Source organism: Pseudomonas syringae group sp. J254-4 (assembly GCF_032586855.1).
Taxonomy (GTDB): Bacteria; Pseudomonadota; Gammaproteobacteria; order Pseudomonadales; family Pseudomonadaceae; genus Aquipseudomonas; species Aquipseudomonas amygdali.
On record NZ_JAWHOO010000011.1, the window covers coordinates 115,344 to 171,566 of the forward strand.

A 56,223-nucleotide genomic window follows, 5' to 3' on the forward strand; every position below is an offset into this window, starting at 1 on the left:
GATTGGCCGCACCGGCCAGATGCCGATGAGTGAGGGCCAGCGAGAATGTGTCGTTACCCAGCAGACGACGGTACTCGCTGACCACTTCGCCACGAATTTCCTGACTCAGCGTTGCCGCGTGCCAGACCGCACCACACAGGCGTGGCAAATGCGAAAAATCGCCTTCGCTCAGCAGCAGTACAGCCAGATCCTGTTCCGCAGGCAGGTCCAGCTGCGCCAGGGGCTGTAGCTTGAAATGTCCGGTCAGCAATTGTTCAAGGCGTGCGGTGAAACGCGGTGAATCGCGTAACGCTGCAAGTCGGGCCGCATCAACGTCACGTTCAAGGCATTCGGCCAGACAGCGCTCGCGGACAAAGGCCAAGGGACGTTCGACCAGTACGTGCCACTGGCTGGTCAGCGCCGTATTCATGACGCTTCACTCAACACGTATGAGCCCTCGCCCCGGCGTCGCTGCCAGAACTGTCGGCCCAGCAGTCCGGCAAGCACCAGCGCAACCAGCAGCAGAGTGCCAAACAGCCAGCGTGCCGCTGGCAGGTCATCTTCAAGCATCCAAAGACCCAGGAAACTGCCCAACTGCGGCTGGGCACTGGCCTTGTCGGGGATGACCGCCTTGATCGCCGTGACTGAAACACCGTCGTAGCCCAGACCGGAGATACCGTTGGCAACCAGCGTCTTGATCTGCGGGATCAGCACATTGATGTCGGTTCGCGGGTCAAAACGGACCAGCACCGATGCCGAGGACGGCGAAATCACCCGTTTGAGTAAATCATTGTCAGGCAGCACGACATGCACCCGCGCGGACAGAATGCCATCGATCTGCGAAACGGTATGGGACAGCTCCTCGCTCAGCGCATACACCATCTGCGCGCGCTCCTGCACCGGCGAGGACACCAGGCCATTGCCTTTGAAAATCTCTCCCATATTGGAAAAGCTCTGCCCTGGCAGGCCTGCGTCGTCCAACGCCGCCATCGCCTGGGCAAAGCGCTTTTCGTCGACCATCACCTTGAGCTGACCGTTGTCCTGAACCTTGCGTGACGCCGGGATGCCATCACGCAACAGCACCGCCAGCATGGCGTTGGCCTCACGCTCGCCGAGGTTGGTGTAAAGATCGATATCGCAGGCCTGCAACAGGCTGGCAAGCGTTGCCACTATCAACAGGCGCAAAACACGGCGGCGTTTGGACATGGTTCATTGACCTTTTAGAAGGGTGTTGGCAGAACCGGATATCTGGGTTGCCCCGCGTACCACCATCTGGGTTTCGATGGAGTAATCGAACATCCGTCCAAGCGACTGGACGATGCGATCGACCTGCGGCTCACCTACCTTGCCCGGCGCCTGAGCAGCGCTGCTGGCTGGGCTCGGAGCATGATTGGCGGACTGCAGCGCATTACCCTGGGTCAGCGCATCGGCCCGCTCTGAGAACTGCCGCGAGCGGTCAATAAAACCATCCAGTCGCTCCATCAGGTTGCTACCGATCTGATGCGGGCTGGCGCCCTGCGGCATGCCTTTGGAAGTCTCGGCCATGTGTTCGAAGAGGTTCTGGGAAGCCTGCGGAACCCCGCCTCCTCCCGGCGAAGGCAAGGCAGCCGCCGCCGGTGATGCAGCTGGATTGACGGTCATGGTCGGAACCTATTCAGAGTCGTCGTCAGATTGGGCTTCGTTGAGCATTTCCTGAGCGCGCGGCATGATAATGAACTGCCCGCCAATGGTGACCGCCTGGGTAATCAGGGCATCGTTGAACTCACTGTCGCTGGCAGCCTGCTCGGCGTTTTCGACGGCGGCGTTGAAGCGCGATTCCTGACTGGAAACATTGATGTCTACATTGCTGTCTACGGCGTTGATGGACATGGGTAGTGCTCCTTCTTCGGTTTACTGACGGTCGGTAGCGACTTGAGTGACGACACCGCCACGAAACACCCGCACGCCGCGTTCACGCACTACAGGCGCGATTTCGGCGGCAGGTTGACGATCCACATGGTGCTGAATCTGCGCCAGCCAGGCTGGCGGCCCTGAAACAAAAAGGCTGTCGCTATCGGGGCTGACGCGGCTGGACATCGGCTGGCCGGACACTTCCAGCCGCGCCATATAACGCTGCAACTCTTCAAGCCGCGGCCCTTGCAGGTCGAACACACGGGTGGCGACCTCATCGGCACCGGCGATGTGCAGTACGTTGCCGTCGAAGTACCAGCTCAGTTGATTCGCATCGCACAAGCGGGTGAGAAACTCACCGGCATCCTCGCCACGTACCGTGCCTCTTGCGTTGCCCCGGACCTTCTCGGAAAACACCACGATCAGGCCAAGGTGCTGACCGAACTCAGTCAGCGCACCGCGAATATCCTGGTCGACCAGCACGTAGGCGTAAGGCTCTGAGAACCAGTCTGGCTGACGTTCCGAGGCGGCCTTAAGCACACCGGATAACAGGCACAGCAGGATCAGCATCAGCAATTTTGAAACTGGCGGGTCAGCCCTGAAGTGCTTCATGACGCCCTCCGTGACAATGCGACGGCCGCTGGCAGACAGGCTTCAGAAAACGGTCGCTATTCAGCGCAGGGGCTATAAAATGGCGCTCGTCCTCAAAGGCTGTCGATGGCTGAAACGCCTCGCCCCGCCCCCTTTCACAAGAGCCCTGCCCATGCCACCTCGTTCCGTCCCCACGTTGTTGTTGCTCGGCTGCCTGAGTCTGGCGGCGTGTTCGACTCAGCCCAAATCCGACGCCAGCTACGAGCGCTTCATGCAACTGGCCGCCGACCTGGAGAAACGCGGCGACTCGACGACGGCAGCGTCGTTCTACCAGCGCGCCACGCAGCAGCCCGAAGCGGGTGTCGAGGCGTGGCGCAAACTCGGTGCAGCCCTGCTCGTCAGCAACGACACGCGTGGCGCAGAGCGTGCTTATCAACGGGCGCTTGAGCTGAAAGCCGACGACCCGGATGCGCTGCTGGGCCTGGGTACTGCGCAGTTGCGTCAGGGCAAGCTGGAACGCGCAATCGCTGCGCTGACCCAGGCCGCCAATGCGTTGCAGCAGCCACAGGCCTGGAACCGTCTGGGCATCGCGCACATTCTGAGTGGTCAGGCCGACGCCGCTCAAAGCGCCTTCGGCACCAGCCTGCGCCTGGCCCCGAACGACCTCGACACCCGATGTAATCTGGCTCTGGCATACGCTCTGGGCGATGACGACCAAAAGGCCCTGGAGACCATCCGCAGCGTCAGCCAGTCGCCCCTTGCGCAACCCCGGCATCAACGCAACCAGCTGCTGGTCATGGTCCTGGCCGGAAAAGAGAAAGATCTCAAAAACATGACCTTCGACGACATCCCCAAGGCCGAACGCGGCAAGCTGATCGCCGAAGCCCGGCGCGTCAAGGCCATACCGGACCGCGCCGAGCAGGCTCGTGAACTGGGGCTGATTGACGCTAACTGAGGTCATCGGGCCTCCTGTGTGTCGGTGCTGGCCTGTTGCTCTGCCTGACGCCGACGCAGCTCTTCGCGGTCATACCCGTCGATGTAAACCTGCGCGGCGCGCCCGACCGGTGCAGCCATGACAGGCCCGGTGTTACGGCCGTGCATGACATCTGCGCGCTGCTCGACCATTTGCAGCAGAATCAGGTTGCTCGCACAGCCCGGCGGCAACAACGGCTGAAAATCCTCACCTACACCGATCTCGTCCTGTGCAGCTGGTTGCACACAGGCCTGGGGCACCAGCTCCACACGGCCATCGGCACGGGTGATCGCCGCATAATCCGGTGAATAGCTCACTGGGTCGAGGTGGGTCTTGCAGCCTGCCAGCAGACATAAAAGCATCAGAACCGGCGGGCGTGACATAGCGCAGATAAGGTTCATGGCCATTCCCTTTCAGTTCATGTAAAAGCCGAATGCGCCACCACTGCGCGGACCTGCCGACGCGGTACTGGTGGCGCGCTGTTTGTCCAGCGGCGTCGCCACCACGCGATCCTTGACCGGCTCGACCAGATACGGAGTGATCAGAATCACCAGTTCGGTTTCGTTGCGCTGAAAGCGCTTGGAGCGGAACAGATTGCCCAGAATCGGCATGTCGCCCAGCATCGGCACCTTGTCCATGTCCTGGCTGCTTTCACGCTGGAACAGCCCGGCGATGGCAAACGTCTGACCACTGCCGACTTCCACACGAGTGTCGGCACGTCGCACCCTGAACGACGGCACCTGATAGCCGTTAACGTCCAGTGTGGTGGTACTCATCAGGCTGCTGACCTCGGGACGCACCTGCAACGCAATGCGCCCGTTGGGCAGCAGCGTCGGGCTGAACAGCAACGACACGCCGTAAGGCTTGTATTCGATACCGACCACTTCACGGTTGACCGGCACCGGCACCGCCACTTCACCGCCAGCCAGAAAGCTCGCAGTCTGCCCGGTCATGGCGGTAATGTTCGGCTCGGCCAGAACTTCGAGCACACCGTTGCTTTGCAGCGCCTCCAGCATCGCGTCGATGTTGATATTGCCCGACGCAAGCCCGGCGCTGATCACGTTCGACGCGCCGCCCGCTGCATCGGCGGCCAAAGCGCCCCCCGTCAGCAGACCGAATGAAAAAGTGCCGTTATTGAACAAGGCATTCCAGTTCACGCCATAGCGCAACAGCTCGGAGCGCGAGACTTCGGCGAAACGCACGCGGATATTCACCTGGGCCGACCCTGCGTAAGTGGCACTGTTTATCGTCGACTGAAAGTTCTGCCCCTCGGTGCTCAGCAAGGCATTAAGATCGGTTGCTTCACCGACATCCTGCACGGAGCCACTGGCAATCACCCGGCTGCCGGAGGCATTGATCCGCGCCTGACTCTGCGGGTGCAACGCCTTGAGCGGGCGTGTCACAGCAGCAGTGCCGCTGCTTACCGCCAGACTCAACGCAGCGGTCTCCCGGCCCTCGCTGTCCAGGGCAATCAGACTGGTCTGCCCTGCGGCCTTGCCGAACACGTAGATGACGCCGGGTGACACCACCTGCAAGTCGGCAATACCCGGCTCGGCCACCATCACCGAGTCCACGGGGGCTGAAAAATGCAGAACGCGGCCTTCACCGATGGCCAGATCGACTGTGCCTTTGGCTCCTTTGGCAATGTTTTCGGCAAACGAACCTGTGGCCATGAGCAACGCGCCCACACCCACGAGAAACATCCGGATTACGCTTACTGAGGTCATGAGGCAGTCGCCAGAGGAGTGACAGCACCGGCCCTGGATGCCGGGCGTGCAAGGACATCGGTCAGGCTGACAGTGCCGACCGCTTGAAGGTTGTATTCACTGGCCAGCTCGCGAAAAGACAGAACCGCCAGTTGCAGCTCGCCGCGCACGATGAGACGGCGCATGCACCGACGCAGCTCCGAATGCACAAGCAACACCGTCGAATCATGTTCCGGCAGCATGTCGCACAGGCGACGCAGCTGTACCAGTACGGTCCGGCCGATGTCATCGGGCAGCGAATCGCGACTCTTTTCCTGGCGAGCCAGCGTGGCGCGCAGTTGTTCTTCGAGCGCAGGTGCCAGTACAAAGGCGCTGATCACCCGGTTGCGATCGGCATACTGATGACTGATCTGCCGCGCAAGTCCTGCGCGCAGATGCTCGGTCAGTCTGCCCGCGTCAGATTCAATACTGCCCCACTCCACCATCGACTCCAGCAGGCCGCGACGATTGCGTATCGATACCCCTTCAGAGACCAGCAAACGCAAGGCCTCTGCGATACGCTGCAGCGGTAGAATGCGCAGCACTTCCTTGATCAGCTCACCGTACTTACCCTCAAGCTGTTCCAGCATCAGGCGGGTTTCCTGAATACCCAGAAAGTCGGCGGCATAACGGCGCAACATACGGTCCAGTACTTCGCGCAACACTTCATCGGCGAACAGAAAACCAATACCGGCATCCTGCAAACGTTCCGCATGCTCACGCCCTGCCCAGCGGCCGGGACGGGAACCGATCGGCGAAGGCGCTTCAAAGGTTTCGACAGAAACCAGTTGTGCATGCACCGGATCGTCCTGCAGCAAAAGCGCCTTGCCGCTGAATTCGCCCTCACTGACGGGTACACCTTCAAGCTCGACCTGGAAACGATCGACTGGCAGGCTGCGGTCCAGATAAACCTCGGGTAGCGGCACCTCGACACCCAGATCGATGCGAATGTCGTGACACAACGCTTCGATACGCTGACGCAGGGGCTGCAACGGGGCGGCCTCGGCCAGTCCGGTTCCGATACTCAACAGCACCTGGCTATCGCGTGGCCGCTCGGCGCTTTCCAAGGCATCTTCCGCAGCATCGTTCGAAGCCCCGGAAGCGCCAGAGGAAGCACCGGGCTCGGCCATCGTTTCATGCTCTGGCAGCTCGTCCTTGACCAGTGACCGGGCAGCACGACGATCCCGGTGCCAGAGCACAAACGCACTGCCGCCCAGCACGGCGGCCAGACCGACAAACACCAGCAATGGAAACCCCGGCAGCATGCCTACGCCCAGCAGGATCAGCGCAGTCAGACCCAGCGCACGATGGCTGGCGCTCAGTTGCCTGACAATCTCGGTGCCCAGGTCACGCTCTTCGCCGTCGCTGTTGACGCGGGTCACCACGGTCCCTGCGGCTACAGAAATCAACAGTGCCGGGATCTGCGCGATGAGGCCGTCACCGACGGTCAGTAACGAATAGACATGCGCGGCTTCGGCGAACGGCATACCGCGCTGGACCATACCGATCATCATGCCGCCCAGCAGGTTGACGAACAGAATCACCAACCCGGCAATGGCATCACCCTTGACGAACTTCATGGCGCCGTCCATGGCTCCGAACATCTGGCTTTCACGCTCCAGGCGTGAACGACGACGTCTGGCCTCGAACTGGTCGATGTCACCGTTGCGCAAGTCGTTATCAATGCTCATCTGCTTGCCGGGCATCGCATCCAGGGTGAAACGCGCAGCGACTTCGGCGACCCGCTCAGCGCCCTTGGTAATGACCACGAACTGGGCAACCGTAATGATCAGAAATACGACCAGCCCCACAACGACCTGACCGGCAATCACGAAATCACCGAACGCCTTGACGATATGACCGGCATTGCCGTCCAGCAGAATCAGGCGAGTGGTGGTGATCGAGAGCGACAAACGAAACAGCGTGCTGAGCAGGATCAGCGGCGGCAGCGCGGAAAACTCCACCGAGTGGTTGATGTAGAACGCGACGATGAGAATCAGCAGGCTCAGGGCGATGTTGACTCCGATCAGCGCGTCCACCAGATAGGTCGGCATCGGGATGATCATCATCGCGATAGCCATCAGCATGAAAGCAACGATGATCACATCTGTGCGTTTAGACGCAGTTACCGCCAGGCGATTCAGGGCATTCATGAGGGTCATTGCGCAGCCCTCCGTGCTTCCAGGTAGCGTCTGAAGCATTGCCGCGCGTCGTCCTTGCGGCCGGCCTTCCACAACGCGCGGCTACGCAACAGAAGCAGCGCGGCGCTCTCGCCTTGCTGCTCGACCAGCCTGTCCAGTGCCGCAATGGCCCGGTCGGTGTCTCCGCTGTCGGTGAACGCCAGCACCAGGCTGTGCAGCAGCGCGCTGTTCGTGGGTGCCAGCTGTACTGCAATCAGCAACATCACCAGCGCACGTTGTGGCTGGCCGCTGCGCCGGTACAGATCACCCATACCGTGGAGCAACTCTATGCATTCGCGATCCTGACTGATGCTCACGACTGCACCTCGGCGCGTTGCTGTTCCAATAGCAGCCGCATGTCGATCTCTTCACGAATCACGTCTTCGGCGAGCTCGCGGATCTCCGGCTCGGCGTCCAGTGCCGGTAATACTTCGTCCAGCACATAGCGCAGTACTTGTAGCGAACGCGCCGTACCAAAAAGCTGCGCATTGACACCAGAAGCCTGCCCGGTCTGCTCCAGCTCGCCACGCAACGAACGACGAACCTTGCGCTCGCGCTGATCAAGCAGCGCTTCGAAACGGGTTCCCTGACGCGGCTGCGCCGGAGCAACGCGCTCGACTGCGGGCAAAGAATCGGCTGAAGGCGGCGCTACGGGCCGCAGATCGACTTTCATAAAGTGAAGGCAAACCTTTCATCACCGCGCACAAGACGGACCTGATTGCCCTCAATGCTCTCCAGCCTCCAGTTGTCAGGTAACAGTGCGCCGGGATAAACACGCTTGCCATGCTCATCGATCACGTAGGGATTGCGACCAAACCACACCGCCTGAAAACGCACGCGAGGTGCCGCAATCGCCGCGCTTGCCTGCACGTTGGGCGTCAAGACAATATGCTGGCCAAACCGAGTGTCAAAGGCCTGTTGAATCTGCAGCCAGCTGCTTTTTTGGGCAGCGGGAAAAGCGCCCTCGACACTGAGCTGCCCGCCCTGTTCCTCAACCCGCAATTGCGTGAGCCTGGCGTCCTGCAACGCGCCCTCGAGCCAGCTTCTAGCCTGGCTAAGTGTAGGGGCGTTCTTGCCGGGCACTGACGAACCAGGGACGGGATCTGCAATGGAGTGCCGGGCCGACTCGGCAGGTGCACGAAAGGCAAATGCAGTGGCACATGTCACCAGCAACAAAAGTGCAGCCAGTGCTGGCCATTTAAGCAGCACCAGGCGGCGGGACACAGAGGGGATGGCTCGGGCACTTCGTGTGCTGCGCAAGCACAACCTGCTCTGTCCGACCAGCAACTCGACAGGCAAGGAGATTCGTTGACCGTGGCCGACGTTGACAACCCGACGTTGGCCAAGGCTATCGAAAACCGTCACATCGCCGCCCAAGGCTTCTATTGCGACGTATTCAACGGAGAATCGCAGACGAACATGTTGCTCGGCCACATCAGCATCGCCCAGCACAAGGTCGGCCGGGGCGGCACTGCCAATCACATAGACAGGATTGTCCAGGAGCAGCGAAACGCCCTGATGCAAACCATGAAGAATTTCGAGCCGGGCTACGCCGCTTTCTTGCACAGAAGCGTCGGGCGTTCCGCTCAATGAGATCAAGGCTGTCATGATCGAGTCACCACCGTGTGATCTACCGGAAACGGCATGTCAAAGCCGGGCAAAACTGTCGATCGGAAGAATTTCGATGCGCAGTGAATGCAGGCAGCTGTAGCGCTGCCTGCATGACAACGTCAGTTCTGTGGACGTTGCTTGGTAGCATCCAGCTCTGCTTTCTTGGCAGTGGAGATTTCAGTGATCTTGGCCGATTTCTCGATAGCCATATCAAAGGTCGCCGACATTTTTTCGATTGCTGCGTCTGAATTGCCGGAGCTTACGGGTGGAGTCGAACTCATGTTGTTTCTCCTTGCTTCGAGTAGGGATCTATCTGCGGATTAACAACCGGCTCAAGAACAGGTCAATGTGCCATTACACAACAGCGATGCAGAGACACTACGCTATTTGCCGCGTTGCCAATTAATAGTAATCAGCGAAACTTGTTCGATGCTGTGAAACGTTGTGAAATCAGATTTCACAACAAATTAATACCGCAAACCAACAGTGATATCAAAGTGATATTTATTTCTGGTTTATTTCTGGTGATATTAATTTTTTATGTACCACGAGACGGGGCTCCAACGTTTACGGGGTGTTCGCCAGGGCCTTTATTATTTATCGACGCGTGTGAATTGTTGTGAAAAGAGATTACCGATCCGCCACTTCACTTGTCGGAATGATAGTGTCGGCCCATAAGCCCTGTTCTTTTGATTTGAAAACGAGACGCCGTTCAAACTATTCACGCGAATAAAGAGTTCGTCGTTGAACACAGGGTTTCGTTTGCCTCGTGGCACTCAGTTATTGAGTCGCCTGCTCCACGTCCAGCGGTTAACAACAGGAGTTATATGCTATGTCGACGTCCACGATCAGCCCGGCGCCTGGCCCTCTTCCGCCCCTCGCACCAGGCGCGAATGCCCGAACGCGATTCAACCAGGTGCTGCAGACCAGCAACCGCAATGGCGGCCAATACCGGCCAGCGGGCGCAGACGAAAAGGCACCTGCGCTGGGCAGTTACGCATCGATAGAAAAGCCCGGCACTGTGGCGGCTGACACCGTGCGCTACGTCACTCAGGAAGGCGATCAGGTACTGGTAAGCAAATCCACCAGCCCGGAGCTCTATCGTCAGGTCGTCGAAGACCAACCCCGAGTGGCAGGCTTCAGGGCCAGTGTGGCTGCTGGCTACTCCCCGGCCAAGGCTGATGCTGCCGCGCCAGCGACGCTGAGCGGCTATGCCCGTATCGGAGCACCGGACGAAATGGGGCCGGGGCTGATTCGCTATGAAGCCGCCGATGGCAGCAAGGTCATCGTTTCGCAGCAACAGAACCCGGAACTCTTCAAACAGGTGGCGTCGGATTTCAAATCGCTATCCGGCGTAGGCAGCAGTCAGCGGGAAGGCTACAGGGTGGCAGGTGCGGACGAAAAGCCGCCGGAAAACATTGCAGGCTTTGCAGTGGTCGGCCCGGTGGATGAAGTCGGGCCGGGCGTGATGCGTTATGTCGACCGTGAAGGCAATAAAATCGTTGTGGCCAAGAGCGACAATCCTGAGCTGTACAGTGCGGCCAAAGACGCCTTCAATACCCTGACCGGGCTGAACACGAGCGAAGCGCAAGGTTATCGCAGGGCGGGTGACAACGAAGTATGGCCACCCGTATTCGGCACCACCGTCGGCCCGTTGAATGAGGTTGGCCCGGACACTATTCGTTACGAGCACAACGGAGAGAAGGTCGTGGTCACCCGTGACGACAATCCGAAGTTGTTCGATTATCTGGCAGCGCTGCAAACCATAGTGTCGGACCCGCAAAAAAGAACTGCGATGGAAACCGCAGTCAACGAAGGGCAGATTCTTGCTGACCGCAACACCCCCATTCCCAGCTTGAACGACATTACACAGTTCACTTGGGTGTCTGGCCAGGAAGGAAGCCAGATCACCTATCAGAATCAGAGCGGTGAACGGATTGTCGTCACTGAAGCCTTGACCCCTGAACTATTCGACAAAGTAACCACCCTCCATGACGCCTGGAACAAGATCAACAGCAGCCGGGAAGAAGGTTACACGTTGGCTGAGCCTCATGACTTTTTGAAGAATCAGGACATAACCATCGGTTCACCGGACGAATTGGGCGCGGGTCTGATTCGTTTCGAGAACAGCGATGGCAAGTTCATCGTCTCCAGGGATGCCAGCCCGCAGTTGTACGATGATGTGGTGGAGAAATGGAATGAGCTGGGCACCGGCAATATCGGTGAAACCCGCAGTCGGCATAACCTGCCGCCCGTGGCCGAGCTGGATCTGATGGGGCAGAAAACCGGCGTGAAAGCCGATAAGGGTGATGAGAATTCCGAAGAGCTGAATGTCGGCGAACTGGCGACCAAGGAACTGCTCGACCAATACCGCGATGGCGTGAACAAAGGGGATATTGCCAAGGATGACCCTCGCGCAAAACTGGTCAGGGCGATCGAGGCGCAGGCTGCTTATGACAACGGTCGCGGCCTGACCGGTTATGAAGAGGCCAAAGGCGCCTTCGGCGGCACCTGGCGCGAATTCGACAGCAAACAGACCCAACTCAGTTCGGCCGACATGCACGACATCATTGATGGCGGCAAGCTGCAAGAACAACTGACCACACTGTTCTCTGATCCGACCGTGCAGCAGGACTACCAGAGCAAGATGACCGATGCACTGGGCAAAGTGCCCAACAAGGACGAAATCAAGCAGAAGCTGCTCGACCTCACCGCCAATCCTGATTACGTACTTTACCTCAAGGACCTGAAAAAGCAGGGCCTTGGCCAGGAGGCGCAGAAAGACCTGAGCGACACCCTGTCCTCACTTGCGCTGGTCGATCCAGAAGGTGCCAGCAAGGCGGCACAGTCTATTCAGGCCGATGGTTTGACCAGCGATCTCAACGATCTGGTCGCCGACCCGTCGAAGATAAGCGACGAGAATAACGCCCTCGCCACCAAGGACCTGTTCGGCCTGCTCAAGGCAGAGCTCAAGGGCTTTCTGGTCGATATGCCGCGCTTCCTGCAGCCCACCTTCGAGAAATTCCTTCAGGAAGGTGTCGTGGGCAACGCCAAGCCCGCAGACATCGCCAAGGCGCTCAAGGAGGTCGGTGATGCCTATCAGAAAAACGGCAAGGTCAGCGAAGCAGACATCAAGACAGCTCTTTCCAAACCCTACATACCGGTCGCTGATCGCGGCAAACTGGGCGAAATCTTCAATACGCTCAATAGCAAAGGCGTCATGGGCTCCGTTGCAGCAGGCGTGTCGCTGTTCTCGGCGATTTATCAACTGGTCGGCAACGGCGGCAAACTGGGCGAGACACCGATTCAGCGCCTGGGCATTGCCAAGGACTTCCTGAGCTTTGCCGGCGGTGCCAGCCATTTCGTACGCCTGGCTGATCAGGTTGGCGACCTGATGGGCAAAGGCGGCCTGGTGGACATGCTGGGGCTGGACAAGACGTTACCGGAGATCTGGGGCAAGGAAAGCTTTGGCAAGGCCAAGGAAGTCAGGGTCAGCGGCATTTCCGCAAGCAAACTGAGCGAGATCCGCACCGCACTGGATGCGACTGATGAATATCGGCTCAATTCGACGCTGGGCGACATGGCTGGCGGTGCAGAAGCGGAACGCCAGGCCATGGGCGGCATCACCCAGCGGCTGGATGATGCCGTGCAGGCTTCAGGGGCCAAGCTGCCCTCTGGAACTGCCAATAAAATCGCAGGCTCGGTCGTCAAAGTGCTGGGGCCTGCAACGGATCTGGCTGGTGGTTTTGCCGATATCGTACTGGGTGCATTCACCATCAAGGACGGCGTGAAGTCAGGTGACAAGCTGGCTCAGGCCGCAGGCGGCCTGCAAATTGCCGGCGGTGCCTTCGGCGCGTCAGCCGGCGTACTGGGAACCGCGGCGCTGGTGGGTGCAGGCGGCGCGGCGGCCACCGCGCTGGCCGGGCCATTCTTCCTCGTTGGCGTTGTAATTGCTGTCGTCGGCGGGATCATTGGCTATTTCGTCGACCATAACAAAAAGCAGAAAGCATCCGAAAAGGAAAACGACTGGTATCGCGATCTGGCGGCAGACGGTTTGCTGCAGTCCGACTGGGGCGACAAGGTCGAATATGCACACTACTCGATCCACCACTATCGCGAACGCGAAGCGCCTGAAGACGACAGCCTGTTCCGCTTCCAGAGTGCCGAGTGGAAGCATTTCGACGAAACGCCGCAGGAAGGCGGCTCTTCCACCAACCGCCTTGATGATACGTTACACGTGGAATACGGCGAGCCACACAAATCTCCGGATCAACAGAAGCGTGACGAATTGAGAGAAGCACCGCGCTGGAGCGGCTCGAAGGTCTGAGCCATTCATGCATGTTCGACAAGCCGCCGTTCAGGCGGCTTTTCGGTTGATCAGGGAGCGCCGAACAGCATGGTCCAGTACACACCGTAATCAGCGTTGGTAGCCGTCGCGTAGGCCGCGCCGACCTCGGTAAACATCGGGTTCATCAGGTTGGCGCAATGTCCCGGGCTGGCCAGCCAGCTGGCCATTGCCTTGCTGACGGTGCTCTGCCCTGCTGCGATGTTTTCACCGATCTGCCGTCCGCCGTAACCCGCTGCACGGGCGCGATCTGCCGGTGAGTCGTTATCAAAGCCGCGATGCGTGAAGTAATTCTCACTGGCCATCGACTGGCTGTGCCCCTGTGCAGCCATTTCCAGGGTCGTGTTCCAGCTCAGCGGTCTGGCCGAAGGAAACGGCTGCTTGCCACACATGCGCGGCTTGGCACGCGCGGCATTGACCTGCGCCAGAAGTATGCGGCCAGCCGAACGTGCATCTTCCAGGCTTTCGTCGATCAACGGTTTTGCCAATACCACACGCCAATCGCCCCGCTCGCGAGTGATACCGATGTCGGCGTATTGCGGGTCAAGCAAAGCGCCGCAATAGCGTTTTTCGAGCATGCCGAACGCTTCACCGGCGCTCTGCGCGCCAGCAAGTCGTATGGTCCGGACGGTGACCGCCTGATAACCGGATGCCTTGAGCGCATCGCGTGAACTTCCAGCGAAATTGATCGGCAACGCTACGCTGGCGTTGAGCGTCAGCGCTCTGGAGATTTTTGTCATCCGTGCTTCGCAGCGCTGAGGTTGCCCACGAAAATCGTTGATGGCCTGGACCAGCTGTCGCTCGTCACTGGCACTGGCATGGCTGGCGTACATGGGCAGCAGAGGCACGAAGTACAGGCACATGCGCCAGAAATAACGGTGCGATTCAGGCATGAAGACAGACTCGAAAAGTAAAAGGCATGCCATGAATTTCAAGGCCCGAATAAGACCCTGAAAAAACCTCTTGGTTCATGCTGCATTTTCAAATGCAGGGGGTTATTCAAATACCTGTTCCGGCAAAAAACACCGCTGATCCGGGCCTTTTGCGATCACGTTGAATTTACCCTCACCCTGACGATCTTCCCTTACACAACTCTTATACCTGCCGAGAAAGGATTCTTTCACCATGGCCACTCCTCCCGAAACTCCATCGCTGCGCCGGGCAATCACGGCGCCGATGCTGACACTGTTCATCCTCGGTGACGTGCTGGGGGCCGGCGTCTATGCATTGGCAGGCACTATCGCCGGACGTGTCGGCGGAGCCATCTGGGCACCCCTGCTGATTGCCCTGTGCTTCGCCTTGCTGACCGCTGCGTCCTATGCGGAACTGGTGACCAAATACCCTCGTGCGGGCGGTGCAGCGGTGTATGCCGAAAAAGCCTTCGGCAAACCGCTGCTGTCGTTTCTGGTCGGCTTTTCCATGGTGGCGGCAGGCGTCACCAGTGCTGCCGGGCTGGCAGTCGCGTTTGCCGGCGACTACTTCCAGGCGTTGGTAAGCTGGCCCGCGCAGTGGGTATGTGTGGGCTTTCTGGTGATTGTCGCGCTGTTGAATGCGCGTGGCATCAAGGAGTCGTTGTCGGCCAATCTGGTCATGACCCTGATTGAGTTGAGCGGGCTGGCGATGGTGATTGCGGCCGCAGTCTGGTTCGTCAGTCAGGGCAATGGTGTGCCGCAACGTGTATTCGAACTGGACACGAACTCACCGGCCACCGCGATTCTTGCTGCATCGTTGCTGGCATTTTATTCATTTGTGGGCTTCGAGACGTCTGCCAACCTGGCCGAAGAGATCAAGGATGTGCGCAGGGTTTATCCACGGGCGCTGTTTGGTGCCTTGCTTATTGCAGGCGTGGTTTACATGCTGGTCGGCGTGGGCGCGGCCATGGTGCTGCCCGTCGAACAGTTGAAGGCTTCGCAGGCCCCGTTGATGGACGTGGTCAGTGCGTCGGGGCTGGGGATACCTGCCCCATGGTTCGCGGTGATCGCGCTGATTGCGGTTGCCAATGGCGCACTGCTGACCATGATCATGGCCAGCAGACTGACCTTCGGGATGGCTCGTGAAGGGCTGTTGCCCGCTGTGATGGGCTCGGTTCTGCCTCAACGGCGCACACCCGGCGTGGCCATTTTCGCAACCACAGTGGTTGCCATCGCGCTGTCGTTTACCAGCACCCTGACGACGCTCGCTGAAACCGTGGTGCTGTTGCTGCTGTTCGTGTTTCTCAGCGTCAATATTGCGGTTCTGGTGCTCAAGCGCGACAAGGTCGACGCCGGCCATTTTCAGGTTCACTGGGTGATTCCGGTATTGGCGATCCTTTCCTGCCTGCTTTTGCTGACCCAGCAAGGCCCTGAAACCTGGCTGCGTGCCGGCATGATGCTCGCTGTCGGAGCCGCGCTTTATGGGCTCACCCGGCTAGGCAGCTCAGTGCTGGTTTCACACCCGCGCTGAACGGCATTTGTGATGCATGCCACGCGCGTGATTAAGGCTCTACTTCAGTGTGTAACGACGATGTCTGAAATCGAATTGCGCCACCGCTCTTCGATTCTCGCGTCGTCTGCTCGATAGCCAAGAGCGATAACCAGCGGTGTGACGGCACCACGTGGCAGCTTGAGAAGTTTGGCAACTTTCGCACCTGAAAATCCTTCCATCGGGCACGTATCGATGCCCTTCGCGGCTGCGCCAAGCATGATGGTTTGAGCTGCAAAGATGGCATTGCGTGCCGCCCATTGCCGACCGCCGATATGGCCGATGGGGAGTAGCGAGAGGGTCGGTCGGATCAGCGCTGCAAGCGAAACGATCGGCGACCATAAAACAGAAGATCCCACTCCGAGAATCTTCTTGAACATACCTATCTGCTTGCGGTAATAGGCCTTTGAATCTGCTCCCAACACAGACGAACCTTCAACGTGGTCAAGTTGTGCGTTGGCTGTACGCAACCCCAGCGCAGGACTCGCCACGATCACGATGAGCTCGGCCGCTGATGCTGCAGCTTTCTGGCCGTTGCAAGCGACCGCCAAATTCGCTCTGAGCCCAGGATCGCGGACCCAGTGCAGTTGATAAGGCTGCATGTTCCCGCTGGAGGGGGCTTCGACACTGCGCAGGCGTCCCTCCACTACCTGTCTCTGCTGAGAAACTCGACCAGAGCGGGCACCGGGAAAGGCCTGGGGCTTTTTCTGGTGCGGCGCATCTGCGAACGATTTCGGTGGACGCTGACCCTGGAGTCGATGCCGACGCTAGGCACCAGAGCGGAGCTGGATTTCCGGACTCGGCTAGTGCAGTACCGGTAAATTCGACAGCAAGCCTCTATAACTTCAGCGTCATGAATGGCATGAGAAACATCATGAGATTAACGGTGCGACACTATTAATAAGCACGCCAAGTTAAATTTTTTTCACAGGCCAAAAAACAGCCTTACCGTCATAAAAAAAATAGACATTATTCACGTGGCCAACAACCTGCTATTCAGCAACTTTAATGCAGTTATTTGTAGCCACCCCATCATTAAGCCACGCAGAGAAAACATCATGAACCGAGTAACAGCAAAGTCCGCATTGAAAGCTCTCGTTGTGACAACCATTGCAATCATCGGCCTGCAGGGCACGGCATTTGCCGCCACCGGTATACAAACCGCACCAGCTGTCGATGGCAAACACGCGCTCGTGCAAGAGGCCGGCAAGACTGAAGCCACTCGCACCACATCTGCACCACTGCAAGTAGCGACGAGGCTGAAAAACGGCTTCCGTATCAACAACGCCTGTGACGATACCGGCCTCCCTTGCCCGCCTCGCGGCTAAAAGCACCGGTTAAAAACAGCCGCAAAGTAGTCACTTTGCGGCTGCACTGTTATAGAACAATACCGTTGTTACCTGTCCACTCTGCAAGTGATCAGCCCCCTGAACTCAGCCGCTACTTGCATCTCCATCCATGTCGCTCATGCCCTCGCGACTAAACAGCAATGCCATAACAGCGGCCAACAGGTTCAGCGACGCTTCAGTCGGTCGATGATAACCGCCAGCAACAGAATCGTGCCGCGAATCACGTATTGGTAGAACGTATCGATATTCTTCAGGTTCATCGCATTCTCGATGATCGCCAGAATCAACACACCAGCGATTACATGGCGGATCATGCCGATGCCGCCGCTCAGCGAAACACCGCCCAGTACGCAAGCCGAGATGATGGTCAGCTCGAAACCCTGACCGATCATTGGCTGCCCCGAGGTCATACGCGAAGCCAGCACCACGCCAGCCAGTGCCCCGACAAGCCCGTGAACCGCGAAGATGATGATCTTGGTGCGATCGACATGCACACCCGCCAGCAACGCAGCTTCCTGGTTGCCACCGATAGCCATGGTGTTGCGCCCGTAGGTGGTGTAGTTGAGCAACCAGCCGAAGAATATGAAGCAGGCGATGGTGATCAGGATCGGCACTGGCACGCCATATATCTGGCCGTTGCCGAAGATGAAGAAATCCTCGTTGGAGACGCCGACGGCCTTGCCGTTGGAGAAGATATACGCAAGGCCGCGCACGATCTGCATGGTCGCCAGAGTCGTGATCAGGGCATTGATGCGCAGCTTGGCAATCACGATGCCATTGATCAGGCCAACCACCAGCCCCAGCGCCAGCGCGGCAGAAACACCGAGAAACACGCTGTCGGTGTCGCGGATAACAATCCCGGCGATCACCCCGGAACAGGCCAGCACCGAACCGACCGACAGGTCGAAGTGCCCGGACGCCAGGCAAAAGAGCATGGTGCAGGCAGCAATGCCTACAGTGGAAATCGCAAGGCCTAGCCCCCGCATGTTCAGCGGTGACATGAAGTTGTCGATGAACACGGCGCACAGCAGGAAGATTCCCACGGCAGCCAGGAGCATCACCCAGTCATCGGCAAAACGACGCAGGTTCATGCCCTGACGGGGAGCCTGCAGGCTGGATTCGGTAGACATATGCACCTCTTTCTTATTGTTCATGGTCAGGGGACCGGTTATCAGCTGCGCGTACGAGGCAGAGCCAATTGCAGGAGTCGCGATTCATCAGCCTCATCGCGGTTGAGTTCACCGGTGATCGCGCCTTCGCTCATCACCAGAATGCGGTCGGAAATACCCATGACTTCCATCAGGTCACTGGACACCACGATGACCGCAATCCCGTCGGCGGCCAGGTTGTGAATGATCTCGTAGATCTCGGATTTGGCACCGACGTCTATCCCGCGGGTGGGCTCGTCCAGCAACAGGACCTTCATCGGCATCGACAGCCAGCGACCGAGAATCGCCTTCTGCTGATTGCCGCCAGAGAGGAACATGATCTGTTGCTCGGGCGATGGTGTCTTGACGTTCATCGACTTGATCTGGCTGCGCGCGTTGTCGCGCTCCCAGCGGCCCTGGATCAGGCAGCCAAGATTTACATGCCGGGGCCGTGCACCGATGTTGATGTTCTCCGCGACGCTGGACAGCGGCACGATACCTTCCTTTTTGCGGTCCTCCGGGCAGAGCAGAATGCCCGCTTCGATCGAGTCACGCGGGGACTTGAGCGTCAGTGGCTTGCCGTCCAGCTGCAACGTGCCTGCCGTGCTGCGTGTCAGACCCGACAGCAGACGGAACAGCTCGGTACGCCCGGCGCCCACCAGCCCGAAGAACCCCAGCACTTCACCCTTCTCTACGGCAAAACTCACCGGTTCGTGCAACCCCGGCCCCAGTAACCCGGTCACTCGCAGGCTAGGCCCTTGATGCTGACGCGGACGGTAGTTGTAGATGTCCTGAATATCGCGGCCGACCATGCAGGTCACCAGCCGGTCATGATCCAGATCGGCCATCTGCTCGAAGGTTTTTACAAACCGACCGTCCTTGAATACCGTTACGGCATCACAGACACGGAAGATTTCTTCCATGCGATGGGATACGTAAAGAATCACCCGCCCCTCGTCGCGCAGCCGCACGATGATCGCCATCAACCGGTCAATTTCACGTGCCGACAGGCTGCTGGTGGGTTCGTCAAAAGCGATGACGTGCGCATTGCGTGACATGGCCTTGGCGATTTCCACCAATTGCCGCTGGCCCAGTGAAAGATCACCCAGGCGAGTGCGCGGGTCGATTTCGTCAGCCAGGCCTTTGAGCAGCTCGCCTGCCCGACGGTACATCGCGCCACGATTGATCAAACCGAAACGATTGGGCATGTGCCCAAGCAGCAGGTTCTCGGCGACAGTCATTTCCGGGACCAGATGCAATTCCTGGTGAATCACCGCCACACCCGCCGCAATGCTCTCGGCGGTGGATTTGAACTGGTAGCTCTGCTCACCGATCTGCAAGGTGCCGCTATTGGGCTGATAAGAGCCGCCGAGGATTTTCAGCAGCGTGGATTTACCGGCACCGTTCTCTCCCATCAAGGCGTGAACACTGCCGGGACGCGCTTCGAAACTGATGTCCGAAAGCGCCTTTACGCCGGGGAAAACCTTGCCGATGCCGTTGAAGCGCAAGGCACCGTTTATGGATGTTTGCTCGATAGCCTGTTGCATGAAACCAACCTCCTCGCACGTGTGAGGGGCCTGAAAATCAGGCCCCTCAGTCAACTCACTTCCACAGACCGATCTTGGTCAATACTTCCTGGAAGTTGGCGCGGGTGATCAGTGTCACATCGTCCATAGCGGTATATTTAGGCGGTTCGACGCCCTCGGTGACCCACTTATACATATACAGCGCGGTGTTGTAGCCTTCCTTGTCCGGGCTTGGCAGCATGGAACCAAAGAAGCCACTCTCTTTTTTCTTCAGTTCATCAATGGCATCGGTGCCGTTGATGCCGATCCCTATAACGTTTTTCGCGCTGAAACCATTGCTCGCCGTCGCGCGTACGCCACCCAGAACAGTGTTGTCGTTCATGCCGCCGATGATCAGGTTCTTCGCATCGCCCGGCAGTTTTGGCAGCGCCGAGTTGGTGGCGTCCATGCTGCCTGGTACATCAAGGGTTTTCTGCGCGGTGAACAGGATGTGATCTTTCGGCAAACCGGCCTCTTCAAGCGCCTTCACCGAACCGTCAGTGCGTTTCTTGCCGGTGTCCAGCTCGTTGTAGGTGTTGATGATCGCGTAGGTGCCTTTCCACCCGCCCTCATCCCACTTGCGGTTCTTCGCTTCGGTGGCCATGGCGGCACCTTGCTTCTGGCCCACTTCAAAGGCTGCCATGCCCAGATATGGCACGTCCTCCATGAAGTTGCCTTTGGCGTCGACAAAACGATCGTCCACGGCCATGACTTTCAAACCGAGCGCCTTGGCCTTGGCCACGATTGCAGGGCCCAGAGAGACATCAGGCGGGCAGATCACAAAGCCCTTGGCACCGTTGGCGGCCAGGCTGTCGATAGCGGAAAGAGTCTTTTCACCGTCTGGCACGGCAATCTTGAGCACGGTAAAACCATGCTCCTTGCCTGCCTTTTCAGCAAACGCCCATTCGGTCTGGAACCAAGGCTCTTCAGCCTGCTTGACCAGAAAGCCGATTTTGACTTCATCAGCAGCGGAGGTGATGCCACTCATGCCCAGAATGGCGGTGGTGACGGCGGCACAGCACAGGGAACGAATCCCGTGACGACTCAACATAGCTAACTCCTTATTTTTATTGAATAGCTACAGCGTTCAGCGAGGTGGCGGTTGCAAACGCATAGGCGTTCGAGAACCGATTAAATAGTCATACCATATAATGAATGACCGCTATGTAACCGAATGTCACTCCTGCATTTCCCATCGCGACGCCGCTGCAGAAAAGGCGACGGCACGGTACTTTTTTCAACCGCTGAAGCGCTGACACAGCGTTCCTTTGACGCCAACATGCGCCATCAGCACCGCGCCATCGAACCGTCCATGAGCATCGGCAGGCGCTGCACTGGTGACATACAGCGTCTCCAGGTCAGGACCACCGAACACGCAACTGGTGGGATGGCTGACGGGCAGCTCGATAACCCGGTCGACACTGCCGTCGGGGGCAAAGCGGATCAGGCAACTGCCTGCCCAGCGCGCATTCCAGACATAACCTTCGGCATCCATTGCCGAGCCGTCGGGCGAACCCTGGCTCTGCTCGGCCGCCCATACCTGACGTGGTCCCAGCAAGCCATCTTCCTGCACAGGGTATTGGTAGATCACTTCGTCGAGGGTATCGGCGCTGTACAGCACGCTGCCGTCGGTATTCCAAAGCAGGGTATTGACGATGCCCTGCCCGTCCAGCAAACGCGTCACGCGGGCGTCGGGTTCAACCCGGAACAGCCCGCCTGAACGACGAACCAAAGGTAAGTCTTTGCCTTCGGCATCGATATTGTTTTGCATGCTGCCCAGCCACAGGCGGCCGCGCGCGTCGCAACGGGCCTCGTTGGCGCGATTGCCAGGGGTCGGGTCTGCCACGCAGAACAACGCCAGTGAGGTTTTTTCGGATTTGAGGTCAAGGCGATACACACCGCTGGCCAGAGTCACCAGTGCGTCGCCCTGCTCGGTCGGTATAAACGCAGAGACCGGCTCGGGCATGCGCCATTGGCGATACTCCCCGGCAACCAGCCGACAAGCCAGAAAACCGGCAATGTCGACCCAGTACAAGGCCTGCTCTGCGGCGTCCCAGAAGGAGCCCTCGGCCAGCTTGAAACGGTGCTCGGAAACGGGCAACCAGTTCATGAAAAATGTCCTTTGTTATTGTTGTAAAGGCACTTTTTGGATGTTTGCGTCGCAGTCTTGTCCAACCTGCGTGCCCAGTCGACCTGTTTCGCAGGCACCCAGCGGATCGACCGCCACGGGCACCGCGCCTCAGTGAAGCTGGCACTACTAAATAGTATTACAATTTATTTTTCAAGTGGCATTTTATAGGCTATAAATCCATGCATCGGCTTTAATCCGATCAAATAGTCTTACCAATAACAATAAAAGCAGGCAGATCAGATGAAAACACATGCTCTCCTCAGCACCCTTGGACTGTCCTTGATGATCAGCACCTTGACTGCACAGGCCGCGGCACTCTCCAGCGAACACAGCACTTTCGGCCAACTGCCCGACGGCACTGCCGTCGAGAAATTCACCCTGCGCAACAGTCACGGCGTGCAGGCCAGCATCATCACCTACGGCGCGACGCTGCAGTCGCTGCTGGTGCCTGACAAGGCCGGAAAGGTCGAGGACATCGTCCTGGGCTTCGACGATGTTCAGGGCTACCAGAACAACGGCACGGTTTACTTCGGCGCGACCATCGGCCGATTCGGCAACCGTCTGGCAGGCGGCAAGTTCAGCCTGGATGGCAAGACCTACCAGGTCCCGCTCAACGACAAGACCAATGCCCTGCACGGCGGCACTCAGGGTTTTGATAAACGACTCTGGAAGGCAGAAGAAACCAAGACCGGTGATTCGGTCGGCGTGAAGCTGACGTACGTGTCGCCGGATGGCGAGATGGGCTTTCCGGGCACATTGAAAACCGAAGTCACTTACAGCCTGAATGAGCAAAACGAGCTGAAGATTGACTACCGTGCCACCACTGACAAGCCGACAGTGCTGAACCTGACCAACCACAGCTATTTCAACCTGGCGGGTGCAGGCAGTGGTGATGTCCTCAAACAGGTCGCCACCCTGCACGCTTCGCACTACACACCGGTCAACGACAAGCTGATCCCGACCGGCGAACTGCCTGCCGTCGCGGGCACGCCGATGGACTTTCTCAAGCCCACCGCGTTCGGCAAGCACATCAAGGACGATCACCAGCAGTTGAAATATGCCGAACCCAAACAAGGCGGCTTTGATTTCAACTGGGTACTCGACACTAAAGGTGATGTGAAGAAACTGGCCGCCGAGGTCAGCGACCCGCAATCAGGCCGCAGGTTGCAGCTGTTCACTACCGAGCCAGGCGTACAACTGTATACCGGCAACTTCCTGGACGGCAGCATTCACGGCAAGGCGGGCAAGGTCTACCCGCACTGGGGTGCCTTTACCCTGGAGACCCAGCACTATCCTGATGCGCCCAATCAGCCGAAATTCCCCAGCACACGACTGGACCCAGGCAAAACCTACACCCAGACCACCGTGTTCAAGTTTCTCAATAACTAGTGACGTTGGTTGAAAGTCGCCCAGCCCCTGAAACCCAGGGGCTGGCGACTCTCAAGGTTACTGATTGCGCTTCATTGCCGCAGTCAGGGTGTCGACGTTGTAACGGAACATCTTCGCGTAGGTCGACGCAGGGCCATCGGCTGGCGACAAGGCTTCAACGTACAACTCGCCGCCTGGCTGGGCACCACTGGCTTCGGCAATCTGCTTGACCAGACGCGGGTCGCTGGAGTTTTCGAAGAAGTAGGCACTGACATGCTCGGCCTTGATCTGACGAATCAGTTTCGAGACATCAGCTGCCGACGCTTCCGATTCGGTAGACAAGCCCAACGGTGACAGGAAGGTTACGCCATAGGCATCGCCAAAGTAGCCGAACGCATCATGAGAGGTGAGGATCTTGCGCTTGGCGGCCGGAATCGACTGAATCTGATCGCGGGCGTAAATGTCCAGTTGCTGCAGCTCGACGATGTAGCGATCGCCATTGGCCTGATACTCGCTGGCCCCGTCCGGGTCGGCTTTCTTCAGCGCGGCGATAATGTTACGCACATAAATCACCCCGTTGGCGGCGCTGTTCCAGGCGTGCGGGTCGACAATGCGCTTGCCGTCTTCGTCCATGCTGCGGGTCTTGATCCCTTCAGAGAGCACTACCGGCTTGCCCTTGTAGCCCGACGCTTTGATGAGACGATCCATCCAGCCTTCCAGATGCAGTCCACTGACAAACGCCAGGTCGGCATTTTTCAACGCCTGGGCATCACTTGGTGTTGGCTCGTAGACATGCGGATCGCCGTTCGGGCCGATCAGGGACTTTACGTGAACACGGTCGCCGCCGACCGTACTGACCATGTCCGCGATGACCGTGAACGACGCGACGGCTTCCAGCGGTTTGGCCTGGGCCAGGCTGGCGAATGCGGACAGCGCCAGTGCAGCTATGGAACTCAACACCATCAATCGTTTCATGACGTACCTTTTCAGTTAGCCAGGTGAGGTTTGGGAAATAGTCGGCGCACGATGCCCGTGCGCCCGAACAACAGGGAAAGGCCGTAGAACGCACTGGCGGTAAGCACGATGGCCGGCCCCGAGGCGACGCCAAGGTGGTAGGAAACGATCAGGCCGATCAGGCCTGACAAGGTCGCCAGGAGTGTCGAAATCACCATCAGGCCACTCAGCGAGTTGGTCCAGAAACGTGCCGCGGTTGCCGGCAGCATCATCATGCCCACGGCCATCAAGGTGCCCAGCGCCTGAAAACCTGCGACCAGGTTCAGCACCACCAGCAGCAGGAACAACACGTGGTACAGCGAGCCGCGTCCGCCGACCGCACGCAGGAAGCCCGGATCGAAGCATTCCAGCACCAATGGGCGATAGATCACTGCCAACAGAATCAGCGTGAAGGAAGCGATGCTGCCGACCATGTAGATAGCGGTGTCATTGATGGCCAGAATGGTGCCGAACAGCACATGCAGCAGGTCGACACTGGAGCCATGCAGCGAAACGATCAGCACCCCGGCCGCCAGAGAGGTCAGGTAAAAGCTGGCAAAGCTGGCGTCTTCACGCAGCGAGGTCAACCGACTCACCAGCCCTGACAGCAAGGCCACTGCCAGCCCAGCGATCAGCCCGCCGAAGCCCATCGCGGGCAACGACAGCCCGGCGACCATGAAGCCCACCGCCGCGCCGGGCAGCACCGCATGGCTCATGGCATCGCCCACCAGACTCATACGGCGCAGCATCAACAGCACGCCCACCGGCCCGGAACCAATCCCCAGCGCCAGGCACGCCACCAGCGCGCGGCGCATGAAACCGAATTCGATAAAAGGCTCGACGACCAGGCTATAGAGCATCATGAGCGCTCGTCCTCGCTATCACACAGCAAGGCGTCCGGGCTCCAGTACTCGGCCATGTTGCGCGCCTTGCGCAGGTTGGCGGCGCTGAGCACTTGCGAGGTTTCGCCCCAGGCAATGGCTTCACGGGCCATCAGCAGGGTTTGCGGAAAGTGCTGACGCACCTGTTCGATATCGTGCAGGACCGCAATAACTGTGCGCCCCTGCCCGTGCCAGGCGCGCACCAGTTCCAGCAGATCACGGGTGGTGCGTGCGTCGATGGCGGTGAATGGCTCGTCCAGCAGAATCACCGAAGCGTCCTGTAGCAGCAGTCGGGCAAACAGCACCCGCTGAAACTGGCCGGATGACAACGAACCGACGCTGCGCCCTTCAAAGCCCTCCAGGCCGACCGTGCTCAGCGCTTCCCCGGTCAGTCGTGCATGATTGCGTGTCAGGCTGCGAAACGGCCCGATGCTGTGCCAGGCCCCCATCGAAACGGTATCGGCGACGCTCAGCGGAAAACTGCGATCGATTTCTGCGGCCTGGGGTAAGTAGCCTATCGTGCGGGTCGCCAGGCGGCCACGGTCGACGCGCCCCTGAGCGGGCTTCATGGTGCCGGCGATGGCCTTGATCAAGGTCGATTTACCCGCCCCGTTCGGGCCGACGATGGCCGTCAGGCTGCCCGCCTCGAACCGCCCGCTGATGTGGTGCACCGCCGGGCGGCGCTCATAGGCCACAGTAAGGTTTTCCAGAGCAATGGCTGCACTCATGGAATGGCCACCGACCAGCCGATGGCCAGCCAGAGCAATATCAGCACCGCAAGAGAAAACAGGACCCGCTTCCAGGCCGATTGGGCCAGCACGGAGCCTGCTATCGAGGCAAAAGGAGTTTTCACGCGAAAGTAACCTGCAACTATTTGTTACAGTATTACATACCGGTCACGTAAATGTTATTAAATAACATTCATCCTTGAGTGCGCCCGTCCGGACAAACCTTCACCCTCGCTGAAAATCGTTAACCCATAGCGATACGTGCAGGCCCGCTGTACGGTACTTGTCGAGCTGCAGCCGACCCTATACTGTACATGCAAACAGTAAAGGGGCACTTCATGCAGCTTATCGACAAGCTCAGCATTCTGGCGGACGCCGCCAAGTACGATGCGTCGTGCGCCAGCAGTGGAGCACCCAAGCGCAGCTCGCAGGACAAATCCGGGCTGGGTTCCACCAACGGCATGGGCATCTGCCATAGCTATACGCCGGATGGGCGTTGCGTGTCGCTGCTGAAAATCCTGTTGACCAATTTCTGCTTTTACGACTGCCAATACTGCGTCAACCGCCGCTCCAGCGACGTGCCTCGTGCGCGCTTCACACCCGAAGAAGTGGTCACCCTGACGCTGGACTTCTACCGTCGCAATTGCGTCAGTGGGCTGTTTTTGAGTTCCGGGATCATCCGCTCTGCGGATTACACCATGGAGCAACTGGTCGAGGTCGCCCGGCTGTTGCGCGAAGTGCACGAGTTTCGCGGTTATATCCACCTCAAGACCATCCCCGACGCCGATCCGGCGCTGATCGAAAAAGCGGGTCGCTATGCCGACCGCCTTAGCGTCAATATCGAGCTGCCGACCGACCTGAGCCTGCAGACCCTCGCACCGGAAAAAGACGTCGCGTCGATCAAGCAGGCCATGCAGACCATTTACACCGGCGAGCAGACCGTGCGCAACGAACCGCGGTCGCCGCGCTTTGCCCCGGCCGGGCAAAGTACGCAAATGATCGTCGGTGCCGATGCTACCGACGACAGCACCATCCTGCACAGCGCGCAGTCGCTGTACAGCAATTTCAAACTGCGCCGGGTCTACTACTCAGCGTTCAGCCCTATCCCCAACAGCCCCAACAGTGTGCCACTGGCTGCACCGCCGCTGATGCGCGAACACCGGCTGTATCAGGCCGACTTCCTTTTGCGTGGCTACGGTTTTACTGCAGGCGAGTTGCTCAACGGCCCCGGCGACCTGGCACTGGACATCGACCCCAAGCTGGCCTGGGCGCTGGGCAACCGACAGGTGTTTCCGCTGGACCTGAACAAGGCCGACGCGGCGCTGATTGCCCGGGTGCCAGGCATCGGCATTCGTACCACACAGCGGCTGGTCGAGCTGCGCAGGCAACGGCGTATCCGCTATGAAGACCTCACCCGCATGCGCTGCATACTGGCCAAGGCCAAGCCGTTTATTATTACCAGCGATTACCACCCGCCGCATGCGGAAACCACCAGCGAATTTCTGCATCACCAGTTGCGTGACAGGCCGCAGCCTCAGCAAATGGGGTTGTGGGGATGATCTGCCTCGACTGCGACGACATGTTCGGCACCTGGCGGCAACAGGCACGCTGGCTGCTGAGCCATGAAATCGACCCCAGCCAGGTCAGCTGGAAGTCACCGGATGCCGCCGACCTGTTTGGCAGCGAAGAAGAGTACCCGCGGGAACATGGCCCCTTTCAGGCGAGGGTTCCACTGGAATTGGTGCAACTGCTGGAAAGCGCCTCGCGCTACCGGGGCGATCAGCGCTGGAGCCTGTTGTACGAAGTACTGTGGCGCGTCACCCACGGTGATCGCACGGCCATGATGGCTGGCGACAAGCTTGGCAGCGAGCTGCACCGTCGTCTCAAGTCGGTCAGACGTGAGGCGCATCATCTGCACGCATTTCTACGCTTTGTCGCCTTGCCGCCTGTCGCTGATGACGTGGCCATCATGCGCCCGCAGTACGTGGCCTGGCATGAGCCAGCGCACGATATTCTGCTCAGTGCCAGTGAGCATTTCATCGGCCGCATGGGCCAGCACCGCTGGATGATCGCGACTCCCCAGGACGGCGTGTATTACGACGGCAAGCAGCTGATCCACGAGCGCCGCTGCCCTGACGCGTGGCAGACCATGGCCCGGCAGGTCGAAGACCCGCATGGCGAGTTGTGGCTCACCTATTACAGCCACATATTCAACCCTGCACGTCTGAACCCCAAAGTCATGGAAGGCCACTTCCCTTCGCGCTTCTGGAAGAACCTGCCCGAAGGCCCTTTGATTCCAGCGCTGATCACCCAGGCCCGGACTGGCAAACAACGCGACGGCCAGGCCAGCGATATCGCCGCCCGACGTGGCAAAAAGATTGCGCACAGAGATTGAGTCTTTCGCTCTCGGGCTCTTGTTACCCGGTATTCCGAGCTCTTCAAGTGTTGTTTATGACGATGAGCGCCTAAAGCGAAACGCGCCCTTCAATACAGGTAACCGTCGAGCCGCCCACCCAGATATCTTCACCTACACGCTGAATGGAGACTCGTCCCTTGCGGCTGAGCGCGGCACCCTGACTGACGATGTAATTGTCCGGTGCCAGCCCCTCTTCCAGAAACCAGCGAGCGATTCCGGCATTGAGGCTGCCGGTCACCGGGTCTTCCACCACGCCGTCGCCCGGTACAAAAGCGCGCACTTCAAACTGCGCCTCATCACCATCGACTGCCGGGTCCCATGGCGCAACGACGCCGAGTTTCAGGCCGCTCAATAGTGTGTAATCCGGCTGCAACCTCAGAACACTGGCGCGATCTGCCAGCCTGAAGGCGACCCAACCCGGGCCGTTATCTACCCAGCGCGCATCCAGAATCTCGCCCGCCTCCAGCTTCATACCGAGGCGGATCTGCTCGATCAATTCAGGGTCTACGGGGCCCGAACGCAACAAAGGCGGCGCAGTGAATGCCAGCCCGCTGCCCTCGCGACGAATGCGCACCAGACCGATCCCGCACTCCTGGATAATTTCCTCACCCTGCGCTGCACCACCGTTTTCGAGCCAGGCGTGGCAACTGCCCAGAGTGGGGTGACCTGCAAACGAAAGCTCTCTAAAGGTCGTGAAAATACGAACACGATAGTCGGCGCGCGGGTCTGTCGGTTTGAGCAGAAACGTGGTTTCACTCAGATTGGTCCAGCGTGCAAAGGCGGCCATCTGTTCATCACTCAGCCCGTCCGCGCCCAGCACCACCGCCAGCGGATTACCGAGCAAAGGCTGATCGCTGAACACATCCAGTTGTTTGAAATGAAACGAGCGCATTTGAGCTTCCTTGGCAAGGCGTTAAAGAACCAAGGTTGCCACGTGTGCCCCCGGGTGGACAACGGTCTATTGAACCAACGCCCGCCTTGGCCGCTCACAGCTCGCACCTGCCTGCTAATCTGGCAGACACAGGTCCGGACAATACGGGTCATTCGAGGTTTGAAGATGCTGGACACTACAACCCACAGTCAGCTCGAAACGCTATGCGAGACAATGACCGACAAGTCCTTTCTGGTCGTCACCGGCGCAGGCATCAGCACTGCGTCCGGCATTCCGGACTACCGCGACAAGGACGGCGTGCGGCGTGGCAAACAGCCGATGATGTATCAGGAGTTTGTCGGCAACCCCGCTGCTCGCCAACGTTACTGGGCGCGGGCGATGCTGGGCTGGCCGCGTATTCGTGCGGCGCAGGCCAATGCCGCGCATCGGGCACTGGCTGCGTTGCAGGCTGAAAATGCCATCAGCGGACTGATCACCCAGAACGTCGATGCACTGCACAGTCAGGCCGGAAGCCAGGACGTCATCGAACTGCACGGCAGCCTGCACCGCGTGCTGTGCCTGGATTGTCAGCAGCGCAGCGAGCGGGCGGATGTTCAAGAGCAGATGCTCGAGCAAAACCCCTATCTGCTCGGCGTTGATGCCAAACAGGCACCCGATGGCGACACCCTGCTGGACCCGGCTTTCGAAGCCGGTTTCAGTGTGCCCCGCTGCCCGCATTGCGACGGCGACAGACTCAAGCCGGACGTTGTGTTCTTTGGTGAAAACGTCGCGCCGCAGACCGCCGCCAAGGCAACGTCGAGTGTCGAGCAGGCGGAAGGCTTGCTGGTGGTCGGCACGTCATTGATGGCCTGGTCGGCGTTCCGTCTGTGCAAGGCAATGGTCGAACAGGGCAAACCGGTCTTCGCCATCAACCACGGCAAGACCCGCGCAGACGAATTGCTTGAAATGAAGATCGACGCCTCATGCGAACAGGTGCTGCCGTGGATCGTCGAACAGCTTGGTGCGCATTAGAACAAGCCTAATTGCCCGCCGACCAGCGTACTGAAATCATCGTCGACAAACGGCAGGATCGCATCCGCCAGTGGTTGTAACTGGCGCGTCACGTAATGATCGTAGTCAATCGGCGCGTGACGAATCTCAAGAGGTTCCGGTCCGGCGGTGGTCATCACGTAGCTGATCCAGCCGCCGCTCTGGTATTGACGTGGACGCCCCTGCTGATCGTTGTATTCATCGGCGAGCCGCGCAGCGCGCACGTGGGGCGGCACGTTGCGCTGATAATCATCGAGTTTGCGGCGCAAGCGCTTGCGGTAGATCAACAGGTCATCCAGCTCGCCTGACAGGGTGCGCTGCACGTAGTCACGAACATAATCCTGATACGGCTGGCGCTTGAAGATGCGCAGGTATAGCTCCTGCTGAAACTGCTGAGCCAGCGGCGACCAGTCGGTGCGCACGGTTTCCAGGCCCTTGTAGACCATCTCCTCGGAACCGTCGGCGCGAGTGACCAGTCCGGCGTAGCGTTTCTTGCTGCCCTCCTCCGCGCCGCGCACGGTTGGCATCAGGAAGCGGCGGAAATGTGTTTCGTATTGCAGCTCCAGCGCACTGTGCAAGCCATATTCATTGTGCAGATGCTCACGCCACCACTGGTTGACCTGTTGCACCAGCGTCTTGCCGATACTTGCCGCTTCTTCCTGCCCATGAGGACGGCCCAGCCAGACAAACGTCGAGTCGGTGTCGCCATAAATCACGGTATAGCCCTGTGCCTGGATCAGGTCGCGGGTCTTGAGCATGATTTCATGCCCGCGCAAGGTGATCGATGAAGCCAGCCGCGGATCGAAGAACCGGCAGCCGCTCGAACCCAACACGCCGTAGAAGGCATTCATGATGATTTTCAGAGCCTGGGACAACGGCGCATTCTGCTCGCGCTTGGCGGCCTCACGACCTTGCCACACACGTTCCACTATCGCTGGCAGGCTATGGCGAGTGCGGGAAAAGCGCGCGCCGCGAAAGCCTGGCACCGACGCGCTGTCCTCGGGATGACGCATGCCTTCGATCAACCCCACAGGATCGATGAGAAAGGTGCGAATGATCGACGGATAAAGGCTCTTGTAGTCCAGCACCAGCACCGATTCATAAAGCCCGGGCTGGGAATCCATCACAAAACCGCCAGGACTGGCCTCTGGCATGCGTTCGCCCAGATTGGGCGCGACGAAGCCCTGGCGGTGCATCAGCGGAATGTACAGATGGCAGAACGCGGCCACCGAACCACCGCTGCGATCAGCGGGCAGGCCCGTTACGGTGGCGCGTTCGAGCAAAAAGGTCAGCAACTGGGTCTTGGCGAAGATGCGCGTCACCAGCTCGCAATCCTTGATGTTGTAACGCGCCAGCGCAGGCTTGTCCTCGGCGAACATGCGGTTGATTTCGTCCATGCGCTGGTAAGGCGTATCAATGGCCTTGCCCTCGCCCAGCAGGGTCTGCGCGACATTCTCGAGACTGAACGACGGAAAGCTCCAAGTCGCGGAACGCAAGGCCTCGATCCCGTCGATGATCAGCCGCCCGCTGACCTCGGCAAAAAAATGATTGTTACGGCTGCCATGCTCGCGCCAGCCCATTGCTTCACCGCCACGCCCGAGCCGCAATGGCACTTGCAGACGCTGGGCATGTTCATGCAGAACCCGCAGGTCGAACTGCACAACGTTCCAGCCGATGATTGCGTCAGGGTCGTGCAGCGCCAGCCAGCCATTCAGGCACTCCAGCAACTGCGCGCGGGTATCGCAATAATCGAGCTGAAAATCCAGCACCTCGTCGCCACCATTGGGTGGCCCCAACATGTACACCTGGCGCTGACCACAGCCCTCCAGCGCGATCGAATACAGCTCGCCACGCGCCGTGGTTTCGATATCGAGCGACGCCAGCTTCAGGTTGGGACGGTAATCGGGGGCCGGCTTGATCTGCGCGTCGCAAAGCACGCCCTCGGCATTCGGCGTACCGCTGAATTGCACTGGCGCGGTGATGAAGCGCTCCATCAGGTAGCGCTCGGGTGGGCGAATGTCTGCCTCGTAAACGTCGACATTGCCTCTGCGCAGCAGTTTTTCGATGTTCATCAACTGGCGGTGCTGCTGGCAATACACACCAAGCACAGGTCGATGGCGAAAATCGCAAAGCTCCAGCGGACGCAATTCCACCCCACGCTCGGTACGCAACAACGACCGCGCACGTTCGCCCTGCTCGGCGGGAATAAAGGCGACAGAGGGCTGGCAAGGCAGGCGAATATGGCGAGGCCCCTGATCAGTGGCCAACCAGAAGTCGACCTCGGTCCCGGCGGGCGTATCTTGCCAGTGCCGACTCAGGATGAAGCCCTGCTGTAAATCCAACGCTGCTACCTCGACCGCATGGCGAAACCGTTGATTCTACTTGGCTGTGAGGTCAAGCGCGCGGTCGGCAGTCGAATTCAGGCCATTTTCAGGTGCCGTCAATTAATTGCGTCTATGCCCCTTATCCCTATTTATTTGTTGCTCGACTCTGCGCGCTGCACGATTCTGTAGTGCGCCTGAAAATGCACTACAGTCTTACAGGTCCCGATCACGGAGAACAGCATGAAAACCGTCGCCCAACTACTGAAATTGAAAGACCTGCAAAACCAGCAAGTGCATACCATCGGCCCGGACCAGATGGTGCTGGATGCGCTCAAGCTGATGGCGGAAAAGAACATCGGTGCGCTGCCGGTGGTCGAGGGCAACGTGGTGGTCGGCGTCGTCAGTGAGCGCGACTATGCACGCAAGGTAATCCTCAAGGGGCGCTCCTCGGTAGGCACGCCGGTCAGAGAAATCATGAGCAGCAAAGTCATTACCGTCGACTCGCAACAGAGCGTCGAAGCGTGCATGGGGATCATGACCGACAGCCATCTGCGCCATCTGCCGGTCGTGGAAGACGGCCAGTTGCTGGGCCTGCTGTCGATCGGCGACCTGGTGAAGGAAGCCATTGCCGCACAGGCCAGTCTCATTCAGCAGCTTGAGCAGTACATTCGCGGCGAGTGAGCTGAACGGCACACCAGGCGCAGCGCGCGATCACCGCGCGCTGCGTCGGTCACTCAGTCATCCAGCGTCTTGCCAGGTGCCCCGCCCTTGACTGGCTTGGCCGGTTTTTCCGCCGGTGCAGGCTTGGCTTCCGGTTCTGGCGGCGGCGCGGAGGCCTCTTTCTCGCGCATTGGCATCTGGTCGACGGTGGCGAAGATCTCTTTCAGGTCTATCGACTCTGACTTGCCGATAGTCTTATCGATCTTTTTCTCGCCGTCCTTGCCCACCAGAATGACCTTGGTGCCGACACCCGCGCCCAGCTTCAATTCACGAATCAAGGCCATGGTCGACTGGGGGTCCATGCTCTTGCCGTCACGCTCGCCGATGGTGTTCACCACCGTGAACAGCACCATATTGCGCTCTGTGAAGTCTTTATGATTGGCAGACTCCTTCAGCGCGTCCTTGAGGTGGCTCAGCGCCGGATCAGCCGGGCTCGGTGCGATGATGATCAGCGGGCGCGACTTGCCGCGCTCCTGGGCCAAAGGGCCATCGCTGTCAGCGGCAAGCGCTGTACCGGCAGCGACAAGCAGGGTGGCGAGGGTCAGGGACCGGATTAACATGGTGGGCTCCTTTCAAATCCATTGGGTAGCCATCGCGTGCAGACATACGCGATGCTGGACTGTTCTACCGCATATGGGTCATCCCGGTACAGCCCGATGTAGTCCTTTTCCTTAATCCGTTGCTTCAGGCAGAGCGCTCAAGCGATTTGAAAAGGGCGCTGTCGAGGCTTGCCAGCAGGCCTTGAACGATCTGTTCCACCTCGGCAGCGTTCAGCACCAATGGCGGCAGAAGACGGATGACCTTACCGCGCGTGACGTTGATCAACAGGCCGTATTCTTCAGCCGCGATCCGGGTCAGCTCGGGTATGGCCTGCCGCAATTCGATACCGATCATCAGCCCCAGCCCACGAATCTCCAGCACCTGCGGGTGAGCACCAAGCACGTTGCGCAGCCGCTCAAGCAAGTGGCTGCCTTGCAGCGCAGCGTTTTCCACCAGCGCCTGCTGTTCGATGATGTCGATCACCGTGCAGCCGACCCGACAGGCCAGCGGGTTACCGCCGAACGTGCTGCCGTGACTGCCGGGGGTGAACAATTGCGCCGCCCTGCCCCTTGCCAGACAGGCTCCTATCGGCACACCGTTGCCCAAACCCTTGGCCAGAGTCATGACGTCCGGCACGATGCCTTCGTGCTGAAAGGCAAACCACTTGCCGGTCCGCCCCATGCCGGTCTGGATTTCGTCGAGCATCAACAGCCAGTCACGCCGCGTGCAGCGCTCCCTCAGCGCCTTGAGATACCCGGCTGGCGCGACCTGTGCGCCGCCTTCGCCTTGAATAGGCTCCACCAGTACGGCGGCGATGCGGTGCCCGTGAGTCACGCAGACCTTGTCAAACGCCGCCAGATCGCCAAAGGGTACTTTGACGTAATCCCCCGGCAAGGTGCTGAAGCCCAGGCGCACAGCCGGTCCGTCACTGGCCGACAGTGTGCCCAGCGTGCGGCCGTGAAAGGCGTTCTCCATAACCACCACTAAAGGCCGCTCGATGTACTTGTGCCAGCCGTGCAGGCGCGCCAGCTTCAGCGCAGTCTCGTTGGCCTCGGCACCGGAGTTGTTGAAAAACACCCGGTCCAGCCCCGATAAAACGCTCAATTTCTGCGCCAGACGCTGCTGCCAGTCAATGTGGTAAAGATTGGAAGTGTGCAACAGCAAGCCCGCCTGATCCCGAATGGCCTCAACCAGCAGCGGATGCGAGTGGCCGACATTGGTCACTGCCACGCCCGCCACAGCATCCAGGTATTGGCGCCCGCTCTGGTCCCACAGACGCGTACCCAGGCCACGGGTGAAACTCAGGGCCAGAGGTTGGTAAGTGCTCATCAGGCAGGCAGTGGTCATGACGTGAAGCTCCTTGGGTATGTATCGGTTTTTGCAGTATCGTTAACCACTCCTTATGGATAAACAGCCAAATACTTAAATCATTTTAAAGCAGGGCTTGATAATGGATTTGTTTCAGGCGATGCGTGTGTACGTAAAGGTGGTCGAAGCAGGCAGCCTGACGGCGGCAGCGCAGGCGTGTTCGATTTCTACCACGATGGTTGGCAACCACCTGCGCGCACTGGAACAGCGCCTTGGCGTCAGCCTGTTGCAGCGCACCACCCGCCGTCAGCGCTTGACGGAATTCGGCACCGCATATTACGAGCGTTGCCTGGAAGTACTGGGGCTGGTGGCCGAGTCCGAGCAATTGGCCGAGCAGGCCCAGGGCGATCCCAGCGGCACGTTGCGCATCACCGCGCCGCTGACGTTCGGTTCGGAAGTGCTGGCCCCGGCCCTTGTCGGGTTCTCGCTGCGCTTTCCCGAGGTCAAACTTGATCTGGTGCTGACCAACCAGCGTCTGGACATGATCGACCATGGTTTCGATATCGCCATACGCTTGGGAAACATCCCGCAATCCTCGCCGCTGATTGCGCGCCCCATGCAGGACTACACCCTGACCATCTGCGCTGCGCCGAGTTATCTGGCTCGCAATGGAGCGCCTGCGCACCCCGAGGACCTTGGTGCGCACAATTGCCTGGCGTTCTCCTACCCGGCAGGAGACGAGTGGCGCACGGCTGGCACCCAATGGCGTATGACCGGCCCCGAAGGCGAAGTGCTGGTGGATGTCGACGGCTCGATGGTTGCCAACACTTCTGCCGGTCTTTATCAGGCGGCGTGCGCTGGAATGGGTGTAGTGATGCTACCGGATGCACTGGTTCAGCGAGACTTGCAGGAAGGCCGACTGGTTGCACTGCTGCCAGGCTATCACTTGCCCAGGCGACCGATGAACCTGCTGTATGTGCAGGATCGTTATCGGCTGCCTAAAGTGAGAAGTTTTGTGGAGTACGCCTGCGGGCTCTGGGGGCGGTATGCGCTTACCGCCCAACTATCATCGAACCGATTCCGGTGCGTGGCATTGCCGACCGCACCGGAGTTTGTCGGGGCTGACAGTCAGACCTTGAAGCGGCTGACCATGCTCTGCAGATGCACACCCAGGCGCGCCAGCTCGACGCTGGATGCCGCGGTCTCTTCACTGGCGGACGCCGTTTGCTCGGAAATGTCGCGCACGTTCAGAACGCTGCGGTTGATCTCTTCGGCAACCGCACTCTGCTCTTCGGCGGCAGCGGCAATCTGGTGATTCATCGTCTCGATGGTCGAGATCGCCTGGGTCATGTTGTTGATGGAAACGCCAGCATTGCGTGTCAGCTCGACACTGTTTTCAGTCAGGGCCTGGCTGTTGTCGAGGATCGTAGCCACCTGCGATGTACGGCTGTGCAGGCCACTGATCAACGCGGCGATTTCTTCCGTCGATGTCTGCGTGCGCTGGGCCAGGCTTCTGACTTCGTCAGCCACCACCGCAAAGCCTCGTCCGGCTTCACCTGCACGCGCCGCTTCAATGGCCGCATTGAGCGCCAACAGATTGGTCTGCTCGGCAACCGCCTTGATCACGTCCAGAACGCCGCCAATCTTGTTGCTTTCGCTCTTGAGCTCGTCCATTGCAGATTTGGAGTGTTTGACTTCAGTCGCGAGTTTCTCGATCTGGGCAACCGCCTTGGAAACCACACCTTCGCCATCACGGGCTTCCTTCGAAGCATTAACCGCCGCATGGGAAGCCTGCTCTGCGTTGCGCGCGACCTCCTGAACAGTCGCAGACATTTCGTGCATTGCAGTGGCAACCTGATCCGTTTCGCTCTTCTGGCTGTTCACCCCGGCACTGGTCTGCTCTGTGACGGCCGAAAGCTGTTCGGCAGCGCTGGCGATTTGTGTCACGCCATCGCGCAGGCCGCCAATCAGCTCGCGCAGGTTGCTGGTCATGCGCAGCATGCTGCCTTGCAACAAGCCCAGTTCATCCTTGCGCGTGACAGGCTGGTTGTACGTCAAATCGCCATCCGCTACACGCTCGGCCAGCTTCAGTGTGTCCAGCAACGGGCCGACGATCAGGCGAGTGATCACCCAGGCCGCCAAGGCGCTCATGATCAATGCTGCAATCAGCCAGACAGACAGAAGGGTCTTGGCCTCGCCCACGTCTTCTATTCTCAGGTTGACCTGATTTGCCGAAAGCTTATCGGCGGAATCAAACAGAATGGCGATAGTTTTATTGATCGCTGCCTGTGCCTGATCGATCTTCTCCTGCGCCGCGGTGAACTGAGTCAACGTGTTCTGATAGCCGAGCAGCGCGTCCACAAGGTGCTTGATCGTCCCTGCCTGGCCGTCGAAGCCTTTCAGATTTTTAACAAAATTAATCACCGCGTTCATCGACGCTTCCGCCGGTGCCCGGTTCTCGGTTTTCAGGGAATAGGTGTAACCACGCAAGTCGAAGCGCATTTTCTGAAACAACGTCATCGCCTGAATAATGTCGTCACGCTGCGAGGCGCTGCCGTCATCTGATCGGGCAATGGCGTTCAGTTTTTGCAAATCGTCAGCGGCTGCATCAGCGTACTGGCCAAACACTGAACGGGTCGCCTCGCGGGCGGCAGTGGCCTGCATCAGATTGTCGTAGTGGACACGATAATCCTTCATCCCTTCAGCAGAAGCATTTACCAGAGGGGTGTTGAGCGGCGAGTCGAAAACCTTCTGCGCATACTTCACATGATTTTCGAGACTATCGATAGCTTTCAGCCAGTTGCTGGCGCGCTCGGCATCGTAGTTGAGCGTATAAGCCAGGCGGGCTATACGGACATCACGGGTCAGCGTGCTCAGCTTGCCGATATCGGCAATCCTCTCGCTTCGTTCGCTCAGCGAACTGATCCCCGACCAGCCTGTGAGTGCAATCAGCACGGTCAGCACAATGACCAAAGCAAACCCGAGCACAAGCTTGGACCTGACAGAAATATTATTCAGCATAGCGTTCACCCTAAATTGCTCTTGTCTGGTCATCGTGAGGGTTATAAGAGGCTCGTCCTTGCCGTTGATACAACCCACAGTTGTCGGCAGGGCAGCCTCAAACTTTAAAAGTTGACGTCAATATTCATGTTCGAAAATAAACCGCGACGCTTCGAATAACTCCTGTGGCCTTTCATGCGAGTCGGTTAGCATGGGCCGCTGTACCTACACATCGAGTATTTCGGAGAATTGCATGAGTCTGGAGTTGACAGCTTCTCGAGACGGCCTGACCACAGAGGAACGTTCTGCGATTGCCGAAATAGAGGCAACGACCAACATTTTAAGGCTGGTCACCCGACTGACAGGCATGCGCTTTGCAAGTATCGCAAAGTTCACCGACGCGGACTGGATCGCCTGTTCTGTATACGACCCGACTGACCTGGGCATCGACGATGGGGACGTGTTCAAACTGGAGACCACGCTGTGCAGTGAGTTTTGCGTCAACCCCGAAGCGTTGTTCGTACCGCAGATCAGCAAAAACGGCCGCTACGCGAACCGGCCGGTGGTAAAGCGCTACGCCATCGAGAGTTATGCAGGCGTGCCTATCCATCTTCCGAACGGACAGTTGTACGGCGCGCTATGTGCGCTCGACTCCGACGTGACGTTGTTTGACGACCCCGATCTGGCGGAAACACTGACTCTGTTTGCCAGATTGATCGGCTGTATTTTCTTCGCCAACATCAGCGAAACAGACTGATGTAGCTGCCGCTTGATGCGGGTGAAAAACACGTTTCATGCGGACGAAGCGTTGATTTTGCAGGAAAGGATGAAGCCGCTCGACTGAAAAATCTCTTCGCCCTGTGTGAAGTTTCCGAGAAGACTTCAGTTGCTTGCGCGGGCTGTATCGAGGATTTAAGGTGCGCCGTCGCTGCAAAATCAGCGGCCGGATTTAGCGATCCGAATCTCTATTCTCGACATCGCGTTTCATGCTCAACATGAACATCGCGTTATGGCGGCTGTGCGTCGGAGACCTTCGGGTCTGCCGGTGTGCGAAAGATTAGAGACCGGTTCGCTAACCTTCGCACAGCTGCCACCTTCTCGTTTAGCGACGTGATTGCGGCTCTATGTTCGCTATGGAGCGTTTAATCAATGGATCTCCCATTCCCCCTTCTTCCCTGCACCGAAAACCACGAACCCACCCTCTTCCTGCGCCACCGTCGCATGTTGCGTGCTGTTGTCATGCACGCAGAAGCCTGGTTCCCGCTGGAAGATATCGCCCGCCTGATGGGCAAGCGTCTGGACGAGCGCAACACCCGCAAGCTCGACGCCGATCAGCGCCGCACCGCATGGTTGTTGACCCACGGCGAATGGCAAAAATGCCTGCTGATCAGCGAGTCTGCGGTATTCGCCCTGTTGATTCACCATTACATCCCGGAAAACCGCGCCCTGCGACGCTGGCTGACACAAGACGTGCTGCCCGCACTGAGCGCCCGCGCCTTTGATATCAATAACGACGGCCCCACTCACTGCCAAATGCAGTGGCAGGGCACAACCCTGGGTACGCTGCAATGGCGTGGGGATATCTGGGTGAAGTTGCGCGACATGCCGGAAATCGTTCAGGTCCGGACGACCGGCAAGAAAGATGGCTGGCTGAAACGCCTGAAGTTGCTGCGCAAACGGGCGGCCTGAGCGCTTCAAGCAGGCTCTGTACAAAAAGTGGCCGCGCTGGCCGACTTTTCGTACACAGCCTTAGGATTACTCTACGGTCGCATACATGGGCACGAGTTCAAGCATGGCGCTACTGAACTGGCTTTCATCAAATTGCGTTCGGTGTCGGGGCGACACAGGTTTGACCGGGCGCTCCCCTTCCAATAACGCCTCGGCAGGCAGATCAATCCCGAAATGAGGAAATGGCTCCTGAGCCACCCAGCCTCCAGCAGCCAGAACCAACAGTAGAAATACGCCCGCAATGGGCTCTTTAGGTCTGCACATTCTCGTTTCTCCAATCCGGCAAAACGATTCAGCTCACAATGAGCAACTCTATATAACAGCCACGGCGTCACCCGTGTGTCGCGCCCGGCAGATCACTCGAAAGGCTCTTCGCCCTGCAACTTGGTGCGGTGCATCATTCGCCCGCACGCGGGGTCGTAAGCTTCCGCACGGTGCATGGTGCCGGTGTTGTCCCATATCACCAGATCACCCGTCTGCCACGCATGGCTATAACTGAACGCCTCGGCTGTGGCCCACTCGCGAAGGCCAACCAGAATCTGCGCGCTTTGCGCCAGGCTGACGCCAACGACCTGCTGCGCAGTGCATCCCAGAATCAGCGACTTGCGACCGGACCGGTGCCTCCAGACCAGCGGCAACTCCTTCTCGCCGATAGCCTGCATGGCCTTGAGCATCGCAAGGCCAGGCTCGGGATTGTAATAGAGTAACGATGCCCATGGCGCGTGAATTACTCGTAAGCTTTCGTAACGTTGTTTATCAGCGCTCGATAACGCTTCGTAAGCCGCATAGGTATTACAGAAACCGGTGTTGCCTCCCCAACTGGCGGGCACCTTGCAAGACAGCAACGATGCCAGAATGGGCACATCGCTGCTCGTACCGTCGATATGCCAGTAGAGCGAGCCCTTGAGAAACTCAGCGCCTGCCGGGTTCTCTTTGACATCAAGGCTGATCTTGGTGATGTTCTGGCCATCACTGGCTTCCGGACAAAAAGTGCCCAGCGTGCGGGTGAAAGCGATCTGCTCTGTATCGGAAAAATCAATCTGCGGAAACACCAGCACACCTCGCTGCTCCAGCAGTTCCCGGATTTCCCCGGCGAATTGGCCCGACAGCAGCTCCTGCTTGCTGTTGAAAATACGCGTGCCAATACCTGGCTTGATGGGCTCTTGGGACAGCTGAACGACCGAAGTGGCTAACATGATGCGACCCTCTTCATAAGTGAACACAACGGTACACTTATGGAAAAATCTGCGCAACACCTTATTGAGCAGACTGGCCGCACACCTTGCCTGCGCCTTACACTGGCCAGTCACTGACAGTTCAAGGAATGAATCAACGTGCACGCCCCTGCCCCGCAAATCCTCATTCAGCGCATGGCCGAAACCCACCTTGAAGGCGTCACTGCGCTCTACAGCGAGCCTGCGGTCTGTCGTCAGGTGCTGCAAATGCCGTTTCAGTCCATCGACGTATGGCGCAAACGCCTGGCAGCCAGCACAGAGCGACATGTGAAGCTGGTCGCGCTCAGTGGCGGCGAAGTCATCGGCAGCCTCGGCCTGGAACAATACTCGCGCAGCCGACAAAGCCATGTCGGCGCTATAGGCATGGGCGTAGCGTCTGCCTGGCAAGGCAAGGGCATCGGCTCGAAATTGCTGGCGGCGGCGCTGGACATCGCAGACAACTGGATGAACCTGCACCGGGTAGAACTGACCGTGTTTGCCGACAATGAGGCAGCACAAGGCCTTTATCGCAAGTACGGTTTTGAACAGGAAGGACGCCTGCGCAACTACGCCGTGCGCGATGGCGTATTCGTCGATGCCTTGAGCATGGCGCGGCTGAGGTGAGCGGTGCCCCTGAAGCTACTGCTTGAGCGATAGCTGAAAGCATGCAAGGATCAGCCATGAATCAATTTTCTGGCAGTAACCGACATAACCCTCACGGCTCCACCTCAGGTGCCGCGGTTGCTTGTGCTCATCGATTGGCCAGACATAGACCCACGTTCTGACCCATCAGTGAAACAGACCAAGGCGCCCACGGCGCCTTTTTTGTTGCCTGTCTATTACCTGCCCACAACCCAAATACCTGGAAAACAACGGAGATCACCACCATGACCATGCTACGCGGAACCCGCATCGTGACCGGAACAGAAGCCGCAACCCTGCGCGAAACAGAAAACCGCTTTCGGAGCTATCTTCAGCTGAGGAAGCGATAGTGCCCGCGTTATGGGGTCAATTGCATGGACTTGACCAGTGCACATGATGCTTACGTAAACCGTGGACAGGATGCGTAGGTGTATTTGCTCAGGTCTTGCTCGCCTTGTTCAGCGAGGCGATACACGGCGAGACGAACAAGTTGCCGCGATAGGCACCCGCCAGCGTTTTGGCCGCGACGATCATCCACATGACTGTCAGCATCAACACCAGCACCACACCAAAGAAGCTAAAGAACGTGAGGTGCAGCATAGAGCCCAATTTGAGGGTTGTTACGGCGTACACCCCCAACGGAAAGGTGAAGCCCCACCAGCCGAGGTTGAAGGGGATACCCTCCCTGAAGTAGCGCCCGGTAATTAGCAGCGCCAATACCATCCACCACAATCCCAGCCCCCAGAACAGCACACCACCGATCAAGCCAATGCCCTCGGCTACACCGCCGATGCTTGCCATTCCATGAGCAGCAAAGATCGCTGGAGCATCGTTGCCCAGCACCAACATCCCCAAAGCCCCGGTACCGATCGGCCCTAAAGACAGCCAGCTCGATGCTGCCATGCTTTCATGAGGTAGTTTGTGCAGCGCCATGCGCAGTAACAGGATCACCAGGATACTCAAGGCTACAGGGACCGAGTAGGCCCACAGCACGTAGCTGGTGATGAGCATGGTGAATTGTGCGCTCGCGTCAGCGAGGTGCGGAGCCAATAGACCGCCACTGGCGGCAGCTACCTCAGCCGCAACTACTGGTAGCAGCCATACCGCTGTCATCTGATCGATGCTGTGCTGCTGGCGAGTAAACATCATGTACGGGATCAGCACCCCGCAGGCCAATGCCATGGCGACATCGATCCACCACAACACTTCGGCTAAAGCGACTACCCCATCCCCCCAACGTGGCAAACCATAAAGGAGAAAACCGTTGATGATGGTCGCCAATCCCATGGGGATGGTTCCAAAAAACATCGATACAGTGGAGTGGCCGAAAATCTGTTTGGCCTCATCGAAGAACAACACCCAACGGCTCGCGTACATCAGCGTAAACAGGCAAAACAGCACGATATTAAAAAACCACAAGGCTTCCCCTAACGCTTTGGGCCACTGCGCAATGAAGGGCAGTTGGCCCAGAGCCAGAGCAAGAATCCCGGTGCCCATCGTGGCGGCGAACCAGTTGGGTGTGAACTGCCGGATCGCTTCTCGTGGATTGGACAAAGCGGCCAGTGGATGGCTGCCGCCCATTATAGATGCGAGTCGTGTATCACTCATTTTCGCGCTCCCGCGTCAGTGTGCGTTCAATATGACATGGTTGGAGTGTAGCTTGATGGGCATAGCGCTAAAAACGGATAGTATAGGTTTATATTACCTATTAAGAAGGTAGATCCCTTGAAGCTTAGCCTACGTCAGCTACAAATTTTCTGCGCCGTCGCGCAGCACGGTAGCACCACCAGCGCAGCCATTTCGGTGTCACTGTCCCAATCTGCAACCAGCGCCGCACTCAACGAGTTGGAAAACGCCTTGGATACCAGGCTGTTCGACCGTGTGGGCAAGCGTTTAGTGCTGAACGATAACGGCCATGCCTTACTGCCTCAAGCCAGAAGGATGCTTGAGAATGCACAACAGATAGAGGCCAGTTTCTTACCAGGCCATGCCGGGCTGAAAACACGCTTGCGGGTAGGATGCAGTACCACGATAGGCAATTATGTTCTGCCATTGATTCTCGGTGAGCTGCGTCGATCAGCATCACATTTGAGGGTCGATGTCGACATGGCCAACAGCATGGCTATCGCAAGAAGAGTCGCTGATTTCGAGATTGATATGGGCCTGATCGAGGGGCCTTGCCACCTCCCCGAACTCAGTGCCGAGCCTTGGCTTGTTGATGAGCTGCTTATTGTCGCAGGCCAACGGCACCCATTGGCACTAAAGCAACAGGTCACACTTGATGACCTTCGTACTGCTGAATGGCTACTGCGCGAGCCAGGTTCTGGTACCCGCGAAGAAGTCGAGCAATTGCTGCTGCGTCATCTGCACGATCTCTCCGAAACGCGCCAGATCGGTAGTTCAGAGTCTATCAAGCATACCCTCGCACAAGGCATCGGCATCAGTTGCCTGTCCCGCTGGGTCGTCCGGGATCTACTGGCCTCTGAAGTCCTGGTTGAGCTGCCGCACGCCTTGCCTGCACTGACCCGACGTTTTTTTCTGATCCGCCACCGGGACAAATACATCTCGCCTGGGCTTGAGCGATTCTGGGAAAACTGCAGTCAATTCGTGAGCCAGAAATAGCCAGATCTATTTATAAAACAGGTAAGAGCTACCAAAACAAGTTGTTTCCGGCATTTATCAAATACGCATAAGGTCAACTCATCGTCCTGCAGCGATGAACGAGTTGTATCTGCCAAGGCGCGAGTGGATGCCTGGCTTACCCTTATGAGGAAACCCTGATGAATGTGATAAAGAAAACCGTCACAGCCCTGACGTTGGGTGTTGCGTTGGCCACAACGATGAGCGCGTTGGCCGCGGAAGATCGCTGGACGTTCGACGGCGATATTCACAACAACTCGCTGGCTGTCAGCCCTGATGAAACGACGGCGGTAGTCTCTTACAGTCAGCGTCCAGATGTAGTGGTTTATGATTTGAAAACCGGTAAGGTTCGCCAGGTTCTCACCGGCTACGTCACGCCGCGAAATATTGTGTTTTCGCCAACTGGCGATGTGTTCTACCTCTCCGACAGCAGTTTGGGGGTCGTGCGCAAGATTGACACCAAGACTTTGAAAGTGATCGCAGATATTCCGTTGGGCGCAGGTGCTTTTGGTACCACACTCAGCAAGGACGGAAGCCTGCTGTACGTCAACAATGAGGCGGCCAGCACGCTGTCGGTCATAGACCTTGATCACCAGCGACCAGTAGCTGTAGTACCTGGCTTCTCCCAACCGCGCCAAGGCATCCGAGTAAGCCCTGACGGCAAAACCGTCTATGTCACCAACTTTCTTGGCGACAAGATTACGCTGGTCGACAGCAAGACCAATAAGATCGAAGGTGAGATCACTGGCTTCAACAAGTTGCGCGCCATCTCCATATCGGCCGACGGCAGTACGCTGTACGCGGCTAACAGCGGCAGTAACAGCATCGCCGTTGTCGACACTCAAAAACGCGCCATCACAACCACCGTCATGGTTGGCAAAGACCCCTACGGCGCAGCCCTGACTCCAGATGGGCTGCACGTCTACTCGGGTAACCTCGGTGACAACAGCCTTTCAGTGATCGACACCAAAACACTGAAAGTGACCACCACTGTGACCGGTTTGAAGGCACCCCGCCAGGCCATTGTCTTCACCAAAGACAAGTCGAAAGCGTATGTCCTCAATGAGGACTTGAGTATCTCCACAGTCGATCTCGCCAGCAACAAGGTGGTGTCGACGCTAAAGCCCGACTGATTGAACAGCGCAGGCCTTCATGGAGGCCTGCTGATACTCCACGACCAAGTGAATAATAATGCGTGAACGTGATGAGTTCTGGATGATGAATCGCCGTCGCTCATTGAGATGAGCTAGTGATGCTTGACCGTGAGCGTCGCTTTGCTAAATTGAGTAAAGAACAGGGTCGGGGGAGCTCAGGATTCCAGCAAAAAATGATATCGGGACGTTTTTTCTACGGAGTCGAATAAAACTGTTTGTGGCTCGTCTACTGTCTGATCGCTTGCTGTTTCCAATAGCAGGTGAGTCTTCTAAAAATTAAAAAAACCAAAGGAAATACGTATGTTCAAAAAGATGATTCTCACCGTCGCTGTTGCCGCCTGCTGCATGTCGGGTTTGGCGTTCGCCGATGCGCCAGTCAAGGTTGCTGAAACGGATAAGGGAAAAGTACTCGTAGATGCGAAAGGAATGACTCTTTATACCTTCGGTAAGGACACCTCGGGCAAGTCGGTCTGCAATGGGCCATGCGCTGCAAACTGGCCACCTTTACCGGTATCCGCAGATGCGAAAGCGGGTCATGATTACTCTGTCGTCACTCGAGACGATGGCACAAAACAATGGGCATACAAAGGCATGCCCCTTTACAGCTGGGTCAAAGATACCAAGCCAGGGGATACAACCGGTGACGGCGTCAACCAAGTCTGGCACGTTGCCAAGCCGTAACGTCAAATAATTAATAGGCTGGCTTGCGCCACTGGCTTTGTCAGTGGCGCAAACCAGAAGAGTATACACCTGATATTTTCGCCAACCTACAGCCGCCGCGTCTCATAAAGCCCTGATGGATCAGGTCAACGTAAAATGGGGCCGAGGCACCGTACACGCTGGACATATTCCCGTAACTCCAGACTGGGGTATGAAGCATCCAGGGGCTAAGCCCCATCTACACAACCCGTCTGGATCATCTCTGGGCTGTTAAATTCCAATAGGGGCTAGCAGCGAGGCTGGGATTTATTACGGTTTCAACCCACAGATCTGATTCAGGTAGGATGATCCAGGGAACATAGTAAAAAGCTTAATTCCGTTAGGAATAAATTACTTAAAAAACAGCTGATTGCGTTGTATTTGACCACCTGTTTGCATTCAACTTGACCAATTGCATTCGTATTGCCCACCTGGGTAAGCGTCGGATGCTCATACGACCGTTTGCGACTTTTGATCCTTCGCGTTGATTCGCCTTTCAGTTCGATGATGTGGGACTTGTGAGCGATACGGTCAAGCATTGCATCGGCAATCGCGAGGTCAGAGAACAGGTCATACCATTTTCCCAAAGGGTACTGACTTGCGATCAACAATGAACCGTTCTGTGACTGCTGGTCGATAACGTCCAGGAGGAACGGGCCTAGCTGGGCGCCAATGCCACCGATGCCCAAATCATCTATGATTGATAACTCTGCGCGGATAAATTGCCGACGTAGTTTGGGCATGGTGTGGTCAGCGTAATAAAGTGAAATCTCTTCAAAAAGCTTCGTGGCAGTGCGATACAGCGTCGCTCGCACAAGGCGGCGGGCTTCGTTTCTGAGTGCGTAAGCGAGCCAAGTCATGACCGTATTTCGGTCTATGCCCCGAGACGCCTTGAATTCAATGCTGTCTATTGTGGCTTCATTCTCACGACGCCGCGCGTTCTTTAGCAAACGCCCAACCTTTCTGCTCTCACGCTCGCTATTTTCGACATCCATCATCAAACCGAGCCATGTATCGAATGGTTCTTTCAGCAGCGCCGGCGTTTCAAGCTGACGCTCTTAGGGTGCGGCTCACCTAGCGGCTTGTCCTGCGGTTTACGCGGTCTGGCGGGGTAAATTTGAAATCCGTAGTACTCAGAAACTCGGCGTAGGCACGATTTAGGGTCACCACATCTCTCGTGTTTTTCGTCACTGCTGACTTCAAATTATCAGGCACAACGAACCGTGGAACCCCGTCGAAGAAACATCAGGGCCAGAACGTTGCATCTGAGCCAGTCTGGGATAGTTTGACTGCTCACGGCGGTGGCAAAAATGTATCCCGAGGCACCACCCCTGAAGCTACTGCTTGAGCGATAGCTGAAAGCATGCAAGGATCAGCCATGAATCAATTTTCTCAAAGCAACCGACATCACCCTCACGGCCCCACCTCAGGTGCCGCGGTTGCTTGTGCTCATCGATTGGCCAGACATGGATCCACGTTCTGACCCATCAGTGAAACAGACCAAGGCGCCCACGGCGCCTTTTTTTTTTGCCTGTCTATTACCTACCTGCCTGCAAACCAAATACCTGGAAAACAACGGAGATCACCATCATGACCATGCTACGCGGAACCCGCATCGTGACCGGAACAGAAGCCGCAACCCTGCGTGAAACAGAAAGCCGTTTCCGGAGCTATCTTCACCGAAGCGGGCGCTGAGGAAGCGATAGTCCCCGCGTTATGGGGTCAGGACACTTTTATCGAAAAAGCAGGCGGCAGCGAGATTATCAGCCAGATGTGGGCGTTCAACGACAAGGCCGGACGCGCCTGTTGCCTGATCCCGGAAGCAACGGCCCTGTTTCAGGAGCGCAGTGAAGCTCTGCTCAACGGGCGACGCGAAGCAGTGTTTTTCTATGTCGCACGTTGTTATCGCTACGAGCGACCGCAGGCCGGACGCTACCGTGAGTTCACCCAGTTGGGACTGGAAATTCTCGGCCCGTCACCGCAGCAAGCCTTGCAACGCAGCCAAGCCATCTGCACCGGTTTTCTGGATTCGCTGGGCCTGGACTATGAACTCAATACCGCCGTCAAACGCGGCCTGAGTTACTACCTGAACGGCAACGGCTTCGAGGTACGCTGCTCACGCCTGGGTGCACAGCAACAGGTGGTCGGCGGCGGAGCCTATAGGGAAGGTGCCGGGTTTGGCATCGGGCTGGAGCGGCTGGTGTTGGCGCTTGAGCGTAATTAATCCCGCTTGGCCAGGAGCGCCTTTGCAAGGAGGCGCTTCTCTACTCTGCTACACGTATTTAGCGAACTTCAAACCAACGAGGATGAAGTTTCGGAAAATGCTCTTTCAGCCAGGTGACGAATGCCTGCACCTGCGGCGCAAGGTGTGTACGGCTCGGGTACAGCACAGAAACCGGGCGCGGCAACGGGCGAAACGCTTCAAGCACTTCGACCAGCTCCCCGCTGGCCAGATACGACTCAACGGTAATGCCCGGAGCCTGAAGAATACCGAACCCTGCAAGGCCGCACTGCACATAAGCGTTGGACTCGTTGACAGTAATGCCACCACGCGGCGGAACAGGAAAGTCGTCGCCATTCAACGAGAAATGCCAGGGTAACGGCCGGTTGCTCTGACCAGACAGAAAGCTGACACCGCAATGACCTGCCAGCTCGTCCAGCGTTTCCGGCGTGCCGAAGGCTTGCAGGTAGGACGGCGCGGCGCAGGTGACCATCGTGGCCTTGCCAATTTCCCGGACCACCAGACTTGAATCGGGCAGCTCCCCGATGCGCAGCGCGCAGTCGATACCCTCTGCGACCAGGTCCACCGTGCGGTCCGTTACTCCCAGTGCCAGCTCGATGTCGGGGAATGCCTGGGTAAAGCCTTTCAGGCTCTCCATGAAACTACGCTGGCTGAATGCCGCCGGGATATCAATCCGAAGCCGCCCCCTCAGGGTCGAGCCGTTTCGGTCGAACATGGAAGTAGTTTCGGCAAGATCAGCCAGATTGTTCTTCACGCGCTCGTAAAAACGCTGACCTTCCGCAGTGAGTTTTACGCTGCGGGTCGTACGTTGAAACAGCCGGACATCCAGCGACGCTTCAAGATCCTGAATGATCCGGGTCACATGGGGACGCCCTATCTGCGTGGCCTCCGCCACTTTAGTAAAACTGCCCAGCTCGGCAAGTTTCGCGAACACCTGCATTGACTGTAAAAGGTCCACCGACGAATCCCCCGGAACATATACCGAGCCATTGTTGCCTGACAGGATAACAATCCTGTCGATTTGCGCCCATTTATCTGCACCAGCGTTTTACCAACAATGACTTCAGCGCCCACAAGGCAATCGCCTCTGTGAGCCCACACATGATTGCTGGAGACATTGAATGAAAGCGTGGCTGTTAAAAGACTTCGGGCTCGACAATCTGGTGCTCGGAGAAGCTGAAACGCCGGTTCCCAAAGCAGGTGAACTGCTAGTGAAAGTCGGTGCGGTATCCCTCAACTTTCGCGACAAGGCCATCGTCGACGGTATCTACGAACCGCATCGCGTACCCAAGCCATTGATTCCGGTCAGCGATGCAGCCGGTACTGTCGTGGCGGTAGGCGAAGGCGTCAGTCGCTTTGCAGTAGGTGATCGCGTGAACTCGCACCTCTACTCGCGCTGGATCGACGGCCCGCCAGGCCCGGACGAACCGGATTACTGCTTCGGCTCGCCTTTGCCGGGCGGCCTGGCTGAATACATGATCATCCATGAAGACAGTGCCGTACGTGCACCGGATGCCATGTCAGATGAAGAAGCCGCCACATTGCCGATTGCCGCATTGACGGCCTGGTACGCACTGGTTGACTTCGGTCAGATCGAAGCCGGGCAAACTGTCCTTGTACAGGGCTCAGGCGGCGTATCGATCTTCGCTGTGCAGATCGCGACAGCCCTGGGTGCCAAGGTCATCGCGACTTCCAGCAAGGACGATAATCTGCAAGCGGTGAAGAAGCTGGGCGCTGTCGCCGGAGTGAACTATCGAACCCATCCCGAGTGGGCAGACGAAGTAGTGAAGCTCACCGACGGCAAGGGTGTGGACCTGTTACTGGACGTAGCCGGTGGCGACGGCATCAATCAGTCAATTGCGGCCACCAAAGCGGGCGGGCGCATCGCGCAGATCGGTTTTCTGACCGGCCAGACTTCGGCGCTGAACCTGATGCCGATGATTTTCCGCCAGACTACCTTTCGCGGTATCGCCGTAGCACCTCGCTCGTCGTTTGACCGGATGAACGCCTTTCTTAACGAGCACAAGATTCGTCCGGTAATCGATCACGCTTACCCGTTTGAGCAAGCTCGCGAGGCATATGAGCATTTGGCCAGAGGCGCGTTTGGCAAGGTGGTGATCAAGGTTGGTCAGGCCTGACAAGGTATTGAGGTTGCGACGCGCGGGTACTTCCTGAGCGTCGCAGGCCACAGTCCCCCATCAACCATTCGAACTCAAAGGGTTACACTGCCTCCCTACCCCGCTCCTGACCCGAGGCCCCTGATGAAAGTTGGCGTGATTTCCGACACCCACGGACTGCTTCGTCCTGAAGCCATTACGGCGCTTGAGGGCTGCGAAGCCATCATCCATGCCGGTGACATTGGCAGCCAGGACATCGTCGACCAACTCAGCGCCATCGCCCCGCTGCACATCGTGCGCGGCAACAACGACGTGAACGCCGAGTGGGCAAAAAACATCGCCGATCACCTGCGCTTCGACATCGAAGGCTGGCAAACCCTGCTGGTCCACGACATCGCTGACGTTCCGGCGCTGCTGGATGAAAGCGTGAAGCTGGTCGTTACCGGCCACTCACATAAACCCCTTATCGATTGGCGCGGCGACACGCTGTATCTGAACCCGGGCAGCGCCGGGCGGCGGCGTTTCAAGTTGCCGGTGACGCTGGCGCTGCTTGAGATGGGCGCGAATTCGATGGAGCCTGAGCTGGTGCAATTGGTTGACTGACAGGTCAGATCGGCGTCGAGTGCGAGTTCGCTTTCGGATGTCATCAAAGCTGAGCAGGCATACGAAAATCACGTAATACACTCATATCGAACGGATTGGGCGCACGCTGGCTCGACAACAGATAGTTCGCACGCATGCCACCGACATCGGCCTTGAGCACAAGAACATCACGGCCCTTCAGGGGCTCGGTCTGCATCAGGTCAAAGAGGCGGAACAATGACCATGGGCCGCTATTCTTTTCGATGCCCAGCGGCCGGCCGACCATGCCTTCCATCACCAGACTTGTACGTCCATCCTCAGTATCAGCGGGCCACCTGAATAGCATCGGTACGATGGGGCCGTGACGATACTCAAGTGACTGATCACCCAAGCGGAACTCGGCGCGGCGTACAGCAGGGTCGAGGGTGTGAGGTTCAAGAGTGAATTGCACCTGCGGTTCCTGCGTTCGGTGAGCAAAGAAGCTACTGCGGATTTTATAAACACCCGCCATCTGATCCAGATAGGCACGACTCATCGGCAGACTGTGGCCGTCAATCGTGCGCAGTCGATAACGGCCAGGATCGCCACTGACGAAGGGCTTCAGGTAGCTATCGAAGAAGCGCTCGGCTATGCCCTGCGCGCCGAAGAACTCGCGAAAATCATTAAGCGCCACATCACTGCTGCTGTGCGCATGGAACGGATAGCGTTTGGCGAGAGACTGTTCATAGAAACTGTAAAGCTCTGCCTTGTAGCGTTGGTTGAGGTAATGGTGAGACTGATACAGCACAAAGCTCCAGGTATCCTCAGCCAACGCGTTCAACCAGCCGCCCAGAGGCTGGGGTAACACAGTCGCGGCATTGCGCAGATTGCTCAAGGCGTCTCGCTGCCCGGACATTCGTCCCTTTGCCACCTCGTAGGCCGCCAGTTCAGGCTGACCGGAGCGAGCCAATGCGGCCATTTGCATCTGCAATTCATTGATGGCGTTCAATGCTGTAATCAGATCGGCGGCAGGACCATTTTCGGCATCCAGCAAGCGGTGCAAAGGATCGAAGCGACGCTGCAATGATTGCTTCGCCGTTGTGGGCAGGCTATCGGTCACCGTCTGCTGCAACGTATCGCCAATCGCGGCAACCTGGGTGAGCGCCACAGGGCCCGGTGCAATCTTTTCAGCCTCGGTTTTCATAGCACCGAGACTGTCTGCAAGGACCGGGAAAAGTGTGTTGTCACGCACCTCGACAAGCAACTGCAGCAAAGGCGAATGCGCTGCCGTCAGCCCGGCCAGTTGCACGGCAGCCTGGCTGGCTCCTTCAAAGGGCTGCAGCGAAACCCGACCGATCGCTTCGGCCCAATGATCGGCATAATCACGAAAGTACAATTTTTCCAGTTCGACCATCAATGCTCGCAACTGATGTGCGTTGTACTGTTCACTTTCACCCAGGACCCAGTTGTCACGCATGATTTCAGTTACCACGGCTGTACCACGGGTAACGAAATACTGCTCGTAGCCCTGGCGTGTATAGAGCCCGGGAATCCGATAGTCAGTACCAGCCAAATGCTTTGCCTGAGGGCCGGTGTGGTGGCCAAGGCTGTAGTCCGGAAGTACACGCGCTTTTTCACGCAATACCCGATAAACCACGTTGGCGAAGGATTCGTTACGCAGCACCTGCCGAGCCTGCGCCACTAATGCGTCGTTTAGCGGATAGGCAAAAGACTGTTCGAGCAAACGCCCAAAATGCTGATTCAACTCGTCCTGAGCCTGTGCATGCCCGACATAACGAATTGACCAGTCGGTCGCCACCCGCTCCTTCAGCGCAGAAGGTATCCGGTGTTCACGCTGAACCAGCATCAGATAGGCGCGCAAGTTGTCCAGTAACTGCTCGCGATCCTGCAGGCTGGCCATTATGCGGGCTTCAAACATCCGCGCCACTCGAGGCAGCAACTGACCCTGCAACTGGGCATGATAAGCGCGCAAAAGCACATCATTTGCAGGCTCGCCCTGATAAAGACCGTTGCGCTCATACAGAGTGACATCACTGCGGTCCGGAAAGACTTGAGCGGCCTGATAAAGGGTGTTCAGGCTATCAAGGACTGTCAGTAGATCATCCTCGGCGGTGAGCGATGAACGTTGTTGCGCCCACTGCTCACCCAGAATACGAAGCCGTTCCAGCCGGTCGTGGTTAGCACTGAAACCGGTCGCCCATAGCACACCAAACCCAGACAAAAACAATAGCGCAGCGCAATACACTGCCCTCTGACGCCAAAGAATCTTTCCGCGTGCTTCCTTGTTGAGCACAGCGAGATCGGACTCAGGGAAAATCACATGTCGCAACAGATCGTGAATGAACCGTGCTTTTCCAGGTTGTGGAACCTGTAATCCGGTACCACCCTCCCCATCAGCTCTTTGAGAGCTCTGAGCAAGTTGCGGCGCACGGGTCAGATAGAACCCACGAAGGTGACTGGCGCGCTGATAGCGATTTCCGGAGAACGCGAGTTCGACAAAAACACCCAGTCTGTGTGCGATACCTCCAAGCAAGTTGGGGAATTCAAGCATTTTGCCGCGGCGCTGGCTGTCTCGTTCCTGATGAATGCGGGTAATGACCTGGCTGCCAAGCCGTTGCAGCAACGTTTCAAACTCCTGAATGAGAACACCGCTATCAGTGCCACTCTGACCGTTTTGAAATGTGCCCCCAAGGACCTGCTCACTTTCCTCGCGGGACAGTTGATCAAAAAAATCATCGAAACCTGCTATCGAATCGGCCTTGGTCAGTATCAGATAAACCGGTACATCAACATGCAGCTGCTGAAAAACTTCGTCCAGGCGCGCGCGCACATCTTCAGCCGTTTTCTCCAGACGCTTGTCACGCTCGTCAACCAAAATGTCCACTGGCAATGTCACCAGCACACCGCTGAGCGGCTGTACGCGGTGACGGCCCCGTAACAACCCCAGAAGGGTCATCCAGGCGCTGCCGTCGACCTCGGGTACAGGCTGGTCAAGATAGCGGCCCGATGTATCCAGCAAAATAGCCTGCTCGGTAAAATACCAGCCACAACTGCTGGTGCTGCTCGTGTCGTGCGTCAGTTTGCGCCCGACCCTGTCGAGGGGAAAGTCGAGTCCGGAAAAATCCAGCAGGCTGGTCTTGCCGCTGCCCTGCGGGCCGATCAGTGCATACCAGGGCAGCTCGACTCGACCCCGGGCACCCAATTCGCCATACAGCGCAGAATCCTTGAGCACGCGCAGGGCATCCTTGAAACGACTGACAAGTTCCAGGTGCTCTTTTTCAACGGCGACAGACTTACGCAGAAGTTCTTGACCTGCATGACTGCCTTGCGCTTGTTTTTTCTGCAAACCAACGCGCCAGTTGTTGAAGACAATCCCGAGCCCCCAAACCAGAAACAACACACTGATCGATACGAGACGCGCAATGGGGCTCTCCCAAAACCTGTTATCCGCCACCGCCAGCAGTGGCCCGAATATCCAGATACAGACAGCCAGCACAAGCACCAACAGCAGCGACCAGGCCCAGGTACTGCACAGCAGCGCGATGAATTTTTTGAGCAGGGTTTTCATTGCATTTCTCATTTCAAGATCGGAGCTCAAGCGCTGCCAGATATGCTGACTGATAGGATTTGAGTACGACCTCACGCTGCTCGCCGAGTACCCAGGTAAATCCGCAATACAGCACAGCCAGGCTGATAACGGTGAACAGCACGACCAGCCATACCGGTACGACACGCAGCCGTTCAGAAGCCCTGGATGGTGCGCCCTGCCAGCGAGGTGAAAGCGTTCGGGACACGTCGCCTCTCACATGCCTTATCTGCCGATAAAGGCTGTCGCGGATGTCTTCCAGTTCATGGCCATTAAGGCGGTGCGAGCGGTATTTCCCCTCGAACCCGAGCGCCAGACACAGGTACATCAGCTCGAGCATGGGCAGATGCTTGAACGGATTGGCAGAAAGCTTTTCGAGGAGTTGAAAGAATTTTTCGCCGCCAAATGTCTCCTTGTGAAAACGGCTCAGCAGACTGATCTTCGACCAGTCACTCTTGCTGCCCCAGGGCGTGTTCAACACAGCTTCATCCACGACCGTACACAGCACATAGCGCGCAGCCAACAGCTGATCATTTTCTATAGCGTTTCGCCGGCCCACGGCCTCGAACAGCTTGATCTGGTCCGACAGCTGTACGTTCAGCAGTGCAATATCGCCAAAGCCTTCGGCTGCAGACAGCCTGGACACCTGAGCCAGCAGTTCGCTCGCGGCAGCAACCAGTGGATTGACATGGATACTGACCCGCTTTTCGGATACCTGCCGGGGGTTGTTGATCAACCGTTCCTGCAGACCTTCGAAAAGATTCGCATCGTGGGGACTCGTGAACATGTCATCACCCGGCCAGACATTGTCCCGGCCATAGGTAACGGCATGGTCTTCGCGACTGCTTTGCATATCCATCACCCTGCTCAATTTCTGATCGCCCAGAACTGCAACTCAAGCCCCGGAAATTCACCTGATACATGGAAAGCAAATCCCCCTGACTTATTAATTCCGCTTTGGTCCCGGTCATCGATATCGAGAATGAAATAGGCTTTTGCAGCGTGAAACGGTATTTGCCGCGGAGCCACAGGCAGCGGCCTGAGCCGCATACCCGGCAAGTGCAGACTCACCAGTTCGCGAATACTTTCCACAGAGCCTACTTTGAGGTGCGAAGGCAGTCGCCCACGCAGCTCTTCGGTATCGCAATCAGCACGAGCGGCAATGACAAATGAGGCATCCCCCAGCAACTCACGATCCACCCGAGGCGATACCAGAACGCCGTACTGTCTGGGCTGCAACTCAAGCTCCTGCGCGTGCTGCTCGATAACCATCGACAGCATTTGTCGAATGGCAAACATTAAACGTTTGAACGTTGCGCCCTGATCACTGTGCTGATAGCTGCCCTCCAGTCGAGGACGTCTGCTTTCATCGCCGAACGTCGACAACTCGCCAAAAAGAGACAATAGCGCCCGATACAGTTCTTCGGGGTGCACCTGCCGGGTATCGAGATAG

The 56,223-nt window shown here is 57.9% G+C and carries 54 protein-coding genes and 3 pseudogenes (2 of these 57 running past the window's edge); 21 read left to right on the plus strand and 36 right to left on the minus strand.

What is annotated here, in order from left to right:
• The 5 genes in view from RYB09_RS15070 to RYB09_RS15090 are tightly spaced (at most 21 nt apart) and all read right to left on the minus strand, a layout consistent with a single transcriptional unit that may run on beyond the window.
• Window positions 1-409 carry the 5' portion of a type III secretion protein gene (locus RYB09_RS15070; protein WP_316889128.1) on the minus strand. 212 nt of this gene lie to the left of the window's left edge, so only the first 409 of its 621 coding nucleotides appear in the window; it begins with the start codon at window positions 407-409; its stop codon lies off the left edge, out of view.
• Window positions 406-1,185: a type III secretion system inner membrane ring lipoprotein SctJ gene (gene sctJ, locus RYB09_RS15075; protein WP_057412399.1), complete on the minus strand. Its 780-nt coding sequence runs from the start codon at window positions 1,183-1,185 to the stop codon at window positions 406-408. The genes RYB09_RS15070 and sctJ overlap by 4 nt, the downstream gene beginning before the upstream one ends.
• 3 nt (window positions 1,186-1,188) lie before the next feature.
• On the minus strand, window positions 1,189-1,620 hold the full coding sequence (locus RYB09_RS15080; protein ID WP_058407503.1) for a hypothetical protein: 432 nt from the start codon (window positions 1,618-1,620) through the stop codon (window positions 1,189-1,191).
• A gap of 9 nt (window positions 1,621-1,629) precedes the next feature.
• A complete protein-coding gene (locus RYB09_RS15085) occupies window positions 1,630-1,848 on the minus strand; it encodes a hypothetical protein (RefSeq protein WP_002553572.1) in 219 nt (72 codons plus the stop codon).
• A gap of 21 nt (window positions 1,849-1,869) precedes the next feature.
• Window positions 1,870-2,481 (minus strand): type III secretion protein, encoded by a 612-nt coding sequence (locus RYB09_RS15090; RefSeq protein ID WP_230018469.1) that lies wholly within the window; start codon window positions 2,479-2,481, stop codon window positions 1,870-1,872.
• Between the two features lie 151 nt (window positions 2,482-2,632).
• Here RYB09_RS15090 and RYB09_RS15095 point away from each other — a divergent pair, with 151 nt between their 5' ends.
• Window positions 2,633-3,415: a tetratricopeptide repeat protein gene (locus tag RYB09_RS15095; RefSeq protein ID WP_054072644.1), complete on the plus strand. Its 783-nt coding sequence runs from the start codon at window positions 2,633-2,635 to the stop codon at window positions 3,413-3,415.
• A gap of 2 nt (window positions 3,416-3,417) precedes the next feature.
• Here RYB09_RS15095 and RYB09_RS15100 read toward each other — a convergent pair whose 3' ends face one another.
• The 7 genes from RYB09_RS15100 to RYB09_RS15130 form a co-directional block, all read right to left on the minus strand.
• Complete coding sequence (locus RYB09_RS15100) at window positions 3,418-3,834, minus strand: hypothetical protein (RefSeq protein WP_054072669.1); 417 nt, start codon at window positions 3,832-3,834, stop codon at window positions 3,418-3,420.
• A 12-nt stretch (window positions 3,835-3,846) separates the two neighbouring features.
• Window positions 3,847-5,160, minus strand: a complete 1,314-nt coding sequence (locus RYB09_RS15105) for a type II and III secretion system protein family protein (RefSeq protein ID WP_316889135.1) — start codon at window positions 5,158-5,160, stop codon at window positions 3,847-3,849.
• Entirely contained in the window at window positions 5,157-7,340 is a 2,184-nt protein-coding gene (gene sctV / locus RYB09_RS15110) for a type III secretion system export apparatus subunit SctV (RefSeq protein ID WP_316889137.1), read from the minus strand. The genes RYB09_RS15105 and sctV overlap by 4 nt, the downstream gene beginning before the upstream one ends.
• A complete protein-coding gene (locus RYB09_RS15115) occupies window positions 7,337-7,675 on the minus strand; it encodes a tetratricopeptide repeat protein (protein ID WP_230018463.1) in 339 nt (112 codons plus the stop codon). Before RYB09_RS15115 ends, sctV begins: the two co-directional genes overlap by 4 nt.
• Window positions 7,672-8,031 carry a hypothetical protein gene (locus tag RYB09_RS15120; protein WP_004660832.1) on the minus strand — a complete coding sequence of 120 codons (360 nt, stop codon included), beginning with the start codon at window positions 8,029-8,031 and terminating at the stop codon, window positions 7,672-7,674. The genes RYB09_RS15115 and RYB09_RS15120 overlap by 4 nt, the downstream gene beginning before the upstream one ends.
• Window positions 8,028-8,966, minus strand: a complete 939-nt coding sequence (locus RYB09_RS15125; RefSeq protein WP_230018461.1) for an FHA domain-containing protein — start codon at window positions 8,964-8,966, stop codon at window positions 8,028-8,030. Before RYB09_RS15125 ends, RYB09_RS15120 begins: the two co-directional genes overlap by 4 nt.
• 122 nt (window positions 8,967-9,088) lie before the next feature.
• Window positions 9,089-9,250 (minus strand): hypothetical protein, encoded by a 162-nt coding sequence (locus RYB09_RS15130; RefSeq protein ID WP_003377029.1) that lies wholly within the window; start codon window positions 9,248-9,250, stop codon window positions 9,089-9,091.
• A 551-nt stretch (window positions 9,251-9,801) separates the two neighbouring features.
• Here RYB09_RS15130 and RYB09_RS15135 point away from each other — a divergent pair.
• On the plus strand, window positions 9,802-13,296 hold the full coding sequence (locus RYB09_RS15135) for a hypothetical protein (RefSeq protein ID WP_316889151.1): 3,495 nt from the start codon (window positions 9,802-9,804) through the stop codon (window positions 13,294-13,296).
• Between the two features lie 50 nt (window positions 13,297-13,346).
• Here RYB09_RS15135 and RYB09_RS15140 read toward each other — a convergent pair whose 3' ends face one another.
• Window positions 13,347-14,240 carry a CAP domain-containing protein gene (locus tag RYB09_RS15140; RefSeq protein WP_230018457.1) on the minus strand — a complete coding sequence of 298 codons (894 nt, stop codon included), beginning with the start codon at window positions 14,238-14,240 and terminating at the stop codon, window positions 13,347-13,349.
• A 199-nt stretch (window positions 14,241-14,439) separates the two neighbouring features.
• On the opposite strand from RYB09_RS15140, the gene RYB09_RS15145 reads away from it, so the two are divergent.
• Window positions 14,440-15,756 carry an APC family permease gene (locus RYB09_RS15145; RefSeq protein WP_230018455.1) on the plus strand — a complete coding sequence of 439 codons (1,317 nt, stop codon included), beginning with the start codon at window positions 14,440-14,442 and terminating at the stop codon, window positions 15,754-15,756.
• 44 nt (window positions 15,757-15,800) lie between these two features.
• Here the strand turns inward: RYB09_RS15145 and RYB09_RS15150 are convergent, their stop codons facing one another.
• A complete protein-coding gene (locus RYB09_RS15150; protein ID WP_316889156.1) occupies window positions 15,801-16,376 on the minus strand; it encodes a nitroreductase family protein in 576 nt (191 codons plus the stop codon).
• Between the two features lie 6 nt (window positions 16,377-16,382).
• On the opposite strand from RYB09_RS15150, the pseudogene RYB09_RS15155 reads away from it, so the two are divergent.
• Window positions 16,383-16,595, plus strand: a pseudogene (locus tag RYB09_RS15155) (ATP-binding protein); the annotation flags it as partial.
• A gap of 264 nt (window positions 16,596-16,859) precedes the next feature.
• Window positions 16,860-17,102, plus strand: coding sequence for a hypothetical protein (locus RYB09_RS15160; protein ID WP_057403681.1), 243 nt, complete (start codon window positions 16,860-16,862; stop codon window positions 17,100-17,102).
• 185 nt (window positions 17,103-17,287) lie between these two features.
• Here the strand turns inward: RYB09_RS15160 and araH are convergent, their stop codons facing one another.
• The 4 genes from araH to RYB09_RS15180 all read right to left on the minus strand — a co-directional run bounded on the left by araH (window position 17,288) and on the right by RYB09_RS15180 (window position 21,946).
• Entirely contained in the window at window positions 17,288-18,253 is a 966-nt protein-coding gene (gene araH / locus RYB09_RS15165) for an L-arabinose ABC transporter permease AraH (protein WP_004664988.1), read from the minus strand.
• Between the two features lie 41 nt (window positions 18,254-18,294).
• Window positions 18,295-19,818, minus strand: coding sequence for an L-arabinose ABC transporter ATP-binding protein AraG (gene araG, locus RYB09_RS15170; RefSeq protein WP_002553558.1), 1,524 nt, complete (start codon window positions 19,816-19,818; stop codon window positions 18,295-18,297).
• A 55-nt stretch (window positions 19,819-19,873) separates the two neighbouring features.
• Window positions 19,874-20,887: a substrate-binding domain-containing protein gene (locus tag RYB09_RS15175; protein ID WP_003410036.1), complete on the minus strand. Its 1,014-nt coding sequence runs from the start codon at window positions 20,885-20,887 to the stop codon at window positions 19,874-19,876.
• Between the two features lie 186 nt (window positions 20,888-21,073).
• Window positions 21,074-21,946 carry an SMP-30/gluconolactonase/LRE family protein gene (locus RYB09_RS15180; RefSeq protein ID WP_316889159.1) on the minus strand — a complete coding sequence of 291 codons (873 nt, stop codon included), beginning with the start codon at window positions 21,944-21,946 and terminating at the stop codon, window positions 21,074-21,076.
• 261 nt (window positions 21,947-22,207) lie between these two features.
• Here RYB09_RS15180 and RYB09_RS15185 point away from each other — a divergent pair, with 261 nt between their 5' ends.
• Complete coding sequence (locus RYB09_RS15185; protein WP_058407519.1) at window positions 22,208-23,356, plus strand: aldose epimerase family protein; 1,149 nt, start codon at window positions 22,208-22,210, stop codon at window positions 23,354-23,356.
• A gap of 57 nt (window positions 23,357-23,413) precedes the next feature.
• On the opposite strand, the gene RYB09_RS15190 is transcribed toward RYB09_RS15185, so the two are convergent.
• Genes RYB09_RS15190 through RYB09_RS15205 form a run of 4 tightly spaced genes read right to left on the minus strand, consistent with a single transcriptional unit; the run spans window position 23,414 to window position 26,062 of the window.
• Window positions 23,414-24,310 (minus strand): metal ABC transporter substrate-binding protein, encoded by an 897-nt coding sequence (locus RYB09_RS15190; protein WP_122258443.1) that lies wholly within the window; start codon window positions 24,308-24,310, stop codon window positions 23,414-23,416.
• Between the two features lie 11 nt (window positions 24,311-24,321).
• Window positions 24,322-25,191, minus strand: coding sequence for a metal ABC transporter permease (locus RYB09_RS15195; protein WP_316889162.1), 870 nt, complete (start codon window positions 25,189-25,191; stop codon window positions 24,322-24,324).
• Complete coding sequence (aztA, locus tag RYB09_RS15200; RefSeq protein WP_005733071.1) at window positions 25,188-25,937, minus strand: zinc ABC transporter ATP-binding protein AztA; 750 nt, start codon at window positions 25,935-25,937, stop codon at window positions 25,188-25,190. The genes RYB09_RS15195 and aztA overlap by 4 nt, the downstream gene beginning before the upstream one ends.
• Window positions 25,934-26,062, minus strand: a complete 129-nt coding sequence (locus tag RYB09_RS15205; protein WP_002553552.1) for a hypothetical protein — start codon at window positions 26,060-26,062, stop codon at window positions 25,934-25,936. The genes aztA and RYB09_RS15205 overlap by 4 nt, the downstream gene beginning before the upstream one ends.
• A gap of 213 nt (window positions 26,063-26,275) precedes the next feature.
• On the opposite strand from RYB09_RS15205, the gene RYB09_RS15210 reads away from it, so the two are divergent.
• Together RYB09_RS15210 and RYB09_RS15215 are read left to right on the plus strand one after the other, a co-directional pair.
• A complete protein-coding gene (locus RYB09_RS15210; RefSeq protein WP_122258445.1) occupies window positions 26,276-27,496 on the plus strand; it encodes a putative DNA modification/repair radical SAM protein in 1,221 nt (406 codons plus the stop codon).
• Window positions 27,493-28,332 carry a TIGR03915 family putative DNA repair protein gene (locus RYB09_RS15215; RefSeq protein WP_122281383.1) on the plus strand — a complete coding sequence of 280 codons (840 nt, stop codon included), beginning with the start codon at window positions 27,493-27,495 and terminating at the stop codon, window positions 28,330-28,332. The genes RYB09_RS15210 and RYB09_RS15215 overlap by 4 nt, the downstream gene beginning before the upstream one ends.
• 70 nt (window positions 28,333-28,402) lie before the next feature.
• Here the strand turns inward: RYB09_RS15215 and RYB09_RS15220 are convergent, their stop codons facing one another.
• Complete coding sequence (locus RYB09_RS15220) at window positions 28,403-29,245, minus strand: PhzF family phenazine biosynthesis protein (protein WP_316889166.1); 843 nt, start codon at window positions 29,243-29,245, stop codon at window positions 28,403-28,405.
• 165 nt (window positions 29,246-29,410) lie between these two features.
• Here RYB09_RS15220 and RYB09_RS15225 point away from each other — a divergent pair, with 165 nt between their 5' ends.
• Window positions 29,411-30,256, plus strand: coding sequence for an NAD-dependent protein deacetylase (locus tag RYB09_RS15225; protein ID WP_316889168.1), 846 nt, complete (start codon window positions 29,411-29,413; stop codon window positions 30,254-30,256).
• Here the strand turns inward: RYB09_RS15225 and RYB09_RS15230 are convergent.
• On the minus strand, window positions 30,253-32,616 hold the full coding sequence (locus RYB09_RS15230; RefSeq protein WP_316889171.1) for a DNA polymerase II: 2,364 nt from the start codon (window positions 32,614-32,616) through the stop codon (window positions 30,253-30,255). The genes RYB09_RS15225 and RYB09_RS15230 overlap by 4 nt on opposite strands.
• Before the next feature lie 222 nt (window positions 32,617-32,838).
• Between RYB09_RS15230 and RYB09_RS15235 the strand changes: the two genes are divergently transcribed.
• A complete protein-coding gene (locus RYB09_RS15235) occupies window positions 32,839-33,279 on the plus strand; it encodes a CBS domain-containing protein (RefSeq protein ID WP_316889173.1) in 441 nt (146 codons plus the stop codon).
• A 53-nt stretch (window positions 33,280-33,332) separates the two neighbouring features.
• On the opposite strand, the gene RYB09_RS15240 is transcribed toward RYB09_RS15235, so the two are convergent.
• The gene (locus RYB09_RS15240) at window positions 33,333-33,878 is read right to left on the minus strand and encodes a DUF4174 domain-containing protein (protein ID WP_057402320.1); all 546 of its coding nucleotides are present in this window, start codon (window positions 33,876-33,878) and stop codon (window positions 33,333-33,335) included.
• 124 nt (window positions 33,879-34,002) lie between these two features.
• Complete coding sequence (locus RYB09_RS15245; protein WP_122281387.1) at window positions 34,003-35,205, minus strand: aspartate aminotransferase family protein; 1,203 nt, start codon at window positions 35,203-35,205, stop codon at window positions 34,003-34,005.
• A 103-nt stretch (window positions 35,206-35,308) separates the two neighbouring features.
• On the opposite strand from RYB09_RS15245, the pseudogene RYB09_RS15250 reads away from it, so the two are divergent.
• Window positions 35,309-36,211 (plus strand): annotated as a pseudogene (locus tag RYB09_RS15250) (LysR family transcriptional regulator); the annotation flags it as partial.
• Window positions 36,212-36,294: 83 nt separating this feature from the next.
• Here the strand turns inward: RYB09_RS15250 and RYB09_RS27255 are convergent.
• Window positions 36,295-37,167: a methyl-accepting chemotaxis protein gene (locus RYB09_RS27255; protein WP_369812059.1), complete on the minus strand. Its 873-nt coding sequence runs from the start codon at window positions 37,165-37,167 to the stop codon at window positions 36,295-36,297.
• A 30-nt stretch (window positions 37,168-37,197) separates the two neighbouring features.
• A pseudogene (locus tag RYB09_RS27260) lies at window positions 37,198-38,220 on the minus strand (methyl-accepting chemotaxis protein); the annotation flags it as partial.
• Window positions 38,221-38,419: 199 nt separating this feature from the next.
• On the opposite strand from RYB09_RS27260, the gene RYB09_RS15260 reads away from it, so the two are divergent.
• Entirely contained in the window at window positions 38,420-38,923 is a 504-nt protein-coding gene (locus RYB09_RS15260) for a GAF domain-containing protein (protein WP_057402324.1), read from the plus strand.
• A 392-nt stretch (window positions 38,924-39,315) separates the two neighbouring features.
• Window positions 39,316-39,855, plus strand: a complete 540-nt coding sequence (locus RYB09_RS15265) for a Bro-N domain-containing protein (protein WP_316889180.1) — start codon at window positions 39,316-39,318, stop codon at window positions 39,853-39,855.
• Between the two features lie 66 nt (window positions 39,856-39,921).
• Here RYB09_RS15265 and RYB09_RS15270 read toward each other — a convergent pair whose 3' ends face one another.
• Together RYB09_RS15270 and RYB09_RS15275 are read right to left on the minus strand one after the other, a co-directional pair.
• Window positions 39,922-40,158, minus strand: a complete 237-nt coding sequence (locus RYB09_RS15270; RefSeq protein WP_054077285.1) for a hypothetical protein — start codon at window positions 40,156-40,158, stop codon at window positions 39,922-39,924.
• A 92-nt stretch (window positions 40,159-40,250) separates the two neighbouring features.
• Complete coding sequence (locus RYB09_RS15275; RefSeq protein WP_058407541.1) at window positions 40,251-41,090, minus strand: TauD/TfdA dioxygenase family protein; 840 nt, start codon at window positions 41,088-41,090, stop codon at window positions 40,251-40,253.
• A gap of 138 nt (window positions 41,091-41,228) precedes the next feature.
• On the opposite strand from RYB09_RS15275, the gene RYB09_RS15280 reads away from it, so the two are divergent.
• Window positions 41,229-41,732 carry a GNAT family N-acetyltransferase gene (locus tag RYB09_RS15280; RefSeq protein ID WP_316889183.1) on the plus strand — a complete coding sequence of 168 codons (504 nt, stop codon included), beginning with the start codon at window positions 41,229-41,231 and terminating at the stop codon, window positions 41,730-41,732.
• Window positions 41,733-42,188: 456 nt separating this feature from the next.
• Here the strand turns inward: RYB09_RS15280 and RYB09_RS15285 are convergent, their stop codons facing one another.
• Entirely contained in the window at window positions 42,189-43,358 is a 1,170-nt protein-coding gene (locus RYB09_RS15285) for a TDT family transporter (protein ID WP_058402560.1), read from the minus strand.
• A gap of 117 nt (window positions 43,359-43,475) precedes the next feature.
• Here RYB09_RS15285 and RYB09_RS15290 point away from each other — a divergent pair, with 117 nt between their 5' ends.
• The 4 genes from RYB09_RS15290 to RYB09_RS27265 all read left to right on the plus strand — a co-directional run bounded on the left by RYB09_RS15290 (window position 43,476) and on the right by RYB09_RS27265 (window position 46,478).
• The gene (locus RYB09_RS15290; protein WP_058402559.1) at window positions 43,476-44,372 is read left to right on the plus strand and encodes a LysR family transcriptional regulator; all 897 of its coding nucleotides are present in this window, start codon (window positions 43,476-43,478) and stop codon (window positions 44,370-44,372) included.
• A gap of 158 nt (window positions 44,373-44,530) precedes the next feature.
• Window positions 44,531-45,523 carry a beta-propeller fold lactonase family protein gene (locus RYB09_RS15295; protein ID WP_058402558.1) on the plus strand — a complete coding sequence of 331 codons (993 nt, stop codon included), beginning with the start codon at window positions 44,531-44,533 and terminating at the stop codon, window positions 45,521-45,523.
• A 321-nt stretch (window positions 45,524-45,844) separates the two neighbouring features.
• A complete protein-coding gene (locus tag RYB09_RS15300) occupies window positions 45,845-46,225 on the plus strand; it encodes a hypothetical protein (protein ID WP_044325036.1) in 381 nt (126 codons plus the stop codon).
• 115 nt (window positions 46,226-46,340) lie between these two features.
• Window positions 46,341-46,478 carry a DUF4113 domain-containing protein gene (locus tag RYB09_RS27265; RefSeq protein WP_410478311.1) on the plus strand — a complete coding sequence of 46 codons (138 nt, stop codon included), beginning with the start codon at window positions 46,341-46,343 and terminating at the stop codon, window positions 46,476-46,478.
• Window positions 46,479-46,539: 61 nt separating this feature from the next.
• Here RYB09_RS27265 and RYB09_RS15305 read toward each other — a convergent pair whose 3' ends face one another.
• Window positions 46,540-47,241: an ATP-binding protein gene (locus tag RYB09_RS15305; RefSeq protein ID WP_080396419.1), complete on the minus strand. Its 702-nt coding sequence runs from the start codon at window positions 47,239-47,241 to the stop codon at window positions 46,540-46,542.
• A gap of 647 nt (window positions 47,242-47,888) precedes the next feature.
• On the opposite strand from RYB09_RS15305, the gene RYB09_RS15310 reads away from it, so the two are divergent.
• Entirely contained in the window at window positions 47,889-48,467 is a 579-nt protein-coding gene (locus RYB09_RS15310; RefSeq protein WP_316889187.1) for an ATP phosphoribosyltransferase regulatory subunit, read from the plus strand.
• A 58-nt stretch (window positions 48,468-48,525) separates the two neighbouring features.
• Here the strand turns inward: RYB09_RS15310 and RYB09_RS15315 are convergent, their stop codons facing one another.
• Window positions 48,526-49,425, minus strand: coding sequence for a LysR family transcriptional regulator (locus RYB09_RS15315; protein WP_316889200.1), 900 nt, complete (start codon window positions 49,423-49,425; stop codon window positions 48,526-48,528).
• 181 nt (window positions 49,426-49,606) lie between these two features.
• On the opposite strand from RYB09_RS15315, the gene RYB09_RS15320 reads away from it, so the two are divergent.
• Window positions 49,607-50,623, plus strand: a complete 1,017-nt coding sequence (locus tag RYB09_RS15320; protein WP_122258453.1) for a zinc-dependent alcohol dehydrogenase family protein — start codon at window positions 49,607-49,609, stop codon at window positions 50,621-50,623.
• A 123-nt stretch (window positions 50,624-50,746) separates the two neighbouring features.
• Entirely contained in the window at window positions 50,747-51,205 is a 459-nt protein-coding gene (locus RYB09_RS15325) for a metallophosphoesterase family protein (RefSeq protein ID WP_122258454.1), read from the plus strand.
• Between the two features lie 43 nt (window positions 51,206-51,248).
• Here the strand turns inward: RYB09_RS15325 and tssM are convergent, their stop codons facing one another.
• The 3 genes in view from tssM to tssK are tightly spaced (at most 13 nt apart) and all read right to left on the minus strand, a layout consistent with a single transcriptional unit that may run on beyond the window.
• Entirely contained in the window at window positions 51,249-54,752 is a 3,504-nt protein-coding gene (tssM, locus tag RYB09_RS15330) for a type VI secretion system membrane subunit TssM (protein ID WP_122258455.1), read from the minus strand.
• A 13-nt stretch (window positions 54,753-54,765) separates the two neighbouring features.
• Window positions 54,766-55,629 (minus strand): type IVB secretion system protein IcmH/DotU, encoded by an 864-nt coding sequence (gene icmH, locus RYB09_RS15335; RefSeq protein WP_219171456.1) that lies wholly within the window; start codon window positions 55,627-55,629, stop codon window positions 54,766-54,768.
• 8 nt (window positions 55,630-55,637) lie between these two features.
• A protein-coding gene (gene tssK, locus RYB09_RS15340; protein ID WP_122258457.1) for a type VI secretion system baseplate subunit TssK crosses the window boundary here: on the minus strand, window positions 55,638-56,223 show its final stretch. The gene runs 746 nt beyond the window's last position; the window shows 586 of its 1,332 coding nt (coding positions 747-1,332); the start codon falls outside the window, past its right edge; its stop codon occupies window positions 55,638-55,640.

Bases quoted from the DNA above. Each gene is read 5' to 3' on its own strand.
- sctJ (WP_057412399.1), bottom strand. From the start codon at position 1,185: ATGTCCAAACGCCGCCGTGTTTTGCGCCTGTTGATAGTGGCAACGCTT.
- RYB09_RS15080 (WP_058407503.1), bottom strand. From the start codon at position 1,620: ATGACCGTCAATCCAGCTGCATCACCGGCGGCGGCTGCCTTGCCTTCG.
- RYB09_RS15085 (WP_002553572.1), bottom strand. From the start codon at position 1,848: ATGTCCATCAACGCCGTAGACAGCAATGTAGACATCAATGTTTCCAGT.
- RYB09_RS15090 (WP_230018469.1), bottom strand. From the start codon at position 2,481: ATGAAGCACTTCAGGGCTGACCCGCCAGTTTCAAAATTGCTGATGCTG.
- RYB09_RS15095 (WP_054072644.1), top strand. From the start codon at position 2,633: ATGCCACCTCGTTCCGTCCCCACGTTGTTGTTGCTCGGCTGCCTGAGT.
- RYB09_RS15100 (WP_054072669.1), bottom strand. From the start codon at position 3,834: ATGAACCTTATCTGCGCTATGTCACGCCCGCCGGTTCTGATGCTTTTA.
- RYB09_RS15105 (WP_316889135.1), bottom strand. From the start codon at position 5,160: ATGACCTCAGTAAGCGTAATCCGGATGTTTCTCGTGGGTGTGGGCGCG.
- sctV (WP_316889137.1), bottom strand. From the start codon at position 7,340: ATGACCCTCATGAATGCCCTGAATCGCCTGGCGGTAACTGCGTCTAAA.
- RYB09_RS15120 (WP_004660832.1), bottom strand. From the start codon at position 8,031: ATGAAAGTCGATCTGCGGCCCGTAGCGCCGCCTTCAGCCGATTCTTTG.
- RYB09_RS15125 (WP_230018461.1), bottom strand. From the start codon at position 8,966: ATGACAGCCTTGATCTCATTGAGCGGAACGCCCGACGCTTCTGTGCAA.
- RYB09_RS15130 (WP_003377029.1), bottom strand. From the start codon at position 9,250: ATGAGTTCGACTCCACCCGTAAGCTCCGGCAATTCAGACGCAGCAATC.
- RYB09_RS15135 (WP_316889151.1), top strand. From the start codon at position 9,802: ATGTCGACGTCCACGATCAGCCCGGCGCCTGGCCCTCTTCCGCCCCTC.
- RYB09_RS15140 (WP_230018457.1), bottom strand. From the start codon at position 14,240: ATGGCATGCCTTTTACTTTTCGAGTCTGTCTTCATGCCTGAATCGCAC.
- RYB09_RS15145 (WP_230018455.1), top strand. From the start codon at position 14,440: ATGGCCACTCCTCCCGAAACTCCATCGCTGCGCCGGGCAATCACGGCG.
- RYB09_RS15150 (WP_316889156.1), bottom strand. From the start codon at position 16,376: ATGCAGCCTTATCAACTGCACTGGGTCCGCGATCCTGGGCTCAGAGCG.
- araH (WP_004664988.1), bottom strand. From the start codon at position 18,253: ATGTCTACCGAATCCAGCCTGCAGGCTCCCCGTCAGGGCATGAACCTG.
- araG (WP_002553558.1), bottom strand. From the start codon at position 19,818: ATGCAACAGGCTATCGAGCAAACATCCATAAACGGTGCCTTGCGCTTC.
- RYB09_RS15175 (WP_003410036.1), bottom strand. From the start codon at position 20,887: ATGTTGAGTCGTCACGGGATTCGTTCCCTGTGCTGTGCCGCCGTCACC.
- RYB09_RS15180 (WP_316889159.1), bottom strand. From the start codon at position 21,946: ATGAACTGGTTGCCCGTTTCCGAGCACCGTTTCAAGCTGGCCGAGGGC.
- RYB09_RS15185 (WP_058407519.1), top strand. From the start codon at position 22,208: ATGAAAACACATGCTCTCCTCAGCACCCTTGGACTGTCCTTGATGATC.
- RYB09_RS15190 (WP_122258443.1), bottom strand. From the start codon at position 24,310: ATGAAACGATTGATGGTGTTGAGTTCCATAGCTGCACTGGCGCTGTCC.
- RYB09_RS15195 (WP_316889162.1), bottom strand. From the start codon at position 25,191: ATGATGCTCTATAGCCTGGTCGTCGAGCCTTTTATCGAATTCGGTTTC.
- aztA (WP_005733071.1), bottom strand. From the start codon at position 25,937: ATGAGTGCAGCCATTGCTCTGGAAAACCTTACTGTGGCCTATGAGCGC.
- RYB09_RS15210 (WP_122258445.1), top strand. From the start codon at position 26,276: ATGCAGCTTATCGACAAGCTCAGCATTCTGGCGGACGCCGCCAAGTAC.
- RYB09_RS15215 (WP_122281383.1), top strand. From the start codon at position 27,493: ATGATCTGCCTCGACTGCGACGACATGTTCGGCACCTGGCGGCAACAG.
- RYB09_RS15220 (WP_316889166.1), bottom strand. From the start codon at position 29,245: ATGCGCTCGTTTCATTTCAAACAACTGGATGTGTTCAGCGATCAGCCT.
- RYB09_RS15225 (WP_316889168.1), top strand. From the start codon at position 29,411: ATGCTGGACACTACAACCCACAGTCAGCTCGAAACGCTATGCGAGACA.
- RYB09_RS15235 (WP_316889173.1), top strand. From the start codon at position 32,839: ATGAAAACCGTCGCCCAACTACTGAAATTGAAAGACCTGCAAAACCAG.
- RYB09_RS15240 (WP_057402320.1), bottom strand. From the start codon at position 33,878: ATGTTAATCCGGTCCCTGACCCTCGCCACCCTGCTTGTCGCTGCCGGT.
- RYB09_RS15245 (WP_122281387.1), bottom strand. From the start codon at position 35,205: ATGACCACTGCCTGCCTGATGAGCACTTACCAACCTCTGGCCCTGAGT.
- RYB09_RS27255 (WP_369812059.1), bottom strand. From the start codon at position 37,167: ATGCTGCGCATGACCAGCAACCTGCGCGAGCTGATTGGCGGCCTGCGC.
- RYB09_RS15260 (WP_057402324.1), top strand. From the start codon at position 38,420: ATGAGTCTGGAGTTGACAGCTTCTCGAGACGGCCTGACCACAGAGGAA.
- RYB09_RS15265 (WP_316889180.1), top strand. From the start codon at position 39,316: ATGGATCTCCCATTCCCCCTTCTTCCCTGCACCGAAAACCACGAACCC.
- RYB09_RS15270 (WP_054077285.1), bottom strand. From the start codon at position 40,158: ATGTGCAGACCTAAAGAGCCCATTGCGGGCGTATTTCTACTGTTGGTT.
- RYB09_RS15275 (WP_058407541.1), bottom strand. From the start codon at position 41,090: ATGTTAGCCACTTCGGTCGTTCAGCTGTCCCAAGAGCCCATCAAGCCA.
- RYB09_RS15285 (WP_058402560.1), bottom strand. From the start codon at position 43,358: ATGAGTGATACACGACTCGCATCTATAATGGGCGGCAGCCATCCACTG.
- RYB09_RS15295 (WP_058402558.1), top strand. From the start codon at position 44,531: ATGAATGTGATAAAGAAAACCGTCACAGCCCTGACGTTGGGTGTTGCG.
- RYB09_RS15300 (WP_044325036.1), top strand. From the start codon at position 45,845: ATGTTCAAAAAGATGATTCTCACCGTCGCTGTTGCCGCCTGCTGCATG.
- RYB09_RS27265 (WP_410478311.1), top strand. From the start codon at position 46,341: ATGGATCAGGTCAACGTAAAATGGGGCCGAGGCACCGTACACGCTGGA.
- RYB09_RS15305 (WP_080396419.1), bottom strand. From the start codon at position 47,241: ATGATGGATGTCGAAAATAGCGAGCGTGAGAGCAGAAAGGTTGGGCGT.
- RYB09_RS15315 (WP_316889200.1), bottom strand. From the start codon at position 49,425: ATGCAGGTGTTCGCGAAACTTGCCGAGCTGGGCAGTTTTACTAAAGTG.
- RYB09_RS15320 (WP_122258453.1), top strand. From the start codon at position 49,607: ATGAAAGCGTGGCTGTTAAAAGACTTCGGGCTCGACAATCTGGTGCTC.
- RYB09_RS15325 (WP_122258454.1), top strand. From the start codon at position 50,747: ATGAAAGTTGGCGTGATTTCCGACACCCACGGACTGCTTCGTCCTGAA.
- tssM (WP_122258455.1), bottom strand. From the start codon at position 54,752: ATGAAAACCCTGCTCAAAAAATTCATCGCGCTGCTGTGCAGTACCTGG.
- icmH (WP_219171456.1), bottom strand. From the start codon at position 55,629: ATGGATATGCAAAGCAGTCGCGAAGACCATGCCGTTACCTATGGCCGG.